53 protein-coding genes (2 of these 53 cut by a window edge) are annotated in these 57671 nt (G+C 57.5%); 33 read left to right on the top strand and 20 right to left on the bottom strand.

Annotated elements, in window-relative coordinates; all coding sequences use genetic code 11:
- The 7 genes in view from Q0903_RS05140 to Q0903_RS05110 are tightly spaced (at most 3 nt apart) and all read right to left on the bottom strand, a layout consistent with a single transcriptional unit that may run on beyond the window.
- On the bottom strand, positions 1–540 hold the beginning of the coding sequence (locus tag Q0903_RS05140; RefSeq protein WP_299413407.1) for a tetratricopeptide repeat protein. 837 nt of this gene lie to the left of the window's left edge; 540 of the gene's 1377 nt are visible here — the first part of the coding sequence; the start codon lies at positions 538–540; its stop codon lies off the left edge, out of view.
- Complete coding sequence (locus tag Q0903_RS05135) at positions 540–1337, bottom strand: alpha/beta fold hydrolase (RefSeq protein ID WP_299413404.1); 798 nt, start codon at positions 1335–1337, stop codon at positions 540–542. The genes Q0903_RS05140 and Q0903_RS05135 overlap by 1 nt, the downstream gene beginning before the upstream one ends.
- A complete protein-coding gene (locus Q0903_RS05130) occupies positions 1330–2319 on the bottom strand; it encodes a P1 family peptidase (RefSeq protein ID WP_299413402.1) in 990 nt (329 codons plus the stop codon). The genes Q0903_RS05135 and Q0903_RS05130 overlap by 8 nt, the downstream gene beginning before the upstream one ends.
- 3 nt (positions 2320–2322) lie before the next feature.
- Positions 2323–2673, bottom strand: a complete 351-nt coding sequence (locus Q0903_RS05125; RefSeq protein WP_299025977.1) for a cupin domain-containing protein — start codon at positions 2671–2673, stop codon at positions 2323–2325.
- Complete coding sequence (locus tag Q0903_RS05120) at positions 2670–4268, bottom strand: dipeptide ABC transporter ATP-binding protein (protein WP_299413399.1); 1599 nt, start codon at positions 4266–4268, stop codon at positions 2670–2672. The genes Q0903_RS05125 and Q0903_RS05120 overlap by 4 nt, the downstream gene beginning before the upstream one ends.
- Positions 4265–5080 carry an ABC transporter permease gene (locus Q0903_RS05115; protein WP_299025971.1) on the bottom strand — a complete coding sequence of 272 codons (816 nt, stop codon included), beginning with the start codon at positions 5078–5080 and terminating at the stop codon, positions 4265–4267. Before Q0903_RS05115 ends, Q0903_RS05120 begins: the two co-directional genes overlap by 4 nt.
- Positions 5077–6024 carry an ABC transporter permease gene (locus Q0903_RS05110; RefSeq protein ID WP_299025968.1) on the bottom strand — a complete coding sequence of 316 codons (948 nt, stop codon included), beginning with the start codon at positions 6022–6024 and terminating at the stop codon, positions 5077–5079. The genes Q0903_RS05115 and Q0903_RS05110 overlap by 4 nt, the downstream gene beginning before the upstream one ends.
- 195 nt (positions 6025–6219) lie before the next feature.
- On the opposite strand from Q0903_RS05110, the gene Q0903_RS05105 reads away from it, so the two are divergent.
- On the top strand, positions 6220–6657 hold the full coding sequence (locus tag Q0903_RS05105; RefSeq protein WP_299025966.1) for an HdeA/HdeB family chaperone: 438 nt from the start codon (positions 6220–6222) through the stop codon (positions 6655–6657).
- Positions 6658–6750: 93 nt separating this feature from the next.
- A complete protein-coding gene (locus tag Q0903_RS05100; RefSeq protein ID WP_299413397.1) occupies positions 6751–7887 on the top strand; it encodes an acetoin utilization protein AcuC in 1137 nt (378 codons plus the stop codon).
- Here Q0903_RS05100 and Q0903_RS19740 read toward each other — a convergent pair.
- Both Q0903_RS19740 and Q0903_RS05095 read right to left on the bottom strand, forming a co-directional pair.
- Positions 7778–8194 carry a DUF1294 domain-containing protein gene (locus Q0903_RS19740; RefSeq protein ID WP_366141480.1) on the bottom strand — a complete coding sequence of 139 codons (417 nt, stop codon included), beginning with the start codon at positions 8192–8194 and terminating at the stop codon, positions 7778–7780. The genes Q0903_RS05100 and Q0903_RS19740 overlap by 110 nt on opposite strands.
- 89 nt (positions 8195–8283) lie before the next feature.
- The gene (locus Q0903_RS05095) at positions 8284–9762 is read right to left on the bottom strand and encodes an ABC transporter substrate-binding protein (RefSeq protein ID WP_299025960.1); all 1479 of its coding nucleotides are present in this window, start codon (positions 9760–9762) and stop codon (positions 8284–8286) included.
- Between the two features lie 139 nt (positions 9763–9901).
- Between Q0903_RS05095 and Q0903_RS05090 the strand changes: the two genes are divergently transcribed.
- Positions 9902–11140: an Hsp70 family protein gene (locus Q0903_RS05090; RefSeq protein WP_299413395.1), complete on the top strand. Its 1239-nt coding sequence runs from the start codon at positions 9902–9904 to the stop codon at positions 11138–11140.
- 86 nt (positions 11141–11226) lie between these two features.
- Here the strand turns inward: Q0903_RS05090 and Q0903_RS05085 are convergent, their stop codons facing one another.
- The gene (locus Q0903_RS05085) at positions 11227–12507 is read right to left on the bottom strand and encodes an acetylornithine deacetylase/succinyl-diaminopimelate desuccinylase family protein (RefSeq protein ID WP_299025954.1); all 1281 of its coding nucleotides are present in this window, start codon (positions 12505–12507) and stop codon (positions 11227–11229) included.
- 132 nt (positions 12508–12639) lie between these two features.
- On the opposite strand from Q0903_RS05085, the gene Q0903_RS05080 reads away from it, so the two are divergent.
- Together Q0903_RS05080 and Q0903_RS05075 are read left to right on the top strand one after the other, a co-directional pair.
- On the top strand, positions 12640–13467 hold the full coding sequence (locus tag Q0903_RS05080) for a formate/nitrite transporter family protein (RefSeq protein ID WP_299413393.1): 828 nt from the start codon (positions 12640–12642) through the stop codon (positions 13465–13467).
- Entirely contained in the window at positions 13467–14423 is a 957-nt protein-coding gene (locus tag Q0903_RS05075) for a YihY/virulence factor BrkB family protein (RefSeq protein ID WP_299025948.1), read from the top strand. Before Q0903_RS05080 ends, Q0903_RS05075 begins: the two co-directional genes overlap by 1 nt.
- A gap of 347 nt (positions 14424–14770) precedes the next feature.
- Here Q0903_RS05075 and Q0903_RS05070 read toward each other — a convergent pair whose 3' ends face one another.
- Together Q0903_RS05070 and Q0903_RS05065 are read right to left on the bottom strand one after the other, a co-directional pair.
- Positions 14771–15091, bottom strand: a complete 321-nt coding sequence (locus tag Q0903_RS05070) for a DUF883 domain-containing protein (RefSeq protein ID WP_299413392.1) — start codon at positions 15089–15091, stop codon at positions 14771–14773.
- Between the two features lie 123 nt (positions 15092–15214).
- On the bottom strand, positions 15215–16024 hold the full coding sequence (locus Q0903_RS05065) for a response regulator (protein WP_299413390.1): 810 nt from the start codon (positions 16022–16024) through the stop codon (positions 15215–15217).
- 96 nt (positions 16025–16120) lie between these two features.
- On the opposite strand from Q0903_RS05065, the gene Q0903_RS05060 reads away from it, so the two are divergent.
- The 4 genes from Q0903_RS05060 to Q0903_RS05045 all read left to right on the top strand — a co-directional run bounded on the left by Q0903_RS05060 (position 16121) and on the right by Q0903_RS05045 (position 18805).
- Complete coding sequence (locus tag Q0903_RS05060; RefSeq protein ID WP_299025940.1) at positions 16121–16279, top strand: NepR family anti-sigma factor; 159 nt, start codon at positions 16121–16123, stop codon at positions 16277–16279.
- Positions 16276–16833 carry an RNA polymerase sigma factor gene (locus Q0903_RS05055; protein WP_299413388.1) on the top strand — a complete coding sequence of 186 codons (558 nt, stop codon included), beginning with the start codon at positions 16276–16278 and terminating at the stop codon, positions 16831–16833. Before Q0903_RS05060 ends, Q0903_RS05055 begins: the two co-directional genes overlap by 4 nt.
- A 3-nt stretch (positions 16834–16836) precedes the next feature.
- Positions 16837–18558, top strand: a complete 1722-nt coding sequence (locus Q0903_RS05050) for a histidine kinase dimerization/phosphoacceptor domain -containing protein (RefSeq protein WP_299413387.1) — start codon at positions 16837–16839, stop codon at positions 18556–18558.
- 82 nt (positions 18559–18640) lie between these two features.
- The gene (locus Q0903_RS05045; protein ID WP_299025933.1) at positions 18641–18805 is read left to right on the top strand and encodes a hypothetical protein; all 165 of its coding nucleotides are present in this window, start codon (positions 18641–18643) and stop codon (positions 18803–18805) included.
- 79 nt (positions 18806–18884) lie between these two features.
- Here the strand turns inward: Q0903_RS05045 and Q0903_RS05040 are convergent, their stop codons facing one another.
- On the bottom strand, positions 18885–19436 hold the full coding sequence (locus Q0903_RS05040) for a cupin domain-containing protein (protein WP_299025930.1): 552 nt from the start codon (positions 19434–19436) through the stop codon (positions 18885–18887).
- A gap of 193 nt (positions 19437–19629) precedes the next feature.
- On the opposite strand from Q0903_RS05040, the gene gabT reads away from it, so the two are divergent.
- Both gabT and Q0903_RS05030 read left to right on the top strand, forming a co-directional pair.
- Positions 19630–21012: a 4-aminobutyrate--2-oxoglutarate transaminase gene (gabT, locus tag Q0903_RS05035; RefSeq protein ID WP_299413383.1), complete on the top strand. Its 1383-nt coding sequence runs from the start codon at positions 19630–19632 to the stop codon at positions 21010–21012.
- A gap of 109 nt (positions 21013–21121) precedes the next feature.
- Complete coding sequence (locus Q0903_RS05030; protein WP_299413381.1) at positions 21122–21961, top strand: hypothetical protein; 840 nt, start codon at positions 21122–21124, stop codon at positions 21959–21961.
- Here Q0903_RS05030 and Q0903_RS05025 read toward each other — a convergent pair.
- Positions 21939–23561, bottom strand: coding sequence for an FMN-binding glutamate synthase family protein (locus Q0903_RS05025; RefSeq protein ID WP_299413379.1), 1623 nt, complete (start codon positions 23559–23561; stop codon positions 21939–21941). The genes Q0903_RS05030 and Q0903_RS05025 overlap by 23 nt on opposite strands.
- Positions 23562–24286: 725 nt before the next feature.
- Between Q0903_RS05025 and Q0903_RS05020 the strand changes: the two genes are divergently transcribed.
- The 10 genes from Q0903_RS05020 (at position 24287) to smpB (ending at position 36408) form a co-directional block, all read left to right on the top strand.
- A complete protein-coding gene (locus Q0903_RS05020) occupies positions 24287–25387 on the top strand; it encodes a carbon-nitrogen hydrolase family protein (protein WP_299413376.1) in 1101 nt (366 codons plus the stop codon).
- 88 nt (positions 25388–25475) lie between these two features.
- Positions 25476–28211, top strand: coding sequence for an aminotransferase class I/II-fold pyridoxal phosphate-dependent enzyme (locus Q0903_RS05015; protein WP_299413373.1), 2736 nt, complete (start codon positions 25476–25478; stop codon positions 28209–28211).
- A gap of 24 nt (positions 28212–28235) precedes the next feature.
- The gene (locus Q0903_RS05010) at positions 28236–29693 is read left to right on the top strand and encodes a biotin carboxylase (protein ID WP_299025914.1); all 1458 of its coding nucleotides are present in this window, start codon (positions 28236–28238) and stop codon (positions 29691–29693) included.
- Between the two features lie 83 nt (positions 29694–29776).
- A complete protein-coding gene (locus Q0903_RS05005; RefSeq protein WP_299413370.1) occupies positions 29777–30748 on the top strand; it encodes a C45 family peptidase in 972 nt (323 codons plus the stop codon).
- Positions 30748–31857 carry a CaiB/BaiF CoA-transferase family protein gene (locus Q0903_RS05000; RefSeq protein WP_299413367.1) on the top strand — a complete coding sequence of 370 codons (1110 nt, stop codon included), beginning with the start codon at positions 30748–30750 and terminating at the stop codon, positions 31855–31857. The genes Q0903_RS05005 and Q0903_RS05000 overlap by 1 nt, the downstream gene beginning before the upstream one ends.
- A gap of 82 nt (positions 31858–31939) precedes the next feature.
- Positions 31940–32608, top strand: a complete 669-nt coding sequence (locus Q0903_RS04995) for a paraquat-inducible protein A (protein ID WP_299414480.1) — start codon at positions 31940–31942, stop codon at positions 32606–32608.
- Entirely contained in the window at positions 32575–33225 is a 651-nt protein-coding gene (locus tag Q0903_RS04990; RefSeq protein WP_299025907.1) for a paraquat-inducible protein A, read from the top strand. Before Q0903_RS04995 ends, Q0903_RS04990 begins: the two co-directional genes overlap by 34 nt.
- Positions 33218–35302, top strand: a complete 2085-nt coding sequence (locus Q0903_RS04985; protein WP_299413363.1) for an MlaD family protein — start codon at positions 33218–33220, stop codon at positions 35300–35302. The genes Q0903_RS04990 and Q0903_RS04985 overlap by 8 nt, the downstream gene beginning before the upstream one ends.
- Before the next feature lies 1 nt (position 35303).
- Positions 35304–35861 carry an ABC-type transport auxiliary lipoprotein family protein gene (locus tag Q0903_RS04980; RefSeq protein ID WP_299025902.1) on the top strand — a complete coding sequence of 186 codons (558 nt, stop codon included), beginning with the start codon at positions 35304–35306 and terminating at the stop codon, positions 35859–35861.
- 58 nt (positions 35862–35919) lie between these two features.
- A complete protein-coding gene (smpB, locus tag Q0903_RS04975) occupies positions 35920–36408 on the top strand; it encodes an SsrA-binding protein SmpB (protein WP_299025899.1) in 489 nt (162 codons plus the stop codon).
- A 404-nt stretch (positions 36409–36812) separates the two neighbouring features.
- Here the strand turns inward: smpB and Q0903_RS04970 are convergent, their stop codons facing one another.
- The 3 genes from Q0903_RS04970 to Q0903_RS04960 all read right to left on the bottom strand — a co-directional run bounded on the left by Q0903_RS04970 (position 36813) and on the right by Q0903_RS04960 (position 41978).
- On the bottom strand, positions 36813–37772 hold the full coding sequence (locus tag Q0903_RS04970) for a pirin family protein (protein ID WP_299413358.1): 960 nt from the start codon (positions 37770–37772) through the stop codon (positions 36813–36815).
- A 450-nt stretch (positions 37773–38222) separates the two neighbouring features.
- Positions 38223–40658, bottom strand: a complete 2436-nt coding sequence (locus Q0903_RS04965) for an FAD-dependent oxidoreductase (protein ID WP_299413356.1) — start codon at positions 40656–40658, stop codon at positions 38223–38225.
- Between the two features lie 345 nt (positions 40659–41003).
- A complete protein-coding gene (locus Q0903_RS04960) occupies positions 41004–41978 on the bottom strand; it encodes a LysR family transcriptional regulator (protein WP_299413354.1) in 975 nt (324 codons plus the stop codon).
- A gap of 507 nt (positions 41979–42485) precedes the next feature.
- Between Q0903_RS04960 and sseA the strand changes: the two genes are divergently transcribed.
- The gene (gene sseA / locus Q0903_RS04955) at positions 42486–43340 is read left to right on the top strand and encodes a 3-mercaptopyruvate sulfurtransferase (protein WP_299025887.1); all 855 of its coding nucleotides are present in this window, start codon (positions 42486–42488) and stop codon (positions 43338–43340) included.
- Complete coding sequence (locus Q0903_RS04950) at positions 43340–44524, top strand: amino acid aminotransferase (RefSeq protein ID WP_299025886.1); 1185 nt, start codon at positions 43340–43342, stop codon at positions 44522–44524. Before sseA ends, Q0903_RS04950 begins: the two co-directional genes overlap by 1 nt.
- Positions 44525–44670: 146 nt before the next feature.
- Here the strand turns inward: Q0903_RS04950 and Q0903_RS04945 are convergent, their stop codons facing one another.
- Positions 44671–45987, bottom strand: a complete 1317-nt coding sequence (locus Q0903_RS04945; protein ID WP_299025885.1) for an ammonium transporter — start codon at positions 45985–45987, stop codon at positions 44671–44673.
- Positions 45988–46002: 15 nt separating this feature from the next.
- Positions 46003–46341, bottom strand: a complete 339-nt coding sequence (locus Q0903_RS04940; protein ID WP_299413351.1) for a P-II family nitrogen regulator — start codon at positions 46339–46341, stop codon at positions 46003–46005.
- A gap of 256 nt (positions 46342–46597) precedes the next feature.
- On the opposite strand from Q0903_RS04940, the gene Q0903_RS04935 reads away from it, so the two are divergent.
- From Q0903_RS04935 to Q0903_RS04900, 8 genes are all read left to right on the top strand, one after another.
- Positions 46598–48844 carry a PBP1A family penicillin-binding protein gene (locus tag Q0903_RS04935; RefSeq protein ID WP_299025881.1) on the top strand — a complete coding sequence of 749 codons (2247 nt, stop codon included), beginning with the start codon at positions 46598–46600 and terminating at the stop codon, positions 48842–48844.
- Between the two features lie 168 nt (positions 48845–49012).
- A complete protein-coding gene (locus Q0903_RS04930) occupies positions 49013–50749 on the top strand; it encodes a type I secretion system permease/ATPase (protein WP_299413348.1) in 1737 nt (578 codons plus the stop codon).
- Positions 50746–52050: an HlyD family type I secretion periplasmic adaptor subunit gene (locus tag Q0903_RS04925; protein ID WP_299413345.1), complete on the top strand. Its 1305-nt coding sequence runs from the start codon at positions 50746–50748 to the stop codon at positions 52048–52050. Before Q0903_RS04930 ends, Q0903_RS04925 begins: the two co-directional genes overlap by 4 nt.
- Positions 52051–52123: 73 nt before the next feature.
- Positions 52124–52582 carry a RidA family protein gene (locus Q0903_RS04920; protein WP_299025875.1) on the top strand — a complete coding sequence of 153 codons (459 nt, stop codon included), beginning with the start codon at positions 52124–52126 and terminating at the stop codon, positions 52580–52582.
- Positions 52579–53349, top strand: coding sequence for a glycerophosphodiester phosphodiesterase family protein (locus tag Q0903_RS04915; protein WP_299413341.1), 771 nt, complete (start codon positions 52579–52581; stop codon positions 53347–53349). Before Q0903_RS04920 ends, Q0903_RS04915 begins: the two co-directional genes overlap by 4 nt.
- A 67-nt stretch (positions 53350–53416) precedes the next feature.
- Positions 53417–54604, top strand: coding sequence for a GNAT family N-acetyltransferase (locus Q0903_RS04910; RefSeq protein ID WP_299413338.1), 1188 nt, complete (start codon positions 53417–53419; stop codon positions 54602–54604).
- A complete protein-coding gene (locus Q0903_RS04905) occupies positions 54601–54891 on the top strand; it encodes a 4a-hydroxytetrahydrobiopterin dehydratase (protein ID WP_299025869.1) in 291 nt (96 codons plus the stop codon). The genes Q0903_RS04910 and Q0903_RS04905 overlap by 4 nt, the downstream gene beginning before the upstream one ends.
- Before the next feature lie 4 nt (positions 54892–54895).
- Positions 54896–55753 carry a mechanosensitive ion channel domain-containing protein gene (locus tag Q0903_RS04900; RefSeq protein ID WP_299025867.1) on the top strand — a complete coding sequence of 286 codons (858 nt, stop codon included), beginning with the start codon at positions 54896–54898 and terminating at the stop codon, positions 55751–55753.
- 57 nt (positions 55754–55810) lie between these two features.
- On the opposite strand, the gene Q0903_RS04895 is transcribed toward Q0903_RS04900, so the two are convergent.
- Positions 55811–56299, bottom strand: coding sequence for a peroxiredoxin (locus Q0903_RS04895; protein WP_299027694.1), 489 nt, complete (start codon positions 56297–56299; stop codon positions 55811–55813).
- Between the two features lie 89 nt (positions 56300–56388).
- On the opposite strand from Q0903_RS04895, the gene Q0903_RS04890 reads away from it, so the two are divergent.
- Both Q0903_RS04890 and rsmD read left to right on the top strand, forming a co-directional pair.
- Positions 56389–57597 (top strand): FAD-dependent oxidoreductase, encoded by a 1209-nt coding sequence (locus tag Q0903_RS04890; RefSeq protein WP_299413335.1) that lies wholly within the window; start codon positions 56389–56391, stop codon positions 57595–57597.
- A protein-coding gene (rsmD, locus tag Q0903_RS04885; RefSeq protein WP_299413333.1) for a 16S rRNA (guanine(966)-N(2))-methyltransferase RsmD crosses the window boundary here: on the top strand, positions 57594–57671 show its 5' portion. The gene runs 474 nt beyond the window's last position; only the first 78 of its 552 coding nucleotides appear in the window; its start codon is at positions 57594–57596; its stop codon lies beyond the right edge, outside the window. Before Q0903_RS04890 ends, rsmD begins: the two co-directional genes overlap by 4 nt.

Genomic DNA, 57671 nt, shown 5'->3' with positions numbered 1-57671 from the left:
ACGCGCTGCCGCCTCGGCGCGGTCCAGCAGGTGGCATTGCTCATAGCCAAAGGCGATCATGCCGTGGGCATACGCGATATCTTCGGCTGTTGGCAGCGCCTTGAGCGCCATGCGCAGCATCCCCGCCGCATCGCCCAGATTAAACAGGTGATATTGCGCCAGCTTTAGGACTGACATGTCGCGCGGGTGATCGGTGGTGATCTGGTCACAGAGCGCCAGCAGCTCTGGCACGTCACCCTGCGTCCATGCAGCGACGGCGTCGATGATCAGCCCTTCGCGTCGGGTTACGCCGCCGCGTGCTGCTTGCGCGCGTTCCAGATAGGGCGCTGCTTTTTGTGGCGCTACTGGCGCTTCCAGAAACATCCACAGCATCGCGGCATAGGCATTGGCCAACGCGCACTCGGGTGCAGCATCGGCAGCGCCGATAATATGGGTGGCTTTGGGATGATAGCTGAGAAACCCATGGATGAAGTCATTGATACCTTGCAACGTATCATCGCGCTGCACTGTGACGGGCAGGCCGTAAAGATCGGTGTGCATCAGGAAGGCTCCTTTTGGTGGGAGGTAAAGCGGATCAAGTGGGCAGCCACGGCATCGGGCGCGTCCCAATGAATTGAATGGCCCGCATGCGGAACCATATGTGTCTGAACTTCGCCCAGAACGGTCTGGGCAAGCGCGGCTGGCATAATCAGATCGTCCTGCGCCAGCAAAGATTGTATGGGGCAGGTCGGTGGTGCGGTGGCATCGGGCGCATAGCCGTCGAGGGCGGCAATCTGGTGCGCCATGGCTTGCGGTGTTTGCGCAAAGGGATATGCCAGCGCAGCGGCGACTGCCTGTTCAATAGCGCCTTCCGCCTCGAATAGTGCGGGCGCGAATAGCCATGGAAACAACGCGCGCAGCCAGACGTCAGGCGCGGCATTGCTGGTGCGTATTGCCGCGAGGGTTTTGAACAGGGCTACGTTCCGCTCCAGCCGCAGAGGGGCAGAGGCGGCAAGGGTCAGGCTGCGGACCTGCGCAGGATATGCCCGCGCCAGCTCCCACCCGATCATACCGCCCAGTGAATGGCCCATGACATGTGCAGGGCCAAGGCCCAAATGCGCCAGCAGGGCTGCGCAATCTTGCGCGAATAGGGGGATGGAGGCGGGCGCGTTCCAAGGTGTTGTCTGACCTGTCGTGCGCATATCGGGACGGATTACGGTAAAATGCGGCTCTAGCAAAGGCAGTAGCGGGGCCCAGCTTGCCCCGTCGCTTATCATCCCTGCGATCAGTAACAGGGGTGGTCCGACGCCCTCTTGGGCGTAGTGAAGCGTGACATCACCGATGTGCAGGTCAGGCATTGGTATCCTTCCAGCAGGGCATGATATCGCCCTGCGCAGGTGTAGCATGATAGACAGCGCGCGCTATGGCGCGGCTGAGGCACAGGGCGGCAGCATGGCCCGTCATCAACACATCAGCCGCGGGCTTCGCGCCGGTTGTCAGGGCGAACACCAGATCACCGTCCATGGGGGTATGGGCCGGCAAGCAGGCGCGGGCGATGCCGTCATGAGCGGCTGTGGCGACACGGTGACATTCGGCTTTGGTCAGCGTTGCATCGGTAGCGACAATGGCGATGGTGGTATTGGCGCGTGCTGACATTGCATTCATCTTGCGGCTCTCACGGCTGAGGCCCAGACCGCTGGCAGGGTCAGGGCCAAGGCCGCCAAACTCCTCTTCCATCTCGAATGGCGCGGCGTAGAAATGCCTGTCACCGGGTGTGGTGACAGCCCCCACGGGATTGGCCGCGACCAATGCGGCAACCGTGCTGCCATCAGGCAGGGTGAGCGATGCAGTACCTAGCCCGCCCTTGAGCATGGCTGTCAGCGCACCTGTGCCCGCGCCGACGCTACCAATCTCGAACTGCGCTTGTGCTGCGTCATAGGCGGCCAGCCCCAGCGCGCGATAAGGGTTCTCTTGCCAGTCTTTTTCGCCACCGTTCAGCAGATCAAACAGGATCGCCCCAGGTACCAGCGGGATTTGCGCAGGCCCGATGCGAAACCCGCGCCCGTCGCGGCGCAGTCCGTCCACCACGCCCGAGCATGCGTCCAGCCCGTAGGCGGAACCGCCCGACAACACCAGTGCATCGACGGCCGCCACTGATTTGTCGGGGGCCAGCAAATCAGTCTCGCGCGTGCCCGGGGCACCGCCCATGACGGCGACAGAGGCAACGAAGGGCGCATCGCCCACCACAACAGTGGTGCCTGATTTCAAGGCTACGTCCTGCGCATTGCCGACACGCAGGCCCGCAATATCGCAAAGGCTGTTGGTGGGTCCCGCTTGCATGGTTTAAATCCTTGGCTTGGCGCTGGCTGTCTCGGCATCGCCGGTGTTGGGGGTGCCTTTGGGCTCAATCAGGATAACGTGACATTCCTTGATTGCACGCGGGCGGTGGGTGACGCCTTTGGGCACAATGAACATCTCTCCTGCTTTGACGGTATGGCTCTCGTTCTCGAGGTCCATCGTAAACTCCCCTTGCAGCACATAGAAAAAATCATCGGTATCTTCGTGCAGGTGAAACGGAAACTCCCCCGAGAATTTGGCCACCATCACGTCGTTGTCGTTATAGTCGGCCACCACATGCGGGTCCCAGTGGGTTGAGAATTGATTGAGCTTGTCCAGAAGATTGATCGTTTTCATGCGGTGGCACCTTTGAGATCGGGCAGCACAGGGGCGGCTGCGATGAGGGATTTGGTATAGCTGTGTTTGGGGTCGGAAAAGACGCGCTCGGTCGCACCTTCTTCAACAATCTGGCCGGATTTCATGACCAGCACGCGGTCGGTGATCGTGCGCACCACACTCAGGTCATGGCTGATAAACAGATAGCCCAGATCATAGGCGCGGCACAGATCGGCCAGCAGATCGAGAATCTGGGCGCGTACCGAGACATCCAGTGCGCTGACCGCCTCGTCAAAGACAATCAGGTCAGGGCGGATGATCAGCGCGCGTGCAATGGCGATACGCTGGCGCTGGCCGCCTGAAAACTCATGGATGTATTTATCGGCGTCTTGGGGTGTCAGGCCTACGGCAACCAGCGCCTCGTCAATGGCGCGTTTGCGTGCGGCACCTGTGGGAGGGGTGTCGAGCAGGTGGAAGGGCTCGGTAATCTGGCGGGCAACGCGGTGGCGAGGGTTGAAGCTGCCGAAGGGATCTTGGAACACCACCTGAATGCGGCGACGCACGGCTAGGTTGGGTTTGTTGCCCGTAAACACGGGCTCGCCGCCCAGTGTGATCGTGCCTTCCTGCACCGCTTCCAAGCCCAGTAGCGCGCGGGTGAGGGTGGATTTGCCACAGCCGCTTTCACCCACAAGGCCCAAACGCTCGCCCCTGTTTAGCGAAAAGCTGATGTTGTTCACGGCGCGGAATGTTCCGGTTTTGCCAAACAGCGTTTTGCGTGGTGTGCGGTAGTCGCGGCTGACGCCTGACACCTCCAACAGTGGTGCATCCGCGCTCACGTCAGGCAGGGTGACGCGGTGAGCCGAGGCGGCAAACAACATCTTTGTATAGGGGTGCTGCATGTCACGCAGCAAGGTTTGCGTGGCGCCTTGCTCGACGATTTCGCCGTGGCGCATGACGATGATACGGTCGGCCATATCCGCCACCACGGCCAGATCATGGGTAATCATCATCAGGCCCATCCCGTCCTCACGCGCGAGTTTGGTCAGCAGGTCGAGTATTTGTGCTTGGGTTGTCACATCCAGCGCCGTCGTCGGCTCATCTGCGATCAGCAGGCGGGGCCGCAGGGCGATGGCCATGGCGATCACCACGCGCTGGCGCTGCCCGCCCGACAGCTCGTGTGGAAAGCGCGAAAGCGGAAACTGCGATTGTGGCAGGCCGACCCGCTCCAGCGTTTGGGCCGCACGCGTGCGCGCATCGCTGCGTGTGGTCTTTTCATGGATCAGGATTGTTTCGGCCACCTGATCCCCGATGCTTTTGACGGGGTTCAGGGCGGTCATCGGCTCTTGGAACACCATTCCGATGTCGTTGCCGCGCAGAGCGCACAGGTCTGTTTCGCTCAGCGTGGCGAGATCGGTGCCGTCCAGCATGATCTGTCCGCGTGTTTGTGCGCCCACCGGCAGCAGTTGCATCGCGGCAAGGGCGGTCATGGATTTGCCTGACCCGCTCTCGCCTGTGATGGCGACAATCTCGCCCGCGTCGATGCGCAGCGTCACGCCCTTGAGAATGTCAAAGCTGTGGATGCTCAGGTGTAGATCATGGAGATGCAGCAGGCTCATGTGCGCAGCCTGCGCAACCGCGGATCAAGAAAGTCGCGCAGCCCGTCGCCCATCAGGTTAAGGCCCAGCACCGTCAGAATGATCGCACAGCCTGGCATCAGCGCCATATGCGGCGCGATGCTGACCATTGTTTGTGCGTCTGCCAGCATCCTGCCCCATGAGGGTGTCGGCGGCTGCGCGCCAAGGCCTACATAGCTCAGCCCCGCCTCGGCCAGAATTCCGAGGGAGAACTGGATCGTGCCTTGGACGATCAGCAGGTTGGTGATGTTGGGTAGAATGTGCTCGCCCGAGATACGCAGGCTGGATTTACCCGCCACGCGCGCGGCGAGGATGAACTCCCGCTCCCACAGCGACAGGGCAGCACCACGGGTGATGCGGGCAAAGACAGGGATGTTGAAGATGCCGATGGCGATGATGGCGTTCACTGCGCCCGCCCCAAAAACGGCTGTGATAAGGATCGCGATCACAAGGCTGGGAAAGGCAAAGACCAGATCGTTGCCGCGCATGATCACTTCGTCGATCAGGCTGCCGCGCCGTGCCGCCGCCCACAAGCCCAACGGGATACCAAGGCCCATGCCGATGCCAACGGCCACCAGCGCCACCGCGATGGAGGTGCGCGCCCCCACCATAATCAGGCTCAGGATGTCACGGCCAAAGTGATCGGTGCCCAGCAGGTGGATCATGTTGGGGGCTTGCAGACGGTCGGGGATGCTCATGCTGGCGTGATCGAAAGGCGTCCAGACAAAAGAAATCAGCGCCGCCGTCAGGAACACTGCCGAGAGGATACCACCAAGGATCAGGTTGCGGGTCATGCGCGGCCCCGCAGGCGCGGATCGACGGCCGCATAGGCAAGATCAACGCAAAAGTTCACAAAGATAACGGCAAAGACCAGCAGCATCGTCACGCTCTCCACCACAATCAGGTCGCGGGCCGAGATGGATTGAAAAATCAGGCGGCCAAGACCGGGGAGGTAGAAGACCTGCTCGATGATGATCCCGCCCGCCAGAAGGAATGAAAATTGCAGACCGATGATTGTCAGGACAGGGATCATCGCGTTGCGCAATCCGTGACGCCACAGTGCTTGCCGCGGGCTGAGGCCTTTGGCGCGGGCAGTGCGCATGTAGTCCTCGCTCAGAACATCCAGCAGGGACGAGCGCATGACCCGTGCAAGGATCGCGGCCTGTGGCAGCGCAAGTGCAATGGCAGGCAGGGTCAGCGCGTGCAAGCCTGCCAGCACCCCCTTGTCCCAGCCGACAAAACCGCCTGCAGAGAACCAGCGCAGATTGATCGCAAAAACCAATACCAGCATCATGGCAAACCAGAAATTCGGGATGGCAACACCCAGCTGCGTGGCTCCCATTACCGCCGTATCGCCAGCACGTCCGCGCCGTGCGGCTGCGTAAATGCCTGCAGGAAAGGCGATAAGCGTGGACAAGGTTAGCGCATAAAGCGCCAATGGCAGCGACACCCAAAGCCGTTGCGCCACCATATCAGCCACAGGTGTGCGGTAGGTGTAGGAGGTGCCGAAATCACCCTGAAGCATGCCTGTAACCCAACTGAAATAGCGCTGGGTCTTGGACTGGTCGAGACCCAATTCATTGCGCAGGGCGGCCAGCGTTTCGGGCTGGGCGTTTATTCCCAGCATGAAGGAAGCCGGATCACCGGGGGCGATTTCGATCACGACAAAAATCACCAGCGATGCGACTGCAAGGCTGATGATCAAAGAGAGCAGACGTTTGAGCGTATAGTGCCACATCGCCGCCAGCGTAGGCGCAAGGGGGGCGCTGGTCCAGCGCGATTTGTGCGGTCCTGAGCGCCCTCCAACGCGTTTGGCCGCCGGATGGTTCCATCTGAAATTTAAGTTAAATACAGGAACTTTGGTGAGCCTCTTTGCATTGTTTACCCAGACAGACTGGCACGACATCAGTGCCGCAACTAAAGGAAAACAACTATGACACGCTTTATCAAAACAACAGCTATCGCCGCCCTCGCACTGAGTACTTCGCTGCCTGCAATGGCTGCAACTTCAAGCGATCTGAACTCGATGACATGTGGTGAATACAACGACCTGTCGCAGGCTGATCAGAACCGCGTCGCTGTCGCCGCTGTGCTGGAACTGAACAACACCTCCGACGCCACAATCGCAGACAATAACGGCGTGGCAACGGCGACTGCGCCACTGGTGGGAGAGGCCGCAGAGGAAAGCCCCTCAGGCAGCACCACAACCATCGCTGACAGCAATGGTACGGCTACGGCAACGACAACTGTACCAGCTGGCGACGACATGGCGCGCTATGCTGAAGAAATCAAAGTCCTCAACCTGACCTGCGCCCGCAACATCGACGCTATGGTGCTGGAAGCAGCCGCTGGTATGGACGGCACACGCTAACCGAACACAAAGGCAGCATGCCCTTTGGGCATATGCAGGGGGTCGCACGTTGCGGCCCCTTTTCTTTGTGGCATCTGCGGCTAGTTTCATCACGTGCACAAACCGCTTTTCATAGGACACGAAATTTTCCGCACCTCGAGCTACGGGGTGCATCATCCGTTGCGGGTGCCGCGTGTTTCAACCGTGATGGACCTGAGCCGTGCAATGGGGTGGTTGCCCGCCGACCAGTTCATCAACTCGCCGCGCGCCAAACCCAAGGCGCTTGAGGCGTGGCATGACCCTGCCTATATCGCGGCGCTACAACGGATCGAGGCCGCACAGCAGATCGAAGGAGACGATCTGGAGCGCTATAGTATCGGGAGCGCTAATAACCCTGTGTTTGCTGAAATTTTCTGCCGCCCAGCCACAGCTGCGGGGGGGTCTATCCTCGCGGGAGAACTGCTGGCCGAAGGGGGAGTGGTTTATAATCCCGCAGGTGGCACACATCACGGAATGCCCGCGCGGGCAAACGGCTTTTGCTATCTCAACGATCCGGTGCTGGCTATGCTGTCCCTGCGCCACCACGGTGTCCGGCGGATCGCATATGTAGATATCGACGCGCACCATTGTGATGGGGTGGCCGAAGGATTTGCGGGAGATCGCGATTGTTTGATGATCTCGGTCCATGAAGAGGGACTGTGGCCGCGCACAGGGTTGATCGGAGACAATGCAGGTGGCAGTGCGGTGAACCTGCCTGTGCCGCGCGGCTTTAACGATGCGGATATGGCCCATGTGCGCGATGCACTGATCGCGCCGATGGTGGCAGAATTTGCACCTGATGCGATCGTACTGCTATGCGGTGCAGACGGTGTTGTGGATGATCCGTTGGCCCATCTGGGGATGAGCAATAACGCCCATTGGGATGTCTTGCGCAGGCTGATGGCGCTGGGCGCACCACGCCTTTTGGTGCTTGGCGGTGGCGGCTACAACCCTTGGACTGTCGGGCGGATGTGGGCAGGAGTATGGGCCATATTGAATGGCCATGATCCCGATGCAGCCGTCAGCCCGCAGGCGCAGTCTGTGCTGCGCGCGCTGAGTTTTCCGGGCAACAGCCGTGGCCGCAACCCGCCTGAGCATTGGTTCACAACCCTGCGGGACGCCCCACAGGAGGACGCAGCGATATCGACGGAGGTGCGGGATCGGGTCGCGTTTCTGATGCGCCAGAGGCGGTCTTGGAAGACGGCGTACTAGGGCTGTCCACAGCGGGAAACAGCACCATGACACCAAAAGTAAGCGCAAAAAGCCCAAGCACCATGCCCTGTATCATACCGATTTCATTAAGGTGGCGGCCAAAGGGCTGCTTGTAGGACTTATGCCGCAGTTTTTGCTGTGCATATTTCGCGCCACACCATCCGCCCAATGCGGCCCAAAACAGCAGACGTGCTTCGGGCGTGCGCTGTTGTCGGTCGATTGCAAATTGCTTGTCGCGCGCAAACGCGCGGTAAGCCACTACGTTAACGGCTGCGAAATAAGCAAGGATCAAAAGGGCAAGTAGCATGGGCGGGGTCCGAAACGGCGTGAACACGCGACCTCAAAACAAAAAGGCCCCGCGAGAGCGAGGCCTTTGTGCGGTCATATTGTGGCGGGTTACTCGGACCAGCTGACAGCCGTCAGGTCGTTTGCTTGGGTGGGTGCGTTTGACCAGAGCCCTTGCAGACCGGATTTTGCCACCGACAGGGCAGCAAGCTGGAACAGATAGCCGTTCACATAATCCTCGGCGATGATCTTTTGCGCATCACCCATCATAGCAGTGCGCATATCGGGGTCCGTGGTGCTGTTGAGTTTCGTCATCAGCTCTTGGAACGCGGGGTTGTCGTATTGGAAGTAGTAATCGGGGTTGGCGTAGATACCGATGTCCATTGGCTCGGTGTGGCTGACAATCGTCAGGCCAAAGTTTTTGCCTTTGAACACTGATTCCAGCCACTGCGCCCATTCGACGTTAGTTATCTCGGCCTTGATGCCGACCTGCGCCAACTGTGCTGCGATAATCTCGCCACCGCGGCGTGCGTAAGAGGGGGGTGGCAGGAAAAGGGTTGTCTCGAACCCGTCTGCAAAACCTGCCTCAGCCAGCAGAGCCTTGGCTTTCTCGGGGTCATAATTGCTCATCCCTGTAAAATCTACATAGGCGGGATTGTGGGGCGCAAAATGCGTGCCGATGGGGGTGCCATAGCCGAACATCGCACCATCAATGATAGACTGGCGGTCAATTGCATGGGCCAATGCCTGACGGACTTTGACGTTGTCAAAGGGGGGCATTTTGTTGTTGGTCGACAGGATCGTTTCGCCCTCGGTGGAGCCTACAAGAACCTGAAAACGTGGGTCGGCCTCGAACTGGGGCAGGTTTTCGGGGGCGGGAAAGCCCGAGAACACGTCAATATCTTCGGCCATCATGGCCGAGAAGGCAGCCGTGGGGTCGGAGATGAACTTGAACGTCGCATTGCTGAGAATGGCTGGCGTGCCCCAATAATCGTCAAAGCGCGAAAGCTCGACCTTGTCGCCCTGCGTCCAGCTGTCGAATTTAAAGGCTCCCGTGCCGATGGGTGTCTGTTTGATGCCTTCAATACTTTCTGGCGCGACAATCACGGCGTCGCCCCATGCGAGGTTGAACAACATGTTGCCGTTCGGCTCGGACAGGTTGATCTCGACAGTGGCGGCATCAATGACATTCACTTCTTTGATCGCGGCGTAGAGCGCCTTTTGCGCATTGGCGCTGTCTTCGGCTGCGATCCGGTCGAGCGAGAATTTCACATCATCCGCTTCCATTGTTGTACCGTCATGGAATTTGACGTTGTCGTGCAGGATAAAGATATAGTTCAGCCCATCGTCCGAGATATCCCAGCTTTTGGCGAGGCCGGGAATGACGGCGCCCGAGCTGTCAAAGCGGGTCAGTCCTTCGAAGACGTTGGAGTACAGGACGGAATCAATGGCACCAGCGGCGGCACTGGTAGGATCCATATGCGGCGGCTCAAGCTGGATGGCGATGGTGATGTCATCCTTGGCACTGGCGGCACCCGCCAGCAATGCGGCGGCGCTGACACCCAGCAGAAGGGGGCGGAAATGGAACATGAGACTCTCCCTGAGGCGTTGTTATGCAGAGAGGTTAGGCGACGATCCCGCCCGTGGCTAGGAGAAACCTTGCGGTAACTTAGGCGCTGGGATAGGGCGCAGCGGTATATTAGAGGCCTTTAGCGCAGGGGGATCAATCATGGCAGTTCTGGGTGTGGATTTCGGGACGTCGAATTCGGCTGCGGGTGTCGCGCGCTCGGGTGCGCCCCATCTGATCGCACTTGAAGCCGACGGGCAGACCTTGCCGACGGCGGTGTTTTTCGATTTTGAGGCAAAAAAGATGCTGATCGGATCGGCGGCGGGGCGCGCTTTGCTGGCCGGTGAGGAAGGGCGCTATATGCGCGCGCTCAAAAGTTTGCTGGGCGCGCCTTTGATGCGCGAGCAGCGCAATCTGCTGGGCGAAAAGCTGGATTTTATCGACATTGTCGCGCGGTTCTTGGCGCGTGTTCGGGAGGCCGCACAGGCCCAGACGGGAGAGACATATGACCGTGCGCTCTCAGGGCGTCCGGTACGTTTTCACGCTGATGATGCGCGTAATGCGCAGGCTGAGGTCGATCTGCGCGAGGCCTATTTGCGGGCTGGCTTCGACGATGTGGCGTTTATGTACGAGCCGGAGGCCGCTGCGCTGTCGAACCGTGCGTTGCTGCAGCGCGATGATCTGGGGCTGATCGTGGACATCGGCGGTGGTACATCGGATTTTACGCTGTTTCGCAACGGCGCCAAAGCGATTGATATTCTCTCCAGCTATGGTGTGCGGCTGGGGGGGACCGACTTTGACCGCGCGCTGAGCCTTGAGACGGTCATGCCGCTATTGGGTCGTGGGAGCCAGATACGCCACGCCTTCGGAAGTGACACGCACGTGGCGCCTGCGACGATATTCAACGATCTGGCGACATGGCAGAAAATTCCATTTCTCTATGCGCCTGACAGTCGCCGTTTGGCCAAAGATCTGGCGCAATATGCCGTTGAGCCGGATAAGCTGGCGCGGCTGGTGTCTGTGCTGGGCGACGAATTGGGTCATGACATCGCGTTCGCGGTAGAAGCGGGTAAAATTGCGGCTAACGTAGATGGTACAGGCGAGATTGATCTGCGTGTGATTGAACGTGGACTGGGTGTAGCGCTGGATGAGGCTGGTGTGGATCGGCTGCTGTCACCGCTGACACAGCAGATGGCGGCGGCGGCGCGTGACACGCTAACCGCAGCGGGCAAGAACCCTGAGGATGTCACGCATCTGGTATTTGTCGGCGGTTCCAGCTTGATGCAGGTGACACGCGGTGCATTGTCACAAGCGTTCCCGCACGCGCAAGTGCATCACGGTTCCGCGCTCACGGCAATTGTGGACGGGCTGAGCCTTGCGGCGCAGGATGCGTTTGACTGACGGGGTGTTGGGGGCGCTGCCCCCTTGGCCCAAGGGCCAATTCCCCCGGAGGATTTATGGCCAAGAAAAATAGAAGAGAATGGTCCTCAGGATCGCGGCAATAACAGGCTTTCAAGTGCCGCACCCATGACGCAGGCGCTGTCGATCATATCATCTACGCCGATCCATTCGTCGGGTTTATGGGCCAGCTCCAATACGCCGGGACCATAGGCGATGCAGTTTTTCAACTTTCCGATGCGGTCGATATGTTTTTGATCATAGGTACCCGGGGAGGCGACATATTCGGGGTCTTTGCCCATGACATCCTGAATTGCCTTTGCGACGGTTTGTACCACCGGGGCTGTGCGGTCTGTCATGGAGGGGAGCACCGAATTGATTTCGGTGAGTTCATAGTCGAAATCGGGGCGGGTGGTGCGCAGACCCTCTAGCAGGGCGGTGACCTCGCCGCGCACTTGATCGAGGGGTTCTTCAACCAGAAATCGGCGATCGATTGTGATGCGGCAGCTGTCGGGAACGCAATGGGAGGGCAAGCCGTCAAAGTCGTCGTCTTGTTCTTTTGCGCCCCCGTGGATGGAGTTGATATTCATGGTCGAACTGCGTGCGCCTTCGGGCACGACGGGCATGTCCGTGGTGCGCAGTGCCATGGCGGGGAAGAGTTTGTTCTCGAATTCATTGAGGACAGCGCCCATGTGGCGGACTGCGCAGTCGCCCAAAAAAGGCATGGAGCCGTGGGCGATTTCGCCCTTTGTTTCGATCTCGGCCCACCAGCCCCCGCGATGGCCGAGACAGATACGGTCCTTGTTCAGGGGTTCTGGAATGATGACATGCTGGACCCGTTCAGGATTGAAATAGCCTTGTTCTGCCAGATAGGCGACACCGCCATAGCCGCCTGATTCTTCGTCTGCGGTGCCAGAGATTTCGATGGCCCCTTTAAAGTCGTTGTAGGTTTCGATGAAGGCTTCGGCAGCGATGATTGACGCGGCAAGACCGCCTTTCATGTCACAAGCACCGCGGCCGTAGATTTTTCCGTCAACCAGCGCCCCGCCGAAGGGATCATGTGTCCAACCGCGCCCGACCTCGACCACATCGGTGTGGCTGTTGAAGTGGACACAATCGCCTGCCTGCGTGCCCTCGCGGCGGGCGATGATATTCCAGCGGGGGTATTTGGTGCTGTCGCCCGGAGTGCCGTGGGCGCGGATCAGTTGTGTCTCAAAGCCGTGGCTGCGCAGCCTATGGTCCAGATATTCACAGATGGCGAGATAGTCCTGACCTGGTGGGTTAAGCGTGGGGATGCGGATCAGATCTTGCGTCAAAGCGATGAGATCGTCGCGTTTCGCGGCAATGGCTGTCGAGAGGGGCGTGGGCATCGGGCATCCTTTGGTGAACGAAACGGCGGGTTCGGGCGTTGGGACTTTTAGTTGGTCTTATCATTGCGGAACCAATCCGTTGTGCAAGGCCCCAATTATAGACCCGTAGGCTGCCACCGCAGGAGTGCATAGATGAAAAATACGACCCAGACCGAACAGGAAGCCGAAGAGCAGTCCGTTTCAGAAGCCGCAGCATTGTCGCCGCATATGATATACGAAGTGATCCGCCGCGACGGTGAAGAAGAGCTTGCGCGCACCAAAAGGTCGCTGTTCTGGTCGGGCATTGCAGCGGGTATTTTGATCAGCCTGTCAGTGCTGGGAGAGGCCGTGTTGCGTGCGTATCTGCCGGATACACCACAGCGGTTTTTGATTGAGAATTTTGGCTATTCGCTGGGATTTTTGGCAGTAATCATGGGGCGGATGCAGCTGTTTACTGAAAATACAATCACGACGGTTTTGCCTGTTATGCAGGCGCGGTGCTGGCCTGTTTTTGGCGCGATGTTGCGGTTGTGGGCAATTGTGCTGTGCGCCAACGTGATCGGTGCCTTTGCGGCGGCGGCCCTGTTCGTTTTCACCCCTGCGATTACTCCCGAAGTGCTGCCCGCGATTGTAGCACTTTCCGAGCATGCCACAGGGATGCCCGCGGGCGAGAGCTTTTGGCGGGCTATTCCGGCAGGTATTATTGTGGCGTTGATCGTCTGGATGCTGCCACAGGCCAAGCAGGCGGCGTTTTTTCTGGTGCTTACGTTCACTTGGTTGATCGCAGCAGGTGATTTCACGCATATCGTGGCGGGATCGGTCGAGATGGGTGTGCTGATACTGCGTGGGGATTTAGGGCTGAATGATGCGCTATTCGGTTTCTTCTTGCCTGTATTGGCGGGTAACATCATAGGAGGCACAGTAATTTTCACGCTACTTGCGTGGGGGCAGGTGCGTGATGATGTCGAGGACGCTGCCTGATGGTGCGTGAAAATGGAGAGCACGGTTTGGCAGGCAGGATTGGCAAACTCTGGGCTGGGCTGCGCGACGGTTTCGGGCAAATCGGAGATACAAACCTCGCGCTGGTGTCCGCGGGGGTAGGCTTCTTCGGGATGCTGTCGCTTTTTCCCGCGATTGCTGCGCTGATTGCGCTGACCAGTCTGGTAGCGGACCCTACGATCGTGATTGCGCAACTCGAAGATATGCGTGGGCTGTTGCCCAATGACGTGTATGAAATTTTCAACGCCCAGATCGTGAGCCTCGTGACAACCAGCCCTGATACATTGGGTTGGGCAGGGGCGATTTCGATTGCTGCAGCGCTCTGGTCGGCGCGGGCGGGGGTCGCTGCGATGATGACAGGGCTGAACGCGGTGCATGGGGAGAAGAACCGCACAACGCTGTCGCATTATATTCGTGCGCTGTTGTTAACAGTGGCACTGGTTGCCGTGGGCGTTGTATCACTGATTACGCTGGTTGTAGCGCCTGTGGTGCTTGCGTTTTTCCCGCTGGGTGGCGTGGCGGGATTTGTGGCGGAGGCATCGCGCTGGTTGATTGCGGTCGCCGTTTTATTGGCGGGGGTCAGTGTGCTGTATCGCTATGGCCCTAACCGCGCCGTGCCACGCACGCGGCGTGCTATCCGACCCGGCGCATTGACAGCCGTTGTGAGCTGGGCCGCCGTTTCTGTCGTGTTCTCGTATTATGTGGCGAATTTTGGCAGCTATAATCAGGTCTATGGTTCTATCGGGGCGGTGATCGCGATGCTGGTGTGGCTGTGGATCAGTAGCTTTTTGATATTGCTGGGGGCGGTTGTAAACGCGCAGGTGGAAAAGCACGGCTACGGTATCGACGCACCTGAAGCTGCTTCCCCATTCGGAGAGACGGTGACGGCGGAGCCTGAGGACATTGTGGACGAGACGCCAGCAAACCCGCTACCCTGACAAAGGCAGAGGGTTTGATCTGGTAGCTATGCGCGGTGCTTGATCTGCGGGTGCATGATACTGCGCTAACGTCCTTTTGCGAGACATCAACCAGTAAATCGGCGCAGATTTTGAGGCGGCAGTTTTCAAACGCGCGCTTTGCGCCGTGGAGCTGCAAGGGCGAGCCCGAGCGGACCTGCGCCTGTGTAGAGCGCGCCTAGGATCGCAGCGGGGTGATCGACGTGGTCATTCAGCCAGCAATTGCCAGACCAGTCGCCATGGCGATGCACGTCCAAATGTTGATCGCGGCGGTCTGTGCCGTCTGCTTTGCCTGCCTGCGTGGGTTTTTAATGAGGTGGCCAAGTGATTTAGCGACGCGCGCTTGCCATCACCCCGACGAGAAAGCCGATACCCGCCGCCAGACCCAGTGCCGTTGCAGGCTGGGTTTGTACAAACTCTTCTACATTGTTTTGTGCCTTCGCTACAGTAGCGCGGCCCGATGCGTGCAGCTCTGCCGCCTTATCTCTGGCCGCTTCCTTTGCTGCTTTGGTTTTAGCAGCACCATAATCGCCCAGCGTTTCTGTCAGCGCGGCGATATCGGCTTTCAAGGTTTCGATTTGCTCTGACAGGTCCTGCAGGGTTGCATCGCTGGTGGCTTTGCCGCTTGCGGATGTTTTTGCATTTGCCATGATGTGTCTCCCTTTATGGATTGCTTGCAGATTTAACGCGCCATACCGCACATGGGTTCGTGGAAATGCAAAAGCCCCGCCATTTCTGGCAGGGCTTGGGTTTGTTTGCAGTCTGTCGTGGTGTCAGACGTGCAATGTCTCTGTGGATGAAAAGAACATTGCCTGACTGACTGCCGAAATCACCTGATCCTCGGTGTAGGGCTTGGAAATCAGGAACGCAGGCTCTGGCTTGTCGCCTGTCAGCAAACGCTCGGGGAAGGCGGTGATGAAAATCACGGGACGCTCGCCCAGCTCGCCCAGCAGATCGTTGACCGCATCAATACCGGACGAGTTATCGGCAAGCTGGATATCGGCAAGGATCAGGTCGGGCACATCGGCACGCCCCAGCTCGACAGCCTCGTCACGGGTGCGGGCAATTCCGGTGACGCGGTGGCCCATGTCGCCGACGATGCTTTCGATATCCATCGCAATGATTGCTTCATCCTCAATAATCATGACGGATCCCATGACGCTGTCGGCCATCTCGCGACGTGCGACCGACACCAGTTCTTCTGCCTCGGCTTTATCGACGCCGATGATGGTGGCGATGTCGCGATAAGAGAAACCTTCGATGGTATAGAGCAACAAGGCCTCACGGCTGTTGTTGGTCAGCTTGGCGAGATGTTTCTGCGCCTTCGCTCTGGGACCAGCTTCACCCTCTTCGATCGGCGCACCCGCACTGGCCCAGATGCCATAGAGGACGCGGTAAAGACCGGTCTTCACGTCCATACCGTCCAATACCGAACGATCTACCAAAATCGCCTCTAGCGCGGCGGCAGCGAATTGATCGCCGCTTGATTGGCTGCCGGTGAGAGCACGCGCGTACCGGCGCAAAAACGGGATGTAATGCCCCAACTGGTCACTTACGCTTTGCCCTGCTTGTTGATCACTCATATGAGCCGTTCCTTTTTTGTAATATCTTTGGAACTAAACACCGTAGGTCTGCGTTTGGTTCCCGAACTGCAGTAAATTATTTATGAACGAGGGCAAATGACCGGTAGAAGCCAGAAAAAATCCCATGAGGGAGTTATCGACGAGAATTTGCGCCGTGTCTATGAAGAGGCGATTGAAGAAGGCGTGCCTGACAGGTTCAAATCCCTTCTTGAACAGCTAAAACAGCAAGACAGCGAAAAGGACAGCAGCCGATGAGCAACGCTGATCCTCGGGACGAGTTGGTTGAACATTTGCCCGCAATGCGCGCATTTGCCATATCGCTGACGCGCAATAACGCTACTGCTGATGACATGGTGCAGGACACATTGGTGAAAGCATGGACCAACATCGAGAAATTCGAAGTTGGCACCAACATGCGGGCATGGCTGTTCACCATTCTGCGCAACACCTACTATTCTTCGCGCCGCAAGGCCAAGCGTGAGGTCGCGGATGTGGACGGTACGTTTACCGAAGGTCTGGCAGAAAAACCTGCACATGACGGTCACTTGCAGATGCAGGATTTTCGCGTCGCACTGGGCAAACTGAAGGACGAGCAGCGCGAGGCGTTGCTGTTGATTGGCGCGTCGGGTTTTTCCTACGAGGAAGCGGCGGAGATGTGTGGCGTGGCTGTCGGTACGATCAAGAGCCGTACCAACCGTGCGCGCAAACAAATGGCCGAGTTGATGGGTCTGAAAGAGGATGAGGCGATGGAGATGACTGACGATGCAACGATGTCTGTTCTGTCCGCTTCCAAGATGGCCAGTTTCTAACTCATGACATCAGGCTTTCTGCGCCATAGCCTGTTTCGTGGGCTGGCGTTCCGCGTCATTTTGTTTCTATCGCTGGCTTTGTTGCCGATTGGTTTGATTGCTGTAATGCAAACACGCCAGATCGCGGACCAAAGCCAGCAAACCGCCGAACTGTCGTTAATGGCGGTGACGGAGCAGGCTGCTGTCACCGAGAGGACAATTTTGCAAGAGGCGGTAGGTGCCGGTCGCGCGCTGAGTTCGGTTGTGCGCCTGGTCCGTGACGATCCCGAGCGATGCACGGAGTTCTTGAAAAACTACAAGTCCGAGAATGGCGACTATCGTCTAGTTGGTTTTGTACAGAACGACGGTGTGATGAACTGCTCGTCCACGCGTGAGACTTATGACCTGTCCGGCTCTGCAATTGTAAAAGAGGCAATAGAGCGCGGCACGCGGACTGTCACCGCAGTGGCGCGGGGGACGATTTCTGACAGATCGGTAATTGTGATCACAACGCCGGTTTTCGAAGGTGATGAATCGATTGGGTTTGTGTTCATTTCGATCAGCCGTGAGGCGCTTGTTACCTCCGAACTGTCCTCGGGGGCTGTTGCGCCTCTGTCGCTGATCACTTTCAATGGCAACGGCCAGATTATCACGTCTGAGCATGAGCCGGGCATCGCCGAGGCGGAACTACCTGCATCGTACGCGCTGGCGCAGCTGACGGGCGGCGCGCGGCAGGTATTCACCGCGCAAAATACTGTAGGGATAGAGCGGGTCTATGCGGTGCTGCCAATGCTGCAGGGCACGGTTTTTGCGATGAGTGTCTGGCCCACGGATACGCCTTTGCTAGAGACTGATTTTTCGGGTCGGGTTTCGACATTGCTGCCTATCATCATGTGGGTGGCCAGCCTGATTGTCGCATTTTGGGCGCTGAACCGCCTGGCGATCAAACATATCCGAAAGCTGGGTCGGCAGATGCGCCACTTTGCCCTGAACCGTACTTTGCCGCGCAAAATTCTAGGGGATGGTGTTCCGCTGGAAATCGCCGCGATGGAACAATCATTTCTGGGGATGGCTAATTCGATCCTGCAGGACGAAGCGCGGTTGGAGGACAGCCTTCGCGAGAAGAACATCTTGCTGAAAGAAGTGCATCACCGCGTTAAGAACAATCTGCAGCTGATTTCGTCCATTATGAACATGCAGATCAGGCAAGCGCCGACAGAGGCAAACCGCCGCGTCTTACAGCGCCTGCAGGACCGTATTCTCAGCCTCGCTACGGTGCATCAGAGCATCTATCAGGACAATGAGATGTCGCGTGTTGATGCGGGAATGTTGTTGCGCGAAGTCGTCTCGCGCAATCTGGCTGTAGGGCTTGCACCCAACTCGGGAATCAACGTGGTCGAAGAATATGACAACATTCTTATCGCCTCTGACGACGCGGCCCCACTGACACTGCTGGTGTCCGAAGCTGTGACCAATGCGCTGAAATACGTGCCTGCAGGCGGCATCTCTGATAAGCAGATCGGCGTAAGCCTCAAACAGACCGGCGATGAGATGGCGCAGCTGCGGATCGTCAACACGGCGGGTGGCGAAACGGATGATGAAGGCACTGGCCTCGGGTCTAAGCTGATCCAAGCGTTTGCGCGCCAGTTGAATGGCACGCTGGAAAGTGGCGAGGAAGAAGGGATGTTTGTTTTGCAGCTGTCTTTCCCTGTGCCGCTGACCGACAAAAGCACCTACGACTACTAATCACGCGTCCGTTTCCGGCAATCGGGAACTTTACCGCTTTGGCGTGGTTCTATTGCTGACGACCAAGGAAAAGGAGGCACCCATGACGAATGAAATGTTCATTGGCGGCCTCATGATCCTGATGATGGTTGCTGTTATTGTGGTTGCCATGACATCGGTAAACCGCACTGACCATAACCGCTTTGACGAGGATCACACGCCTCGCAAAGACCGCGATAGCCACAGGCCTAAAAAGGGTAGGCGTTAGGGATCGTCAGACTTGAGGTCCGACGAAAGATCGAAAGGCTCTTCCGTTTCGCGGGAGAGCCTTTTGCTGGTTGGAGCGTTTAGAAAACGGGTGGTGTCAGGGCGCTGACGATTTCGCATGGGGCGTCGCCTGTGTTGCGGAATCGATGGGGTTGTCGGCTGTCGAATAAATATCCGTCGCCTTTGGTGAGTATGGCAATTTCGCTTCCCACGGTCAGCTCGATTTCGCCTTTGGTCACGATACCCGCCTCTTCGCCTTCATGGGCCAGAAATTCTGGGCCCGTATCCGCGCCGGGCGGGTAGGTTTCGTGCAGCACTTGCAACGTGTGGTCGCGCGCATTGCCCAACTGCCTGAGTGAGACCTGTCCGGGTCCATCCGGGGCCAGTTGCGTGAATTCATCCGCTCGATAGAAAATTTTCGGCGCGCTTTGATCTTCCAGCGCGCCAAAGAATTCTGCCATCGAGATCGGGATCGCGTCCAGCAAGCTTTTGAGCGAAGCAACAGAGGGAGAAGTTTTATCTGTCTCTATCAGCGAAATGGTCCCGTTGGTCAGGCCTGCGCGTGTGGCAAGTTCGCGCTGGGACAGCCCGCGTTCCATTCTGATCTGTTTCAGACGTTGTCCGATATTCAAAGCGGTCGTTTCCGTTGGTTGGGGCGCTGTGCACTGGGCGCACAGGGCGGCGGAGTTTGGCCGACATGACCATCCAAACCAGAAAACTACAAGTGGCCGAGTAATCCTGATTGACAATTAAATTAAACGGGACGAAAGGTTTTTTAAACGCGGGGTTTGCCGCGTCTGATTTTCGCAGATTAGGATGAGACCCATGGCCAGCACCGCAAAGCGCGCGCCGCGCAAAGTTACAAAAAAGAAAGCACAGATCGCAATCGTCGAGCCTGCTGCACCCGTTACCTACACCAACGCTGATCTTGTTGCGCGCCGCGAGGCTGCTGTGCCGCGTGGTGTTGCCTCGGCAGCGCCTGTTTACGCATCTTATGCAGAAAATGCAGAGCTGTGGGACGTGGATGGCAAGCGGTTCATCGACTTTGTCGGCGGTATTGGTGTGTTGAACACAGGCCACCGTCACCCTGGTGTGATTGCTGCAGCCAAGGCCCAAGAAGATCTGTACACGCATACCTCGTTTCAGGTTGTTCCTTATGCGCCCTATATCGAGCTGGCTGAAAAGCTGAACGATATCGCCCCGGGTGACGCGCCCAAAAAGACGTTGTTGGTTACAACTGGTGCGGAAGCGGTTGAAAATGCAGTGAAAATTGCGCGTGCAGCAACAGGCCGTCCTGGTGTGATTGCTTTTACTGGTGGCTATCACGGTCGCACGCTGTTGACGCTGGGCATGACCGGAAAAGTCAGCCCTTATAAAAAGAACGTCGGCCCGTTCCCTGCCGATGTGTTTCGCGCGCCATTCCCGTCTGTGCGTGACGGCATCACCGTCGAAGATGCGCTGACGGGCCTGCAAAACCTGTTTCTGACAGATGCGCAGCCTGATCGCATTGCTTGCATGATAATCGAGCCTGTTTTGGGCGAGGGCGGCTATACTCCTGTGCCGTTCGAGATGCTGACTGCGTTGCGTGCAATCTGTGACCAGCATGGCATCCTGCTGATCGCTGACGAAGTGCAGGCAGGCTTTGGCCGTACAGGAAAATGGTTTGCGATCGAACATTCTGGCGTTGTGCCTGACCTGATCACTGTGGCGAAATCGATGGCGGGTGGCTATCCGCTAGCGGGTGTTATTGGCCGTGCCGATGTTATGGATGCGATGGATCCGGGCGGTTTGGGTGGCACCTATGGTGGCAACCCTGTTGCTTGTGCGGCGGCCTTGGCTGCAATCACCGCGATTGAGGACGAAGACTTGTTGGCGAAATCCATTGCGATGGGTGACAAGCTCAAGGCGCGTTTTGCCGAGATTGGCGCGCGGGCAGCCCCTTACCGTATGTGGGATATTCGCGGCTTGGGCGCGATGGTCGCTGTCGAGTTTGTAACGGACTTTGATACCGCCGCGCCAGATGCCGCCCTGACCAAACGCATCATCGCCCACGCGTTGGAGCGGGGTCTGTTGCTGCTGAGCTGTGGCATGCATGGCAATGCGATCCGTGTGATGGTGCCACTGACCGCATCCGAGGAGATCGTCGACGAAGGTCTGGCGATTTTTGAGGAGGCGTTGGCCGCCGCGGTTGCCGAGGGCGCTGCATAAACGGCCTTGCCCATGTAATGATCAATGCGCGCGGGGGGAAACCCTCGCGCGTTTTTGCTTTTGTAGTCTTTTGATTTGGCGAATACTGCGAACCTGTAAAGGGGGCGCTATGTGCCGTTGGCTGATATTGATCTGCTGTCTACTGGGACTGCCTGCACAGGCACAGGACACCCTGCGGTTAGGTGTATTCGGTGTGGTAGAAGCTGTGGCACCGCTGACGGTTGCAGGCCAGCGCATCGTTGTGCCGGATGGTCAGCGTATCATTAGCCCGCTGGGCGCAGAAAAATCGGTGCAACGGGGCGATGTTTTAGCCATTGCGGCGCAGGTGGTGCAGGGCAAGGTAACGGCCACCCGCATATTTGAGGTCTACGCCATTGTCGGCCCTGTCTCGCAGGTGCGGGGCCACATCGCCCGTATTATGGGTACTGCCGTTCATATCCCCCCAAACGAGGCGCTGGATGTGGGCGATTGGGTCGCAGTGAGTGGTTTTTGGAGCGGTGAAACCGTGATCACAACCAATATTCGCCGTGTCGGCGCGGCTGGGTTCGGACATTTGACCAGCACAGTTGACGAAGAGACGATGCGTGCTGGCGGCAGTGACTTGCGCCGTCTGGAATGGCCGCCTGACGGGTTTGGCGGCAACGTCTGGTCGCTTAGTGGAACGGCGCAAGATAACGGATTGGTCGTGCGTTTGCTCGCTAAGGGCGTATTCGGTGGCGATGTTGATCTGGCGCTTTGGCAGGGTCATGCCTCCCCGCCGGTGGCATCACAGACCTATGCGATCTATGGCACTGGCATCACAGGGACCGCGCGCGATGCGCAGATGCCAGCGGCGGGGGCGCTGATTTCGCGGTGCGCGCGGGGCGGACGCGTGGTACGGGCCGCCCCTGAAGCGTTGGAAACGGCCTATCTGTTGTTGGGATGTGCTAGATATACTCTGGCGGATTGAACGTCTGCGCACTGGCCCGTGACCAGCGGTCTTTGTACCCCATATGGTCTGCGGCATCGTCATCTATCAAAAACCCAATTGGAAGATAGGGGAATGCCTTATTCCCTTGGACCATCGAACGGTCTGATTGCCGCTGCATCAGGTGGTGGGGCAAAAACTGGCTTGGGTTGGACAGGCCCGCGGCCCCCGTCATTTCACCCAAAGCGACCAGCGTTTCGCGGTGAAACCGCGCTACGCGTTTGGATTTGTGTACCGGATCAAGCGCGCGTGCGCGGAGGGGATCTTGGGTTGCGACACCCACAGGGCAGTGATTGGTGTGACAGGCCTGTGCCTGAATGCAGCCGATCGCGAACATAAAGCCGCGTGCAGAATTGCACCAATCCGCCCCCAGCGCCAATGCGCGCGCGATGTCAAAAGCCGAAACAACTTTGCCTGCTGCGCCCAGTTTGATCTGGTCGCGGATGCCAGCGCCGCGCAGGGTGTTGTGTACAAAAGTCAGTCCTTCAACCATGGGCATGCCGACATGGTTTGCAAACTCAAGCGGGGCTGCACCCGTGCCGCCTTCGGCCCCGTCAACGACGATAAAGTCGGGGATAATACCTGTCTCCAGCATTGCTTTGACCATGCACATGAATTCGCGTTGGTGGCCGATGCACAGCTTGAAGCCGACAGGCTTGCCACCTGATAGATCGCGCAGGCGGCCCAGAAACTCGCACATCTCGATCGGGGTGGAAAAGGCCGAATGTGCAGCAGGCGATACGCAGTCTTCCCCCATCGGAATGCCGCGCGCTTCGGCGATTTCCTCGGTGATTTTGCCAGCGGGCAGCATGCCGCCATGACCGGGTTTTGCACCTTGGCTCAGCTTCAGTTCGATCATCTTGACCTGTGGTAGTTGTGCGGTGACTGCAAATTTATCAGGATCAAAGCTGCCATCCTTCGCACGCGCGCCGAAATAGCCCGAGGCCACCTGATAGATCAGGTCGCCGCCGCCTTCCTTGTGATAGCGGCTGACCGATCCTTCTCCTGTATCATGGGCAAATCCGCCCTCTTTTGCGCCCCGATTCAAGGCTTGGATCGCGGGACCTGATAGGGATCCAAAGCTCATCGCGGAGATATTGTAGATGGAGGCATCATAGGGTTGTGCGCAGTCTTTGCCGCCTATCATGATCCGGAAGTCCGAGTTGTCGATATGCTTGGGCTGAACGGAATGTGTGACCCAGCTGTAGCCGCCTTCATAGACCCGCTTTTTCGTGCCGAACGGGCGGGCATCTTCCTGCCCTTTGGCGCGCTGGTAAACAAGGCTGCGCTGATCGCGGCTAAACGGTTCTTCGTCCTGATCGTCTTCCAGAAGATACTGACGGATTTCGGGGCGGATTTTTTCCATCAGAAAACGGATATGGCCCAACACCGGATAATTGCGCAAAACTGAATGGGAGGATTGACGTACATCACGCCAACCCAGTGCGGACAGGGCCGCAAACACCGCCAGCGGCAGCAAAAACCAAGCCGACCAAATCAGTGCTGCCAGCAAACTGAGCACAGCGAGAATAGCAACGCCCGCAAGGGTACTGTAACGGGTGAGTTCGCGTAGATGGGACATTCATGGCTCCGGACTGCTGTGCGTTGGCTACTGTAGAAAGATGTAGAGCGTATTAAAGCGCGCCTTGGCAAGAGGCGCACAGGTATATGACCCTTCTGTGATCTTGAGTGCGCACATGGGGTACGCCTATTATTTGGGCGCTTCATGATCGTTTTGTCTGCCTGTCCCAGCGCCTTAGTTTATTGGTGTTTGCGTGAGGACATACGGGTTGCTCATCTTGCGAAACCTGCCTACGCTTTATCTCAGGGAACAGAACGGCGGGGAGCGGCGTTGGGCTATACAGCGGATAGGTTTGCGTTGCACTGAAACGCCTATCGGAAATAAGCGGTTTTGAATTCAGGTAATGCGATCCACCGTCAGAAGACGCAGCTCACATACCGAAAAAGGGGAGAGGGAAGATCGTAGATTTGCACGTGAATTGCTGTGGGGGACCCTCTGGTGAGGACGACGTTTCGGCAAAGCACTTTCGTCAGTCTGGCGGGTTCATCGATGTTGAACCCGTGCGAAAATCGGCTGCTGGTTTTCCTCTTGTTTCTTTCAATCCGATCAGTAGCACGTGCAGCGCAGCACGCAGAGCGGCGGCATAAAATCACCCTCCCCAACCCGACATATCAACACATGATTGCCGCAGCGTACGCCATGTGTTTGGGGTGTTTCACTCCTCGTTCAAAGGGCGTATGGGCTGGGACAAACGGCCAGTGCCGTATCCCCCGGAGTGAGCAGATATGACCCCTTTCGCAATTGCCGGCGTGCAGATGTACGTCAATGCCCTACAGCCCAATGTCGATGGTATGATCCAGCGGCTTGATATTCTGATGGCGCGGTTCCCTTGGACACAGATGGTGCTGTTTTCAGAGTTGGCCCCTTTTGGCCCGCTGGACCAGTATGCACTGCCACCACAGAATGATGCGCTGGAGCGGTTTCAGGCGACAGCGGCAAAGCACCGTGTCTGGCTGATCCCCGGTTCGATGTTTATCACCGATCCCGAAGATGGGCGGATCTATAATACGTCCGTGGTGATCAACCCCGCAGGTGAGATCATCCGCCGTTATGCCAAGATGTTCCCGTTCCGCCCGTATGAAAGCGGCATTGCGGCGGGTACGGATTTTTGTGTGTTCGACGTCCCGGAAGTGGGCCGCTTTGGCTTGTCGATATGTTATGATATGTGGTTCCCCGAAACCACGCGGCAGTTAACCAGTCAGGGCGTCGAGGTGCTGCTGCACCCTGTGCTGACAGGCACGACCGACCGTGATGCAGAGCTGGCGATTGCGCGGGCCACAGCGGCGCAGTTCCAGTGTTATGTGATAGACGTGAACGGTCTGGGCGCGGGCGGCGTGGGTAAATCCTGCGTGGTTGATCCGACATCTATGGTGCTGCACCAATCCGCAGGCCAAGAAGATATGTTCCCCATCGAGGTCGACCTCGATATGGTGCGTCGCCAGCGTGAGACGGGCATGAAAGGTCTGGGACAGGTTCTGAAATCCTTCCGCGACCGTTCGACCGATTTTTCGGTCTATGACCGGACCAGTGGCACGGATGAATACCTCAAAACATTGGGGCCGCTGGCGATTCCACAGCAGGGGACAACAGCAGGTCTGGATACGACCACGCCTGCCATGCGCGTGCCTTATGCACCGTCTTTTGACGGGCAGGACAGTCAGCCGGGCTTTGCGCACAAGGTGCCGCCCGCCTTTCCGGTAGAGCCATTGCCAAACCCCTCTGCTGGAACGGCGACGCCTGTTGCCGAACCAGCGGAGGCCCCTACGCCTGTTGCCAAACCCGGTGTCCTGACAGGAACAGCGGGATCAAACACTTCCAGCGGCTAGGGCCGCGATCTGGTGGGGGCGGGCCATGTGGCTGCCCCTGCCGCGCATCGAACGGCCCAGTCGCGCAGCACTATGCGGAGAAAGACCGATGAATTCGATGAAAGACTATTCGTCAGCGATCCAGCTGCGATCCGACCGGTGGAGTGCGCTGCGTGAGGCAACGGCGGCGCTGACGCGCAACCCTAATGCCGCCGAAATGGCGCAACTGCGTGCCACGGTGGAAAAGCTGTTTGAATCACTTGGCACGATGGAGGCCTATTGGGCCTTTCCGGGCAAAGCTGCATTTGCCCTGCTGCGGCGACATTTCGAGCACGGCAAGCTGGATGATGTCAGCTTTGCTGTTAACAGGATCACCCGCGCGTTGACGACCGGGGCGTATCGCCGCCGATCCATCCCGCTGGAGCGCGACAGCGTGGATCAGGACGAACAGGACGACGATGCCCACCACAGCCCCGAAATGCGCGCGCTGTCCAAGCCCTATTTCGAAGTGCTTATCGTCGATAGCGTAAACGAGCATCAGGAACGCTGGCTCAAGACCAACGTCACAGGCATGCGCCGCCCCGAAGACCCGTTTATCTATGAGGCGGTGGTTGTGCCCTCGATCGAGGACGCGTTGATTGCGGTGCTGTTCAACCATAATATACAGGCCATTGTCGTGCGCCCCGGGCTGGTGCTGCACTCCGACAAGGTCGAGGACATTCTGACCCACTATCTGGCACGCGCTGGCGGGCGCGACGAGATTGATGCGATCCCGCCCGAAAATTATGGGCCAGAGCTGTGCCGTATGATCGCCCGCGTGCGCCCCGAGCTTGATGCCTATCTGGTCACCGAACGCTCGGTCGAGGATATCGCGGGGCTTGATCTGGGGATTTGCCGGCGCGTTTTCTACAACTCCGAAGATTTTATGGAACTGCACCTGAACATCCTGCGCGGGGTGCAGGCGCGCAACAAGACGCCGTTTTTCACTGCATTGGTCGAGTACTCCAAGCAGCCGACAGGCGTATTCCACGCGATGCCCATCAGCCGCGGTAAATCCATCACGCGCAGTCACTGGATACAGGACATGGGCGCCTTTTACGGGCCGAACATCTTTCTGGCCGAAACCTCGGCCACGTCCGGCGGGCTGGACAGTCTGCTGGAGCCTGTCGGCCCGATCAAAGAGGCGCAAGAGCTTGCCAGCCGCGCGTTCGGTTCAAAGCAGACGTTTTTTGCGACCAACGGTACATCGACCTGTAACAAGATCGTTGTGCAGGCCCTGTTGAAACCCGGTGATATCGTGCTGGTGGACCGTGATTGCCACAAGTCGCACCACTACGGCATGGTGCTGGCCGGCGCACATGTCAGTTATCTCGACAGCTACCCGCTCGATAAATATTCGATGTACGGGGCGGTGCCGCTGCGCGAGATGAAGCACCGTTTGCTGGAGCTGAAAGCGCAGGGCAAGCTGGACCGCGTGCGGATGTTGTTGCTGACCAACTGCACTTTTGACGGGTTGGTCTACAACGTAGAGCGGGTGATGCAGGAATGTCTGGCGATCAAACCCGACCTGATTTTTCTGTGGGACGAGGCGTGGTTCGCCTTTGGCCGCTTTAACCCGACCTATCGCCAACGCACGGCGATGAACGCCGCCAATGTGCTGCGTGCGCGGTTCAAGACCCAAGCGCACCGCGATGCCTATGAGGCGCAGCAAGAAGAGCTGAAGGATGCGGATGACGAGACGCTGCTGAGTACCCGTCTGATCCCGCCGCCCACGTCGCGGGTGCGGGCCTATTCCACCCAGTCTACGCACAAAACCCTGACCAGTCTGCGGCAGGGGAGCATGATCCACGTGAACGATCAGGATTTCAAAGGCGAGGTCGAGCAGAGCTTTCACGAGGCGTATATGACGCACACCTCGACATCGCCCAACTACCAGATCATCGCATCGCTGGATGTCGGGCGTCGTCAGGTAGAGCTGGAAGGTTTCGAGTTTGTGCAGCGCCAGATCGAGGCGGCCATGTCCATGCGACGTGCGATCACGGACCATCCGTTGCTGGGCAAGTATTTCAAAGTGCTGACCGCTGGTGACATGATCCCCGAAGAGCACCGCGAAAGCGGGGTCACAAGCTATTACGATGCCGAACAGGGCTGGACCGACATGTGGGATTGTTGGGAGCGTGATGAATTTGTGCTGGATGCCAGCCGCGTGACGCTGCTGGTTGGTGGCACGGGTTGGGACGGCGACACCTTCAAGAACAAGGTTTTGATGGATAAATATGGCATCCAGATCAATAAAACCTCGCGCAACACCGTTCTGTTCATGACCAACATCGGCACCACGCGCTCCAGCGTGGCCTATTTGATCGAAGTGTTGGTCGAGATTGCCAAGTCACTGGATGAGTTGAACGATGACGCCTCTGGCATGGAAAAGCTGGGGTTTGACCGTCGCGTCAAGAACCTGCTGGAAGACTGCCCGCCCTTGCCCGACTTCAGCCGCTTTCACAAAGCGTTTCTGGAGAGCGGCAACAGCCGTGAAGGCGATATCCGCAAAGCGTTCTTTCTGTCCTACGAGGATAAGAACTGCGACTATCTGGAACTGAACGGGTCACTGAAAGAAGCGATGGAGCGGGGCGACACGATTGTTTCGGCCAGTTTCATCATCCCCTATCCGCCCGGTTTCCCCATTCTGGTGCCCGGACAGGTCGTCAGTCAGGAAATCCTGAGCTTTATGCGCGCGCTGGATGTCAGCGAAATCCACGGCTATCGGCCCGATCTGGGCCTGCGGGTGTTTACGGCGGAGGCACTGGAAAGCGTGTCGCCCTCAACGCTCAAAGCAGCCGAATAAATACCCATAGAAAAGGAGCACAAAATGGCTACCGTTCTCAAGAATATCTCTGAAATCCGCCGGTTCTTTCACCGCAACGAAGACCCTGTGTATTTCATCTCGGCCACCAACTTTAACCTGTTGGGGCTGGACGAATGGGTGAAGAATTTCAAATACATCTGCTACATTGACTGTTACGGCGGCAAGCACCCCAACGTGTTCTGCCCCTCCGAGCAGCCGCATGCGGAGTTCCAGTCTATCGAAGACATCAACAATTACCTGTTGCAGCACAAGGAAGTCATCGACTTCATTAAGAAGCGCGGCGGCAAGCCCAAATTTGTGTTCCTGATGTTCGACGAGGAAACCGAGCGTTTGTCCAAAGAACTGGGCGCGGAGGTGTGGTTCCCCAAGGCCAAGCTACGCACCAAGATGGACAACAAGATCGAAACTGTGCGGATCGGCAACAAGGCGGGTGTGCCATCGGTGCCCAATACGCTGGCCGAGGTTAAATCTTACGAAGACCTGCGCAAGACCTGCGAAAAGGCCGGGATCGGGCATGATCTGGTGCTGCAATCCGCTTTTGGTGACAGTGGCCACACTACATTCTTTATCAAAAACGAGGCCGACTTCCGCCGCCACCAGTCCGAGATTATCGGCGAGGGCGAGATCAAGATTATGAAGCGGATCAATTGCCGTGGTGCGGCAATCGAGGCTTGCGCGACCAAGGAAGGAACTATCGTTGGCCCGTTGATGACAGAACTTGTCGGTTTTAATGAGCTGACACCTTATCGCGGCGGCTGGTGCGGCAACGAGATGTTGGCAACGGCCTTTCCGCCCAAGGTGCGTGAGCAAGCGCGTGAGCTGACATTCAAATTCGGCGAGCAGTTGCGCAAGGAAGGCTACCGCGGCTATTTCGAGCTGGATTTCCTGATCGACAAAAAGACAGGTGATCTGTGGCTGGGTGAATTGAACCCACGTATCACTGGTGCGTCATCCATGACAAACCACGCAGCCTTTGCCCATGCGGACGCGCCATTGTTCTTGTTTCACCTGCTGGAATTTTCCAAGAAAAAGTTCAATTTCGACGTGGATGAATTGAATGCGCGTTGGGCCGATCCTGCTAATATCGACAGCTGGAGCCAGATGGTAATCAAGCACACGACGGACAGCGTTGATATATGCTCGGACGCGCCCGAGACCGGCATTTACCGCATGCGCGAGGACGGAACCGTAAACTTTGACCGCTTCGACTATCACCGTCGCGCCGTAGAGAGCGAGAACGAGGCGTTCTTCCTGCGCATCTTGCAGCCGGGGGATTACCGCTATGAAGGGGCCGATATTGGCATCCTCGTGACGCGCGGGCGGTCCATGACCAAGGGCTTCCAACTGAACGAACGGGCCAAAAAGTGGATCCACGGCATCAAGAGCAAGGTAGAGGGCAAACCGCTGCCTGTGGCCGCCGCTGATCCGCTGTTGTCCGACCCTGCGTTCAAGATACTGTAAGGTATACCTGTAATAGCGGTTGGTGGGGTCTCCGTGACGGTTTCGAAAAACGAAACGCCTACGCCGCTCTAGAAAGGTCGCCCATGTACTGGCGCGCTATCTCAGAGGATTTGCCCGGACCGAAGTGGGCCGGGCTTTTCCGCGAATATTGGTCCGACTATCGGGCATGGTGGCTCAAAGAGGGTGAGACCGCCCGCCCGACCTATGCGGCCAGCCTGCGGGCACTGCGCACGCATATGCCAGAGATGGTCCCGCTGTACGAAGAGTTGTGCGAGCTGGCGGGGGGTGGGGATCACGCAGCGCGGTTCCTGAGTTTCTACACGCCGCCGCCCTATCTCGCCTCATGCTCCCAAGCGATTTGGGCGGGCAAGCAACCTGTGATGGTGCGCAATTACGACTATAACCCCAAAGCGTTTGACAGCCTTGTACTGCGTACCAAATGGATGGGCCGTGCAGTGATGGGCACGTCTGATGGCCTATGGGGGCTTGTGGACGGGGTGAATGACAAGGGTTTGTCGATTTCGCTGACCTTCGGCGGGCGGCGCGTTGTGGGCGAAGGGTTCGGCGTGCCGCTGATCCTGCGCTATGTTTTGCAAGTGTGTGAAACAGCAGAGCAGGCAGGCGCTGTGCTGGCTCGTGTGCCAACCCACATGAGCTATAACGTCACGGTGCTGGACCGCAAACGCAACTACCTGACTGTAATGATGGCGCCCGATCGCCCTGCGATTATCACCAACGCGGCGGTGGCTACCAATCATCAGGAAAACGTCGAATGGATCAGCCACGCGCGCTTCACCGCCACGGTTGAGCGGGAGCGGTTCTTGTTGCAGCGGTTGCGCTTGCATCAAGACCCCGAAGAGAAGTTCATCAATGCGTTCTTGCGGCCACCACTCTATTCGACGGCGTTCAGTCAAGGGTTTGGCACGCTCTATACAGCCGTCTATCGCCCCCGTAAAAAAGAGATGGAACTGCGGTGGCCCGGTGTTGCCTGGCCGCTGTCACTTGGGGATTTTGTAGAAGGCGCGCGCGAGGTCGTGTTGCCGGGAGTCGTATAATGGCAGGACCGCTGGCATCATTGAAAGTCGTCGAGTTTTCGGGTCTGGGGCCTGCGCCTTTGGCGGGGCAGTTGCTGGCCGATCTGGGTGCGGATGTTGTCACGGTTGATCGCAAAGCTGCACCTGCCGACCCTACGGACATCAATCGCCGTGGCAAACGCTCTATCGTGCTTGATCTGAAATCGCCCCACGGGTTGGAGGCCGCACAGCGCCTGATTGCGGCCAGTGACGTGCTGATCGAAGGGTTTCGCCCGCAGGTGATGGAGCGGTTGGGACTGGGGCCAGAGGCCTGTCCTGACACCTTGATTTATGCCCGCATGACAGGTTGGGGGCAGGACGGGCCATTGGCCCAAAGTGCGGGCCATGATATTAACTATCTGGCGCTGACGGGCGCATTGCACGCCATGGGCGAGGCGGGACGCCCCCCTGTGCCACCGCTCAATCTGGTGGCGGATTATGGCGGCGGCACGATGTTCTTGCTGTTTGGCATCCTCAGCGCTGTGATCGAGCGGGGCGTGTCGGGCAAGGGTCAGGTTGTCGATGCGGCGATGGTAGACGGTGTGCCCGCAATGATGGGGCTGATCCACGCGATGCTGGCACAAGGCGCATGGCGCGAAGAGCGCGGTGCGAACTGGCTGGATGGCGGTGCGCCATTCTATCGGTGCTATACCTGCGCCTGTGGTGGTTTCATCTCTGTTGGCGCGCTTGAGCCTCAGTTCCACGCGCTGTTGTTGGAAATGGCAGATCTGCCGCTCGGTCATCAAAACAGCCAGAATGAGGACCGCCAATGGCCCGCACGCCACAGGCTCTATGCTGAGGCCTTTGCGCGCAAAAGCCGTGATGAATGGGCTACGATTTTTGAGGGGACAGATGCCTGCGTGGCCCCGGTGCTGACGTTTTCAGAGGCACGGCTACACCCGCACATGGCCGCGCGTCAGACGCTGGTGGCCCCGAATGGTATTTTGCAAGCGGCCCCCGCGCCGCGCTTCGGGCGCAGTAAGCCAGCTATGCCGCCGACGCCAGTTGCCATAGGTTCGGGAACCGATGAGGTGCTTGAGCAGTTAGGGTATGACGCTGCAAGCCGTAAGGCTTTTGGCTCCAAGCCATAGACGGTCTGCGCACAATGAGGTGTGTTATACGTCTTGGTAACCCGCTATATGTAGGCCCATGACTGATACTGCTCTCACTAATATGCCCGTAGCGAAAGTCGACGGTGTGCCGCAAACGCCCTATTTTTCACGCGGCACGCTGGAAAAGTTGATCGTTTGCCCCGTGTGCGATGCCACCTATCAGCTAGAGCGGCCCCGCAACGGCGAGCAGGCCGTCTGTGCGCGCTGCCACAAGGTACTGATCGCGCCACGCCGTAAAGCAGGCGCACAGATTATTGCGGTAGCTGTTGCAGTTGTTGTGTTGATTATAGCGGCAAGCGTTTTCCCTTTTTTGCAGATTTCGGCGGGGGGGCGCAGCAATGCTGTGTCAATCCTTGATGCCGCGCTGACCTTTACCGAGGGGCCGCTGCTGGTGCTGTCCTTGCTGACGGCGGGGTTCATCATATTCGTGCCGTTGCTGCGGATGTTGCTCACGCTTTATGTGCTGGTCCCTGTTGTGTTGGACCGCCCTGCCGCGCGTCACGCGATACCCGCGTTCCGCCTGTCCGAGGCTTTGCGCCCTTGGTCGATGGCAGAGATTTTTGCGCTGGGATGTGCGGTGGCGCTGGTCAAGGTGGCTGATCTGGCCACGGTCAGTTTTGGCCCCGCATTCTGGATGTTTGGTGTCTTGGTGGTGCTGGTCATCGCGCAAGACGGATTTATGTGTAAGTGGTCGGTATGGAACTCGCTGGAAAACCCGAAAAAACAGTAACGGCCCGCGAGGCCGGTCTGGTGGCCTGCACACGCTGCACGCGCGCGTGGCCCATCGAGACAGAAGTCTGTGGACGCTGTGGTGCCAAGCTGGTGTCGCGCGATACGCACAGCCTGCAGCGGGTTTGGGCGCTGTGGCTGGTTGGCCTGATGTGCTATGTCCCGGCCAACACCTATCCGATGCTACGCACACAGCAGTTGTTTTCGGTCGAGGAAAGCACCATCATCGGTGGTGCCGTTGATCTGGCGCATTATGGCGCCTACGGCATCGCCACGATTATTCTTGTCGCTTCTGTCGTGATCCCGCTGAGTAAATTCTGGGCCATCGCCTTTTTGGCGATCAGCGTTCAACGCCACGGTGGAATTGCAACAGGCAAGAGACTGCTGATGTACGAAGTTGTCGAGTATATCGGCCGCTGGTCGATGATCGATATCTTCGTGGTTGCCATTTTGTCGGCGCTGGTGCAACTCCAAGGTCTGGCATCTATCACGCCAGGACCAGCTGCTTTCTTTTTTGCTCTGTCGGTTATTTTCACTATGCTTTCTGCCCAGGCGTTTGACCCACGCATGATCTGGGATGCCCAAGCGACTGATGACGAGGCGTCAAAACATGTCTGATACTCCGCCCACAGTGGCCATCAAACCTGCCCGCAAGCGGTCTGCGTCTGGCATGTCGTTTATCTGGCTGATCCCGCTTTTGGCGATGGTGGTGGCCTTTGGTGTGGCATGGCAAACCTATGCTTCGCGCGGTCCGGTGATCGTTGTGGGTTTTGCTGATGGTTCGGGCATTGCCGCAGGCGAGACCAAGCTGAAATATCGTGATATCACCGTGGGTGAGGTGGAAGAGGTGGGCTTTAGCGAAGGTCTGGACCGTGTCGAGGCGCATATCAGGCTCAAGAAAAAGATCGCCCCCTACGTCGACGAAGGCTCGGTTTTCTGGATCGTGCAGCCCGAGGTGACGGCACAGGGGATCAGTGGCCTCAGCACAGTATTGAGCGGTGTCTATATCGAAGGGTCGTGGGACAGCGCCATCGGCGAGGCGGCAACCACATTTCGCGGATCGGACGTAGCGCCGTTGATCAAACCCGGTGTTGAGGGTCTGCAAATTGCGTTTCGGACTACAACCAATGGTACACTGACCGATAATACACCGATCCTGTTTCGCGGAATCGAAGTGGGCAAGATTGGTCGCGCACAGATTGCGCGGAGCGGTGCCTTCGCCATTGTGGAGGGGCTGATCTATGACAAGCATCGTCATTTGATCAATTCGTCAACGCGGTTCTGGGACACATCGGGTTTCGAGGTTTCATTCGGGCCAAGCGGTGCCGAGATTGATTTTTCTTCGCTGGCCACGCTGGTGGGCGGCGGGATCACATTTGATACGTTTGTATCTGGGGGCGAGCCCGTTTTGGACGGGGAAGTGTTTGATGTGTTCGTTGATAAGGAATCGGCCCGCAACAGCCTGTTCACCACCTCCGAGGTTGACCCGCTTCAGCTGAGTATCATTTTCGACGAGAACGTATCCGGCCTGACCACTGGCGCACCTGTGGAGCTGAGCGGATTTCGGGTGGGCACTGTAACCAGCCTTTCGGGCATTGTGGATTTCAACCAGTTTGGCGACAGCCGTGTGCGTCTGAATGTCATTATCTCGATCCAGCCTGCGCGCCTCGGCCTGCCAGGCGAAGTGACGGCAGCTGCCGCCCTGAGCTTGCTACAAGATCGTGTTGCCAACGGCCTGCGTGCGCGGCTCGCTTCGGCCAGTTTGCTGACGGGTGGGTTGAAAGTGGAACTGGTCGAAGTGCCTGATGCACCGTCGGCACGTCTTGTCCCCGTGGGGTTGGACCTGCCGGTTATGCCCACAACAACCTCTGAAACATCGGATGTAGAGGCTACTGTTGAGGGTGTGTTTACGCGGATCAACAATTTGCCGATCGAAGAGCTGTTGAACAGTGCGATCAATGTGATGAACTCGGCCGAAGTGCTGATGTCGAATAGCGATCTGCAAGAGACGCCCGGCGACGTGCGCGCCTTGCTCAGCGATATTTCAGGCATCGTAACCTCGGATGATGTGAAAAATATCCCTGTAGCACTCAACGCGACTTTGGTACGGGTCGAGGCGCTGGTGGCCGAGCTGGAACAGCAGCGCATCGCCGAGACGCTGGGCAAGACGTTGACCGCCGCGTCAGAAGCGGCAAGTGCTGTTACGTCCTCTGTCGAAGGGGTGCCCGAACTGATCGCAGAAATACAGACCGTTGCCGCCAAAGCTGCCACACTGGAATTTGATACGCTGGTGTCCGAGCTGACCTCGCTCACCTCCTCTGCCGAGGCGTTGGTCAGCAGCCCCGAAACAGCGCAATTGCCTGTGGCTCTTGCGGGTGCGCTGGACCAGTTAAACGCGACTTTGCGCGAACTGCGCGAAGGCGGGGCGGTGCAGAATGTGAACCAAACGCTGGCCTCTGCGCGCACGGCGGCGGATAGTATTGCGGTTTCTGCCCGTGATCTGCCGCAAGTGATTGACCGACTGAACACGCTGTTTGCGCAGGCGGGGCGCACGATTGAAGGCTATAATCAGGGCGAACAACTGAGCCGCGCTGCCGAGGCTGCATTGCGCGATATTCAACAAGCTGCCGGTGCGCTGGAAAAACTGGCGCGCACAATTGAACGAAACCCGAACTCTCTGCTGCTGGGACGCTGATATGATATTTACGAGACCTCTTGCCATTGCTGCCACGCTGGTTTTGCTGGCTGCTTGTGGCGCCCCTGAACGCATTGCGGTGAACCCGCCTGCCATCACCGAGACCGTGCGCATTGGATTTTCCTCTGTCGAGGTCAAAGACGTCTCACTGCCCAGCTATGCTGCCGCAGACGAGATTGCCCAGCAGGCCCCTGACGGTACGCTAATCACGTCCAAAGTGCTGTGGGCCGACGCGCCCGAACGCGCCGTTGGTCTGGAGTTGAGCCGTAACCTCGCGCGTCTCACGCGTAAGCGTATCGCATCAGAGCCTTGGCCGTTCGAGGAAGACGCTGCTGCCACGCTGGACGTGCGATTTGCTGATCTGGTGGCGGGCACGGATGGTACATTCCGCGCGACGGGCCAATACTTTGTTGGTGTCTATGAGGGGCGTGAACGATCGGGATTGTTCGATCTGAGCGTCGCCTATGACCCCAAGGGCGGACCAACAGCCATCGCGGATGCGCGCGGGCGGATCATCGTTGATCTGGCCAGATTTTTGGCACGCAAAGCTCTTCGCTGAGATACCACGCTAAGGCAATGCCTTGCATGCAAGGCCCAAGGACCCTACATCGCTGGCTATGGCACAGGTAAAATCATCATCCAAATCGGACCCGAATTATAAGGTCATCGCAGAAAACCGCCGCGCGCGGTTTGATTATGCGATCGAGGATGACGTTGAATGTGGCATCATGCTGGAGGGGTCCGAAGTGAAATCCCTACGCATGGGCGGATCGAACATCGCTGAAAGCTATGCGGCCGTCGAAGACGGTGAGCTATGGCTGGTGAACAGCTATATCGCGCCCTACAAGCAGGCCAAGACATTCGGCCACGAAGAGCGCCGCCGCCGCAAGCTACTTGTGAGCCGCAAGCAACTGGCGAACATGTGGAACGAGACCCAGCGCAAAGGCATGACACTGGTGCCCATGGTCATGTATTTTAACCATCGCGGCATGGCCAAGATCAAGATCGGCATCGCCAAGGGTAAAAAGCTGCATGACAAGCGTGAGGACGCGGCCAAGCGCGATTGGTCACGCCAGAAATCGCGCCTTTTGAAAGATCACGGATAAAGCCCAGCTTCAAAATTGTCAGATGACGGGTGGAGCAGGCGCGATCGCTGCGCCCCACGCTTTTAGGCGGTCCCTGTGTCCTGATGTTGCCGCTGATCTACTTATCGGTAGGGATGGAACTGGCAGGTCGACAGCTGCCAGCGTGAGACTTTGTAAACGAATTACAGAATACCAATCAGCATGTGAATGAACGTGCAACTTGCAGGCAAAGCAGGAGCTTCATGAGCTGCTGGTGTTTTGCGTGAACGGATTCTCTTTTTGCAAAAGCAGCGTGCCGAGGGGTTTGGCATCCCAGTTAAGGGCGCGCAGACAATCCCGACATGCAAAAGCTGTATTCGATCTGGCCCATTCGGCCTGCCCAGTGCATGTGCGTTGAGCTGGTGAGAACTCTGCCAAACGCCAGATCAACCCTTGGGTCGCGTACGATCCAAATCAGGGGTGATTGGGATAAACTCTGCGTCGTCTCCTGGAGGCAAACGGAAGGGGCCATTCTCCCAATCGCCAGCTTTCCAGTCTTCCTTGGCCTGTTCGATCCGGTCTTTTGAGGAAGATACGAAATTCCACCAGATATACCGCTTTTCGTTCATGGTAGCACCGCCAAGGGCCATGAAACGTGCGCCTTGTGGTCCGGCCCTGAGTGAAATCCTGTCGCCTGGACGAAAGACCATCATGCGACCAGCCTCAAACACGTCACCTGCGACCTCTACACTGCCTTGGGTCACATATACGCCGCGGTCTTCATGGTTGTCTGGCATCGGGAAGGATGTGCCAGCATCAAGAACAACATCAAGATAGAACGTCTCGGAGTGCATGGTGACCGGACTGACCTCGCCGAACGCATTACCGAGTATAAGGCGGGCGGTCGTGCCAGTGTCTGAAATGACGGGAAGAGCTGCTTCTTTATGGTGCTCGAAATCGGGCTCCATTTCCTCACGGTCTTCGGGTAGGGCGATCCATGTCTGGATGCCAAACAGTTTGTTGCGCCCTGCGCGGGTCTCTGCGCTGGTGCGCTCGGAGTGGGTGACGCCTTTGCCTGCGGTCATCCAGTTGACCTCGCCGGGGTAGATCATCTGATGGGTACCAATGCTGTCGCGGTGTTCGAATTCGCCCTCGTAGAGGTATGTCACGGTTCCCAAGCCGATATGCGGGTGGGGGCGCACGTCGATGCCGCCATCGTCGATAAACTCTGCAGGACCCATCTGGTCAAAGAAAATGAAAGGGCCGACCATCTGCCGATCCGGTGATGGCAAAGCGCGACGCACATCAAAGCCGCCAATGTCACGTGCACGCGGGATAATCAAAGTCTCGATGCTGTTTACATCTGTTTCTGGGCACATTGGATTTTGCGTGGGGTTCCAGCTCATGACAGGTTTCCTTTGTTGCGAAGGCGATACGAGCGCCGCGTTTGATTGCTACAAATGTAAATCTAAGCCGCGAGGCCGAAATACAATACCGCGACGGGGTGGCGTCACTATGGGCGCCTTTGGAAATCATGCGACCATTGACGATGGGCAGCACCGATACAGCATCTGCTGACAGCTTTTGTCTGGTGCGATGCCGCTTGCAAAAGGTGGGGATTCAGGAAAGGCGTCAGAACTGAAAGTTTCCTTGGCCGTGATCAGAATTCTGACAGAGCTTTAGTCAGGTCTGGAATGTGTAGAATTCAGTATCCGTTGGAGATGACGCGACAGGCAAAGCCTGAGCCCCAGTGGGAACGAGATGGCTCGTGCCAATGTAAAACAGGCGCGCGAAGTGGCGATGCGCTGCGAATACGAGCGGTGGCCAGAAATACCGAGGCATTTCTGGATTGATTTTTACGCCCGCATACGTGCGTAGTCGGGATCGTAGGGCGACGGCGCGATGACTTCTGCCGCGACCAGATCGCCGCAAAGGTCCAGTTGCATAACATTCCCAGTGTCAGACATTTCCGGCAGAACGAATGCATAGGCTAGGTTCATGCCAACGCGGTATCCCCATTCGCCCGAAGTAATCGTGCCTACAACCGTTTCGCCCTGCATGAGGGATGCTCCACCGTGGGCGGGTGCTGTTGTGCTATCAATCCTGAGTGTAACGAGCCTGCGTGCCGGGCCATCTGCCATGCGCTTTTTCAGGGCCTCCTGACCAATGAACCCACCTTTTTCAGGCCGCACAAACCGGTCCAGACCTGTCTCGAAAGGATCAAATTCGGTGATCAGGTCAGCCTTCCAATGCAGAAAACCCTTCTCCATGCGCATTGAGTCAACGGCACGGGCGCCAAAGAGCTTTAGGCCATGCGCCTGCCCTGCCTCACGCAGCGCAAGGTAGGCGGCATAGAGTGACGCATTGGGCACGTGGATTTCATAAGCAAGCTCGCCCGAGAAACTGACGCCCAGCACCGTCGCAGGAGAGAAACCGATAAAACATTCGCGTACAGACAGCCACGGAAATGCCGCCTTGGACCAGTCGCCGCGCGCACAGGCGCTCAGCACAGCGCGGGCATTTGGTCCTGCCAACACAAGGATCGTTTGATCGTTGGTCAAGCTGCGAATTTGCACGTCCTCGTCTGGCTGCATATGCTGTGTCAGCCAATCCATATCGTGATACTCGGACGCCGCTGCCGATCCATACCAAAGCCGCGCTGGCCCGCGATCAGAGGCAGGGATGTTGGCGACAGTCGCCTCGCCCTTCACCATGCCATGATGGTTCAGCAAATAGCCAAGGCCTACGCGCCCGTCCTTTCGGGTCACGGCACCGCAGAACATTCGATCAAGAAAGTTGTGGCGATCTGCACCGGTGATTTCAAAGCGGTTGAAGCCGTTGACCTCACACAAACCGACATTTTCCTGAACATTGCGGACTTCTTCGCCGATCACGTCAAAGGCTTCGTCGAAATTAAAGCTGAGCGTGGGATGGAAATCGGGCGATGGCTTGATGTAGTCGACCCGCTCCCAACCATTGACGACAGTAAACTCTGCACCTTCCGCCGCCATGACGGGCGTCAGCGGGGTTGTCTTGGCATTGCGCCCTGCGGGGCGATGCTCATGCGGGAAATGGAAGCGGAACTCGTTCTGGTAATCTTCGATGGCCTTTAGTGCCGTCAGCTCGACATTCGCGTGGCCAGTAAAGCGGCGGGGGTCGATGACCCACGTGTCATACTGCGCCTCACCGTGCACGATCTGTTGCGCCAGCAGCCAGCCGTGCCCGCCCCCTTCACCAACCCCTGCGCGCAGGCCAATGATACAATAGGCGTTTCGTTTGCCGGGGATCGGGCCAACCAATGGCGCACCGTCGATGGTATAGGTGATCGGGCCGTTAACCACGCGTTTGATGCCCACTTCGGTTAGGGCAGGCATCCGCTCAAACGCGCCTTCCAGCACGTCCATTACGCGGTCCAGATCGTCTGGACACAGATCATTGGCAAAGCTGGGGCTAATCCCGTCCATGCCCCATGTCTTGCAGTCCTGCTCATAGAAGCCGACCAGAAGGCCGTTCTTTTCCTGACGCGAGTAATAGTCGCTGATCGGGCAGCGTAGCAGTGGCATGCGGTGCCCTGCTTCGGCAATTGCGGGGATGTCTTCGGTGACGAAGTATTGATGCTCCATTGATGCAACAGGGTGGTGTACCCCCATCATACCGCCGACCTCGTTCACGCGGTAGCCGCAGGCATTCACGACGATATCGGCATCAATGTTCCCTTTGTCCGTCTCGACGGTCCAAGTGTCATCCTTGTGCTGTGTCAGCGCGGTCACGTTTGTATGGCGGTAGACCTCGGCACCTGCCTTGCGTGCATGAAATGCCAACGCTTGGCACAGTTGTGCAGGATCAATGTCACCGTCCTCGCCATCCCAAAGACCGCCCAACAGGTTGTCTGTCGAAATCAGGGGATGGCGGCGCGCGCACTCTTCAGCGTCAATGACCTCAAAGGTCGTCCCCATGCCACGCGCCATGGAGGCGAAATGGCGGTAGGCTTGCATCTGTTCAGGCGTGTTGGCCAGCCGGATGCCGCCATCGCCATGGTGATAGCCCACGGGGTATTCAGGATCGTCACGCAATTTCTTATACAGCTGGATGGAATGGGTTTTGAGCCCCACCATCGTCTGGTTCATGCCAAAGTTTGTTACCTGCGCCGCCGAATGCCACGTAGTGCCAGAGGTCAACTCATCGCGTTCAATCAGAACAACGTCGGACCATCCCTCCTGGGTCAGGTGATAGAGTGTTGAGCATCCCGCGATTCCGCCACCAATGACCACAACTTTCGTGCGCGATTTCATGTCTGCTCCCCCTGAGAATTGCTGCGTCAAACAGAGCAGGAATTTACGTTTTGGTACAAGTGTCAGTTACTTATTTTTATAAAATAAGAAATCTATTTTGATAATGTAGGAGTAAAGCAGTTGGCGATTTGGAAGTTGCCCAATGAGGATGTCCTGTCTGCATATGGCTACAGGTCAATAAAGACGGCACACAGCCGTGCAGGTGCTCTGAAGACTGGGTCACGGATATCTGGCGTGTTGCCGGTAAATGATGGTGCAAATATTGGCGCACACATGAATAGGCCACTTTAATCCAAACTTACCGCACGAGATCAAAGAGCGTATTATCAGCTTACCGAAATGCGCCTAATCGATCAGCGTGAATTGGTCTTTGAGCCACGGACTGGTGCGATGCGTTGGCGCAATCACTTGCTGGTTCAATTCATGTCGTACTTGACGGCTTACCAGATCGACGACCGCCCGCGCACAGTCAGGACTGGTAACTAACGACAAGGTCCGCGCAAAGTTCTTCCCTGGAAAAGGAAGCATCTGCAACTTTGGCTGAAATCGCCGCGCCCGCGCAAACAGCAACGGTGTCGTAATGGTCCATCCGGCACCTGCGGCCACCATAGCCATCAGAGTCTGATTGTTCGCGCATTCAAATTTATTTGGCAACTGAACGCCAAGCCGACGCAGTTGTGCTTCTATCTGTCCTGCAATGATCAGATCACTTGAAAATTGTAAAAACGGGAGGTTTGTTTTTCCTGCAACGATATCGGGCAGCGAAGACTCTGCAGCAGCGGGCAAGACAGCGACAAAGGGATCGCGCAACAGGGGCCAATCGATCAGATCGTTCAACAGTTTCAGGGGCGATGTAACGACACCTAAGTCCAGTTCCCTATGGCGCAGCATTCTGATGATGTCGCGGCTGGTCCCTGTGTGGTAGAGAAAACTGCAGTCTGGCATCTTTTGCGAAAGATAAACGGCAATTTCCGGCGTCACGTCACTGTCTAAGTCCGCAATTGTACCGATGCGCAGATTTGACGCCTCTGCAATGTTGCCTGCAGAGGCTTCTGCGGTTGCCTTTCGGATTGATTGCATCGCTTGGCTGATATCGCGCAGGAAGGTGCGGCCCGTTGGCGTCAAGACCATTGGCCTGCGTGCGTGATCAAAAAGGGCAACGCCCAGATGATCTTCTAGGCTGCGTAAATGATGTGAGACCGTGCTGATGGATAGCCCCGTTTCCTGCGATGTTCCGTGCAACGACTGTGTCCGCGCATAGGTCTGGAACAGTTCTAGCCACTTAAGGCTCAGTTCTTTGGAGGAAGAGGGTATCGCCATGCAAACATATATCCGATCCGAACAGGTCTTGTAGAAACATCACGTAAATCAGCACACAACGCCAATCAAATCGGGCGTTCCGCCAATGCGCAACAGTGTGAAGCCTAAACCCCCTTGCAGCCTGATCTAATGCCGCAAATCACCCTTTTACGGCCTCCTGATACCAGACGGTCTGTTCGTTGCTTGTATTTGAATGCCTCAACAGGGCCCATGCGCGCCATCCCTGCAGGTTTTGCAGCAAGACCGAAGCGCATTAATGATGTATCCTTCAGCTGATAACGACCAAAGATGCCGGTATCTCGGGCAGATACCGTTAGAATCGCTGGCGGTCGGTAAGTAACATGTTTTGACTCAGCATTCGGGGCTTTGCCCCCTTGGCGTAAACGCCAATTCCCCCAGAGGATTTATGGCCAAGAAAAATAGGAGGAGCGGCTGCCGGCTTTCGGTTTTGGTTGTCTCGCTTTGGCTAGCGGAGTAATCACGTGACACACCGCAAAGGGAGCTGCCATGACTGATGATCCGAAAACGCTTGTTTCGACCGATTGGTTGGCCAAACATCTCAAAGACCCTGATCTGCGTATATTGGATGCTTCGTGGTATCTGCCAGCCGATGGGCGTGACCCCAAGGCAGAGTATGATGCAGCACATATCCCGGGCGCGCGGTTTTTTGACATTGATGAAATCTCGGATGCGCGATCAAGCCTGCCGCATATGGCGCCGCCTATCGAGAAGTTCATGTCACGGATGCGCACGATGGGTGTGGGTGACGGGCATCAGGTAGTGGTCTATGACGGGGCTGGCATTATGTCGGCACCGCGCGTTTGGTGGCTGTTCAAGCTGATGGGACAGGAAAATGTAGCTGTGTTGGACGGCGGGTTCCCCAAGTGGCTGGCCGAGGGGCGTGAGACTGAAGACATGCCGCCCATTCCGCGTGATCGCCATATGACCGTGCGGTTCCAGAACCAACTTGTGCGGGATGTGACGCAAGTGGCTCATGCGTCAAAACTTGGTGCGCCACAGATTGTGGATGCGCGCGCTGCGGCACGTTTTCGCGGTGAGGCGCCCGAGCCGCGTGAAGGACTGCGCGCAGGTCATATCCCCGGGTCGCGGAATGTGCCTTTTGGTGAGTTGCTGACACCAGATAATACGTTCAAATCCCCCGACGATACGAAGGCGGTGTTCGAGGCGGCTGGTGTTGATCTGGGAAAACCGATCATTACGTCTTGTGGTTCTGGTGTAACAGCCGCTGTGGTTGCTTTGGCGTTGGAGCGGTTGGGCCATCAGGACTGGGCATTGTATGATGGATCATGGGCGGAATGGGGCATGTTCCCGACCGTGCCAATCGCAACTGGAGACGCGTAATGTTCGAAACACTCAAGCAGCAGCCCGCTGATAAGATTCTCGCCCTTGTACAGATGTACCGCGATGACCCACGCGATACCAAAGTCGATCTGGGTGTGGGCGTCTACAAAGATGCGACAGGCCTGACACCTGTCATGCGGGCGGTGAAAGCGGCAGAGCATCAGCTGTGGGAGACACAAGACAGCAAGGTTTACACAGGGCTTGCCGGTGATCCCGCATTCGCTGATGCGATGGTTGATCTGGTGCTGAACGATGCGGTGTCGCGTGATACCGTCGCGGCTGCAGCGACACCGGGCGGCACAGGCGCGGTGCGGCAGGCCTTTGAATTGATCCAGATGGCGCGCCCCACAGCCCGTGTGTTTGTCTCGGACCCTACATGGCCGAACCATATCTCAATTCTGAACTATCTTGGCATTGAGGTAGTCCCTTACCGTTATTTCGATGACGAGACCCGCGGCGTTGATTTTGATGCGATGATTGCGGATCTGAATACGGCACAAAAAGGTGATGTCGTATTGCTGCACGGGTGCTGCCACAATCCGACGGGTGCAAATCTGAATGCCGTTCAATGGGATGCCGTGATTGAGGTGTTGCTGAAGACGGGTGCAACACCGATGGTCGATATCGCCTATCAGGGTTTTGGTGATGGTCTACAGGAAGACGCGGCTGCCACGCGAAAATTGGTGGCTGCGGTGCCAGAAGCCCTAATTGCTGCGAGCTGCTCCAAAAACTTTGGCATTTACCGTGAGCGGACAGGCATATTGATGGCAATCAGCGCCGAGGCAAAGGCCAAAGACCTCAATCAAGGCACGCTGGCTTTTCTGAACCGCCAGAACTTCAGCTTTCCGCCCGACCACGGCGCGCGGCTAGTTACGATGATCCTGAATGATCCCGCTTTGCGCGCTGACTGGGAGGCCGAACTGGAGCAGGTGCGCCAATCCATGCTGGGCTTGCGCAGCCAGCTGTCAAACGAGCTACAGCGGCTGTCTGGTTCTGATCGGTTCGGTTTTCTGGCACAGCATCGCGGTATGTTCTCGCGTTTGGGAACAACGCCCCAGATTGTCGATAAGCTGCGCGAAGAGCACGGCATTTATATGGTTGGCGATAGTCGGATGAACATCGCGGGCCTGAATACCCAGACCGTGCCTATTCTTGCCCAAGCGATCGTTGATGCAGGCGTATAGAAAAGACGGCCATCTCATGTGGTCATAGATTCGTTATGGGGTACTCGCCGCCGCCAAAGGCGGGCTGACTGCTCCCTATGACCGCAGATAGAAAAAGCCCCCCATCCTATGATGAGGGGCTTTTTCCTTTTCAGGATTGGTGCGGTTCAGCCGCGCGTGAAGTCGGGGTAGGCTTCCATCCCCAATTCTGCTGTATCAAGGCCTGTGATTTCGGCCTCTTCACTGACGCGGATGCCCATGACTGCTTTGAGGATCAGCCAAAGTGCGCCTGCCGCTACAAAGGTGAACACGCCATAAGCGGCGATGCCAACCAGCTGCGTCATCAGACTTGCTTCGCCGTTGTAGAAGACAACTGCGACTGTGCCCCAGATGCCTGCGAACAGGTGCACAGGGATAGCACCTACGACGTCGTCGATCTTCAGCTTGTCAAGGAAGGGTATCGAAAACACTACGATCACACCGCCGACTGCGCCAATCCACAAAGAACCGAACAGCGAGGGTGCCAGAGGCTCGGCTGTGATGGAGACCAGACCGGCAAGACAGCCGTTCAGCACCATGGTCAGGTCGACCTTTTTGTACAGGATTTGCGTCAGGATCAGTGCGGTTACCGCACCGGATGCAGCCGCCATGTTGGTGTTGGCAAAGATGCGGCCAACGTCTGTAATGTCGCCGACAGTACCCGCAGCCAGCTGTGAGCCGCCGTTAAAGCCGAACCAACCCAGCCACAGGATGAACGTACCCAGCGTCGCAAGTGCCAAGTTGGAACCCGGCATCGGGTTTACACGGCCATCCTTGTATTTACCGATACGTGGCCCGAGGATCAGCGCCCCCGCCAAAGCAGCCCAGCCACCTACGGAGTGTACGATTGTTGAGCCTGCAAAATCGCTGAAGCCCATTTCGGACAACCAGCCGCCGCCCCACTGCCACGACCCCGAGATCGGGTAGAAGATCCCTGTCAGCACAACCACAAAGATAAGAAACGGCCATAGCTTGATTCGTTCGGCTAGTGCGCCCGATACGATAGAGGCCGTCGCGGCCACAAACATCAGCTGGAAGAAAAAGTCGGACGCGACAGAAGCATAATCAAGCGATGCGTCTGCTGCGGTAAGGCCCACAGGCTCCAGCACAGTTGGTACGAAGTTAAAGGCAAAGTATCCGTTGAAATCGCCCGGGTACATCAGGTTGAAGCCTACCAGCCAGTACATGATCGACGCGATAGAAAAGAGCGCGATGTTTTTGGTCAGCTGCATGGTTACGTTTTTGGAGCGTACCAGCCCTGCTTCCAGCATAGCAAAGCCCGCAGCCATCCAGAACACCAGAAAGCCGCCTACAAGGAACAGCAATGTGGTCATCAGATAGGGGCCGATTTCGTCAAAGCTTGGCGCCGCCGCGTCTTGTGCCAGCGCCAGTGTCGGCAGCAAGGCCGCTGCCGCGGCGATGGGAATGAGATATTTCTTATTCATCTTATCGTCCTTGAGTTAGATAGCGTCTTCGCCGGTTTCACCTGTGCGCACGCGCACTGCTTGCTCGACATCGAGCACGAAAATCTTGCCGTCACCGATCTTGCCGGTCTGGGCGGTCTTGGTGATGACCTCGACCATCTGGTCGGCCACGGCATCGGCCACGACCAGTTCCAGTTTTACCTTGGGTACAAAGTTCACGACGTATTCTGCGCCGCGGTAGATTTCGGTATGGCCCGACTGCGCGCCGAAGCCTTTGATTTCTGTGACCATCAGACCGCGCACGCCAGCGTCGGTCAGCGCCTCGCGGACCTCTTCGAGCTTGAATGGTTTGACCGTGGCAATAATGAGTTTCACCGTATTGTCCCCTCTTATGGTGCAGAGTGTTCTGCGTGATGCAGCGCCAGCAAACTGGAGAAGCGGGCGGAAAGGGAAGAATGCGCAGAGCGATGGGTGCGATTCACAGGGGCTGTTTGCCCAAAATTTAATCGCAAGGCCGAAACTGCCTAAAAAATATACACCTTTGAGAGGTCAGACGGCCTATCAAACGCTAAACAATCCTGCTGTGGCGGGGTAAGGTGAGAAAAACAGCAGCCGAGCAGGCCATATAAAAATGAGTGATACACCCAAGCGGAAGCGGCCACTGGTTGCGGAAAACCGGTATGGCGCGCGCGCCAAAGCGGCTGCTGTCAAAAAGACGGCCAAGCCAAAGCCGACACGCAAACCCAAAGCGCGGCGCGCTGCAAAACCTGCGCGCAAGCGGCGTGGCGGTATCATCGGGCTTTTGGCAGCGATGGTCCGCTGGATCTTGCGGTTGATATGGGTGGTGACATCGCGCTCGATCCTTGTGGGCTTTGCGGTTTTGGCGCTGATTGTCGGCTATTTCTATACCACCTTGCCTCCCGTCGACGATCTTTTGGATGGTCGCGCCAGCGGCTCCGTCACTATGCTCGATCGTGACGGAGATGTCTTTGCATGGCGCGGCGACCAGTTTGGCGGCGCTGTGACTGCCGAGAATGTCTCGCCTCATCTCAAAAACGCGGTGATCGCGACCGAGGACAAGCGCTTTTATAAACACTTTGGCCTTAGCCCGCGCGGCATCGCATCTGCTGTGCGCATCAACCTGAGTGAGGGGCGTGGCCCGTTGTCGGGGCACGGCGGCTCAACCATTACCCAGCAGACAGCCAAGCTTTTGTGTCTGGGAGAGCCGTTCGACCCGACGTCGGGTCAGACCGAAGCGGAGTACGAATCCGAGTGCCGCCGCGGATCTATCAAGCGGAAAGCCAAAGAGGCAGTCTATGCGATGGCGATGGAGGCGAAATACTCCAAGAACGAAATCCTTTCGATTTACATGAACCGAGCCTACATGGGCGGCGGTGCCTATGGGGCCGAGGCAGCAGCGCAGCGGTTTTTTGGCAAACCCGCAGCAACGCTTGATCCTGCAGAAGCGGCAATGATCGCCGGGTTGCTTACTGCGCCCAGTACGCTCTCGCCCACCTCCAACCTTGAACGCTCGCGCAACCGTGCGGCCACAGTGCTGCGCCTGATGAACGAACAAGGGTATCTGTCGGACGAGGACACAGCCGTGGCACAGGCCAACCCCGCTGCTTTGTCCGAGGCGGCAGAGGCGCGGGCAGGGGGGTACTTTGCCGATTGGGTTATGTCCACCGGACCGGAGTTCTTTACGCGCAACACCACCGAGGACGTAATCCTGCGCACAACACTTGACCAGCGAATGCAGCGCGCGGCAGTCGAAGGGCTGAAATGGGTCTTTGACAACAAGGTGCGCGCAGGCTCGGAAGCGCAAGCAGCTATCGTTGTAATGAGTGCGGACGGCGCTGTGCGTGCGATGGTGGGCGGCCGCAAAACCAAAGTCTCTGGCGCTTTCAACCGTGCCACACAGGCCCTGCGTCAAACGGGATCGGCGTTCAAGCCGTTTGTATACGCAGCAGCGCTTGATCTGGGCTATTCGCCAAATGATCTGGTAGATGACAGCCCTTATTGCCTGAACATCCCCGGATCGGGGGAATGGTGTCCGCGCAACTATACCAACCGTTTCGTGGGCCAGACCACGATGACCAACGCGCTGGCGCAATCGCTCAACATTCCAGCTGTCAAGATATCCGAGAGTGTTGGCCGCGCCACTGTAAGCACAGTTGCCTCGCAATTCGGGATCAAGAATGATCTGGCAGCAGGGCCTGCACTGGCGCTGGGTGCTTCGGAAAGCACGCTGATCGAAATGACAGGTGCTTTTGCAGGCATTCTGAATGGTGGTTCGTCTGTAACGCCTTTTGGTCTGGTTGATCTGCGCCTGCGCGGTGATGCAGAGCCGTTGATGGGCACAGGCGGCGGGATCGGCGAGCGTGTGATACAAGAGAGTGCCGCAGGTCAGTTAATCTATATGATGGAGAAGGTCGTCTCGGAAGGGACTGGCCAGCGCGCGCAGTTTGGCGGGCGGCAACTGGCAGGGAAAACAGGCACTACATCGGCAGCCAAGGACGCGTGGTTTATCGGGTTTTCTGCCGATTACGTGGCGGGTGTCTGGATGGGGTATGATGATAATACCCCGCTCAAAGGGGTGACCGGCGGCGGATTGCCCGCTGAAATCTGGCGCGAAGCGATGAAGCGGGTGCATGAGGGTGTTCCTGTACGCCCTTTGCCCATGGTGCTGCCAGCGCCTGCCCAAGTCGTGTTCGAGGGTGACGTGAACGAGGTTACTCCGGTGGATCAGGTGCCACAGCAACAGCAAGGTGGCGCTGCTTCGCGCCCCACCAGCGTGATCGATCAGGTATTGCAGGATATCTTTGGCGGCAGCGGTACGGGCAGTTCAGCCCCCAGCCCGAATGCGGGAGATCGTTGACATTTGGCGCAGTGCCAGTGTTTGGTATGCGGATTACATACAACTTCATTTTTAACTGCTTATTGCACCACACCCGCCGCTAAATCGAACCAAAGCACGCAATTATTGAGTGTGTCCTAAAACGAATACGATAAGAGTGGCCTGTGACCGACCTTTGGAGACCTACCTATGCAGACTGATGCTGTAAAACGCGGCCGCGAGGAATTGCGTCAAATTCGCAAGCGTAGTCGTTCGCTTTATTGGACTGTGGGTTTGTTCTCGGCGTTTGCGAATCTGCTGATGTTGACCGGTCCTATCTATATGCTGCAGGTCTATGACCGTGTGCTGGGGTCGGGAAGTCAGGAAACGCTGGTTGCTTTGTCGCTTCTGGTTGTGTTCCTGTATGGTGTTATGGGTGTGCTTGACTACACGCGCGGGCGCATCATGGGCCGTGTGGGCGCACGTTTTCAGGATGATCTGGACCGCCGCGTGTTTGATGCGGTTGTACGCAAATCAGCCGTGGCCCCTGACAGCAAAACCAACGCAAGCCTTGCTGATCTGGAAGCTGTGCAGCGGATGATTACGTCGCCCGTGTTGATGGCCGCGTTTGATCTGCCTTGGACACCAATCTTTTTTGCGGGTATTTTCGTCTTCCACGAATATCTCGGGTATCTGGCGCTTATTGGTGGCGCGGTTTTGATCGTTATCACTATCGCCAACCAGTTCCTGTCGCGTGGCGCGCAGTCACGGGCCGCTATAGCGGGTCAACAAGCGGGCGGCATGGCGGACCAGATTCGCACCGAGGCCGAAATGGTTCAGGCCATGGGCATGCGCGATGCGGCGTTTACCCGCTGGCAGAAGGCGCGGACCGAGGCGCTGGAAGGCCAAGTGCGTGCCGCTGATGTGGGTGGCACTTTCACCTCTATGACAAAGACCATCCGCTTGTTCCTACAATCGGCCATGTTGGGCATGGGCGCATATCTGGTTTTGCAAAACCAGTTGACGCCAGGTGCGATGATTGCGGGTTCTATCCTGCTGGGTCGTGCGCTTGCCCCTGTCGAGATGATGCTCAACCAGTGGGCGATCTTGCAGCGCGGCCATACGGGCTGGAACAATCTGGCCGAGCTTTTGGGCACTGTCGCAGTCGAGGCGCCGCGGACCGACTTGCCAAAACCCAAAGCATCGCTGGTGGCCAAGAACCTTACCGTGGTGCCACCGGGTGAAAAGCAAGCCTCGCTGAAGTCGATCTCGTTTGATGTGAAGCCTGGCCAAGCGGTTGGTGTGATCGGACCGTCAGGGTCGGGCAAAACAACGCTGGCGCGCACGCTGACAGGCGTATGGCGGCCTGCGGGTGGCTCTGTCCGCCTTGATGGTGCAGCACTCGAGCATTACGGCACCGAGACTTTGGGCACGCATATCGGTTATCTGCCGCAGCGCGTCGCATTGTTTGACGGGACAATCGCGCAGAACATTGCCCGATTGGCCGATACGCCTGACGCAGAGAAAGTCGTGGCCGCAGCTAAGATGGCCGCCGCACACGAGATGATACTTGAGTTGCCAGATGGCTATGACACGGTGATCCGCTCGGGGCAGGTGCGACTGTCGGGCGGGCAGATGCAGCGTATCGGGCTGGCGCGTGCGCTGTATGCCGATCCGGTTATTCTGGTGTTGGACGAGCCGAACTCGAACCTCGACAACACAGGCTCGCAAGCGTTGAACCAAGCCATCCGCGGGATGAAGGAAACGGGCCGCTCGGTGCTGATTATGGCGCATCGGCCTGCTGCTATTCAGGAGTGTGATACCTTGCTGGTTCTTGACGGCGGTATGCGCATGGCATTCGGTCCGAAAGAAGAAGTGCTGAAAGGCATGGTGAAAAACCATCAGGAAATCCAGAAATCGCCGGCTGGCGCAGGGGGCGTGACATGAGCAGTGGCAACAAATGGACCGCATGGCGGCCTGTCTTTATTGGCATGATCGGTATCGCCGTGCTGTTCGGTGGCTTCGGCTCTTGGTCAGTGATGAGCAATATCGCAGGGGCAATCATTGCGTCTGGCCGCATTGAGGTCGACCGCAACCGTCAGGTTGTGCAGCATGATACGGGCGGCACAATCGCGACGATTAACGTAGATGAAGGCGATTTGGTCAAAGCGGGTGATCTGTTATTGCAGCTCGATACCCAGCAGGCCCGTTCGGAACTTACCTTGATCGAAGGTCAGTTGTTTGAGCTGATGGCCCGCCGTGGCCGTCTGGAAGCGCAACGCGACGAGCGTGAGGTAATCAAATTTCCGCAAGAGCTGGTGGAGGTAGGTAAGACCAACCCCGATGCGCAAGAGCTGATGGATGGTCAAAGCAATCTGTTTTACGCGCGGCGTGACAGCGTGAACCGCGAGATTGAGCAGCTTGGCAAACAGCGCAACCAGATCGAAGAGCAGATCAAAGGTGTTTCGGCGCAGGAAATCGCTCTCGAAACACAGCTGGAGCTGATTGAGCAGCAGTTGAAGAGCCAGCAGACACTTCTGGATCAGGGTCTTGCACAAATGTCGTCTGTATTGGGTTTGCAGCGCGAAAAAGCCCGCCTGACGGGACAGATCGGCGAACTGGTCGCGACCCGCGCGCAGGCCGAAGGGCGCATCACCGAAATCGAGATTGTCGGGCTAAAGCTGGGCACGTCGGGGCGCGAGGAGGCTATCGCCCAGCTGCGCGAGACGCGTTTCCGCGAATTGGCTTTGATCGAACAGCGCCGCGCACTGATGGCGCTTATCGACAGGCTCGACATTCGCGCACCTGTGTCGGGCATTGTTTATTCGTTGCAGGTCACAACGCCGCGTTCGGTGATCCGTCCGGCAGAGCCGCTGATGTTTCTGGTCCCGCAGGACCGCCCCTTGGTCATCGCGGCCCAAGTCATGCCAACCAACATCGACGAGATTTCAGTGGGCCAAGAGGTTAACCTGCGTTTGTCATCACTGGATCAGCGCACCACGCCCGAATTGAAAGGCACGGTTATGCTTATCTCGGCAGATGCGTTGGATGATCCCAACACAGGGGCCAGCTATTTCCGCGCCGAGATCATCTTGTCGCCAGGCGAGATGGAGAGGCTGCCCGAAGGCACACAATTGCTGCCCGGAATGCCGGTGGATGCCTTCATCAAAACCGGTGATCGTTCGCCGCTGACATACCTTGTGAAACCGGTCACGGATTATTTTGTGAAGTCGTGGCGCGAAAGCTGATTGCAGGTCTTTCGCAGCCGCGCCAAGGGCGTTAGCGTTCGGGTCGATAAAACCCTAGCAAAGGACCTTTCTGATGAGCATTGCACAACGTCTGACCGATCTTGGTATCACGCTTCCCGATGCATCTGCCCCTGCGGCCAATTATGTGCCGTTCGTGCAGGTGGGTAACACACTGTATGTCTCGGGGCAGATTTCGCGTACAGATGACGGGCTGATTACAGGCGTTCTGGGCGACAACATGAGCATCGAAGAAGGTGCTGCTGCTGCCAAGACATGCGCGCTGCAATTGTTGGCACAGGTCAAAGCAGCCTGTGGTGGTGACATTGACCGTCTCAAGCGTGTGGTAAAGCTGACAGGCTTTGTGAACTCTACCAAAGATTTTGCCGACCAGCCAAAAGTTGTAAACGGCTGTTCAGACTTTTTGGTAGAAGCCTTGGGCGATGCGGGTCGTCATGCACGCTCTGCTGTTTCTGCGGGGGCGCTGCCGCTGGGCGTCGCTGTAGAGATCGAAGGTATTTTCGAGATTTCATGACCAGACCAACCTTGCCGCCCCGTTTTGCGTGTGTGCCGTTTGCGCATCGCGCCTTGCACGATGTCACGCAGGGGCGGCCCGAAAACTCACGCGCTGCTATTCGCGCAGCGATTGATGCGGGCTACGGCATCGAGATCGACGTGCAGCTCAGCGCAGATGGCGCGGCCATGGTGTTTCACGACTATCATCTCGGTCGCCTGACGGCAGTGCAAGGGGCCGTGCGTTTGCACAGTGCGGATGCACTACGCAGCATTGCGTTGACTGGCGGTGACGAAGGCATTCCCGATCTGCCAGAGGTGCTGGCGCTGGTGGCAGGGCGCGTGCCGATACTGGTTGAGCTAAAGGATCAGGACGGCAACATGGGCACTGACCTTGGCCCGCTGGAGGAAGCAACCGCGCAGGCGATCAGTGGTTACGCTGGCGATCTGGCAGTTATGTCGTTTAACCCCAATTCGGTAGCGCTGCTGCAACAGCTATGCCCTGAGGTGCCGCGTGGTATCACCACATCCGCCTACCGCGAGGGCGATTGGCCGCTGGGTCAGCACATCCGTGACCACCTGCGCGCCATTCCCGACTATGACCGCGTGGGGGCGTGTTTTATCAGTCACGAAGTAGACGATCTGGACCGCCCGCGCGTGGCCGAGCTGAAAAAAGAGGGTGCAATCATCAGTTGTTGGACCGTGCGCAGTGCAGCCCAGGAGGCGCGGGCGCGGCAGGTGGCCGATACGATTACGTTCGAGGGCTACGCCGCTGCCTTAAGCGATTGAAAGCACCGCTTGAACATCGCGCCCCGCGTGCCACATCTAGCACGAAGCAGAACAAAGGGGCTGGCAGATGAGCGCGCAAGAGGTCGAGATCAGGATCATATCATCCCTGTCCCAGATTGACGCGGACGACTGGGATGCGTGTGCCTGCCCCGAAGCAGTAGGGGGGGCACGCCCGAAGGACCCTTTCACCACGTATCGCTTCCTCAAGGCGCTTGAGGATAGCGGCAGTGTGGGTGCTGGCACGGGCTGGCAGCCGCAATACCTGACGGCCAGCATCGCTGGACAAATCATTGGCGTCGCCCCGCTCTATGCGAAATCCCATTCGCAGGGGGAGTATATTTTTGACCACTCTTGGGCGCATGCCTATGAGCGGGCGGGCGGGCGTTACTATCCGAAACTACAAATTGCAGTGCCTCATACCCCCGCCACCGGTCGCCGCTTCCTCACCCGCGAAGGGTTTGAGGAGGTAGCATTCGATGCGCTGGTACAGGGCGCTGTGCAGCTGACCGAAAACAACAATCTCAGCTCGCTAAACGTGACGTTCTGCACGGGTGAGGAGGCGGCGCGCGCGCAGGCGCTGGGCCTGATGCCGCGCAAGAGCCAGCAGTTTCATTGGCGCAATGACAGCTATGCTGACTTCGACGATTTCCTCGCTAGCCTTAGTTCGCGTAAACGCAAGAACATGCGCAAGGAACGCGCCGCTGCACAGAGCTTTGGCGGGACGATCCATACCTTCACGGGCGACGAAATTCAGCCCGAACATTGGGACGCGTTCTGGATTTTCTATCAGGACACCGGTGCGCGCAAATGGGGCCAGCCCTATCTGACCCGTGCGTTTTTCGATATCGCCCAAGAGGTCTTGCGGGATGATATCGCACTGGTGCTGGCCGAGCGAAACGGCAGATGGGTGGCCGGTGCGATGAACTTTATCGGTGCTGATGCGTTGTACGGAAGGTACTGGGGCTGCACCGAGCATCATTCATGCCTGCATTTTGAACTGTGTTATTACCAAGCCATTGATATCGCCATCGCGATGGGGCTAGGCACAGTCGAGGCAGGCGCGCAGGGCGAACACAAGCTGGCGCGGGGATATTTGCCGACGCCGACATGGTCGCTGCACTGGATGCGCGATGCGGGCTTTGCCCGCGCCGTGGGTGATTATCTGGAGGCAGAGCGTGCCGCAGTAGACGAGGAAATAGAGGTGCTGACAGAGTATGGCCCTTTCAAAAAGACAGAAGTTGAGGAACAGGAATGACCGAGAAACTAAGCGCCGAAACGCGCGGCCCGCTATTGGACCCCTTGCTGGAAAACGGTTGGGCTATGGTTGAGGGCCGCGATGCGATCATCAAGACCTACAAGTTCGATGATTTTGCCGATGCCTTTGGCTGGATGACGCGTGCCGCGATCTGGGCAGAGAAGTGGAACCACCATCCTGAATGGAGCAATGTCTATAACAAGGTTACGGTCACACTGACGACCCATGATGTGGACGGTCTGAGTACGTTGGACGCTAAACTGGCGCGCAAGATGGACGGCCTCTAAAGTAATGGAGACTGTGAATAAACTAATGGAAACAGAGATCTGGCAAGGAAAAACACTGGCTGATCTGCTGACACTGGATTTCCTCGCCTCTGCGGCCGGATCGATTCTGGGCGCGATACTGATCTTGTTTGTGGGCTGGACCCTCTCCGCTTGGGCGCAACGCCGCATTGTGCGGCTGAGCCAGAAGAACAAGCATCTCGACGACATGCTGTTCGAATTCCTCGCCTCCATCCTGCGTTATGTGATCATGGGCTTTACTGTCCTGTTTGTGCTGAACACTTTTGGCGTACAAACCACATCTGTGGTGGCTGTAATTGGTGCGGCTGGTTTGGCCATCGGTCTGGCTTTGCAAGGAACGCTTTCCAATATTGCGGCAGGCGTCATGCTGATCCTGTTCCGCCCGATAAAAACGGGTGATTTTGTGGAAGTCGCGGGCAAGATGGGTACCGTCAAGCAGATCAGCCTGAACTTTACCGAGATGGCGGATATGAGCAATGTACAGGTGATTGTCCCCAATTCCGAAGTTTGGGGCAATATCATCACGAACTATTCGACCAACGACAAGCGGCGTGCAGAATGGACGTTTGGCGTGGGGTACGGGGCCAACCTCAAAGACGCCGAGGATATCATTCGTGAGACCATCATGGCTGACGCGCGCTCCCATGCGGCACCGGAACCGTTTGTGCAGGTGACAAACCTCGGTGACAGCTCGGTCGATTTTCTGGTGCGGGTGTGGTGCGATGCCTCGGTGTATTTTGGCTATCGTGCAGACATGACTCGCAATGTCAAAGAGGCGCTGGATGCTGGCGGGATAGATATCCCGTTTCCGACCCGTACGATGGTGCAGGCCAAAGCAGACTGACCCGCCGCCTGAAAGAATGAGAAGTCAGGGCCGCAGCAGATGCGGCCCTGTTTCGTTTTACATGCTGGCCAGCAGGCCTTCGCCACCCGACACGTCACAGACGCCGGGGTTTTCTTCTTCCTGCAGCAGCGTAACTTTGCCGTCATCCACCAGCATCGCATAGCGTTTGGACCGTGCGACCAGACCTGCGGGTGCTGCGTCAAAGTCCATACCGATGGCTTTTGTGAACTCGGACGAGGAATCGCCCAGCATGGTGATGCCAGCGGCTGTTGCACCTGTCGCTTCGCCCCATGCCTGCATGACAAAAGGGTCATTGCACGACACGCAGATAATCTCGTCTACGCCTTTGGCATCAAACTGGTCCTTGGTGCGCACAAAGCTGGGGACGTGAGCGGAATGGCAGGTCGGGGTAAAGGCACCCGGCACGGCGAAAACGACGACTTTGCGACCCTTCGTCAGATCACTCATCTTGACGGGTGCGGGGCCTTCGGCACCCATCCGGACCAGTGTTGCGTCTGGCAGGGTGTCGCCTTGGGAAATTGGCATGGTGTAACCTTTCATGTGATTGTGTTTGTCCTTATCCCAGATATAGGGTCTGCACACAGTCGGGGCCAGTGCAACAGGGGAGAATATCCATGCGCCATATCGTTGTCATCGGAGCAGGGCAGGCGGGATCGTCTTGCGTGGCAAAGCTGCGCAATAGTGGCTTTGAAGGGCGTGTGACCCTGATCGGGGCCGAGGCGCAGCCTCCCTATCAGCGACCGCCCCTGTCCAAGGCCTATTTGATGGGCGACATGACGCTGGAGCGGCTTTATTTGCGCCCCGAGAGCTTTTATGCCGAACATGGTATTGATCTGCGCCTAGGGGCGACTGTGGAGGAGGTTGATACGACTGCACGGGTCATCACTGTGGATGGAACTCCGCTAGCCTACGATGATCTAGTGCTGACAACCGGATCTGTGCCGCACCGCTTGCCAGCAGCGATTGGTGGCGCGCTGGACGGTGTGCATGTGGTGCGCGGATTGGCCGATGTGGATGCGATGGCCCCGCGTTTCGTCAGCGGCGCACGCGTGCTGATTGTGGGCGGCGGATACATCGGGCTGGAGGCTGCCTCGGTTGCGGCTAAACTGGGGCTGGAGGTGACGCTGGTTGAGATGGCGCCGCGTATCCTGCAACGGGTGGCATCGCCTGAAACCTCTGATTTCTTTAGGGATTTGCACCAGCACCATGGTGTTGACCTGCGCGAAGGTGTTGGGCTTGAACGGCTGACGGGTGACGACGCCGTGCGCGGTGCTGTCCTGACTGATGGCACTGAACTGGACGTTGATTTTGTGATCGTTGGTGTGGGAATTGCCCCCGCCACAGCATTGGCTGAAGCGGCTGGTATCGTGCTGGAGAATGGCATCGCAGTGGACAGTTACGGGCGCAGTAGCGCGCCCCATGTCTGGGCGGCGGGGGACTGTGCCTCGTTCCCGTATGGCAGTGCGCGTATCCGGTTGGAGAGCGTGCCGAACGCCATTGAGCAGGCCGAGGTGGTGGCCCAGAACCTGATGGGGGCTCAGAAAGAATATGTCGCCAAGCCGTGGTTCTGGTCGGATCAGTATGATGTGAAACTGCAAATTGCGGGCTTGAATACAGGCTATGACCGTGTGGTGACACGGGGGGTCGCACCGGGTCCTGTGTCGTTCTGGTACTACCGTGGAGAGACGTTGCTGGCTGTGGATGCAGCCAATGATCCACGTGGATATATGGTGGGTAAGAGATTGATAGAAAGCGGTAAATCACCTGTACCAGAGGTGGTGGCGGATGAGGATTCGGACCTGAAGGCACTGCTCAAGGCGTGAGGATTATTTCGGGTAAAAACCGTGGTACGGTGCTGGCGGATGTGGGTGCGGGCGATGCAGCCGCGCATCTTCGT

Source organism: uncultured Sulfitobacter sp. (assembly GCF_947502895.1).
In the GTDB taxonomy this organism is placed as follows: domain Bacteria; phylum Pseudomonadota; class Alphaproteobacteria; order Rhodobacterales; family Rhodobacteraceae; genus Sulfitobacter.
Note: the sequence above shows the minus strand (reverse complement) of the source record. Positions and strands in the feature narration are given on the sequence as shown.

Coding starts and splice junctions, on each gene's coding strand:
- Q0903_RS05130 (WP_299413402.1), bottom strand. CDS start 2,319: ATGCAAGCGGGACCCACCAACAGCCTTTGCGATATTGCGGGCCTGCGT.
- Q0903_RS05125 (WP_299025977.1), bottom strand. CDS start 2,673: ATGAAAACGATCAATCTTCTGGACAAGCTCAATCAATTCTCAACCCAC.
- Q0903_RS05045 (WP_299025933.1), top strand. CDS start 18,641: ATGACGAATGAAATGTTCATTGGCGGCCTCATGATCCTGATGATGGTT.
- Q0903_RS05115 (WP_299025971.1), bottom strand. CDS start 5,080: ATGACCCGCAACCTGATCCTTGGTGGTATCCTCTCGGCAGTGTTCCTG.
- Q0903_RS05110 (WP_299025968.1), bottom strand. CDS start 6,024: ATGTGGCACTATACGCTCAAACGTCTGCTCTCTTTGATCATCAGCCTT.
- smpB (WP_299025899.1), top strand. CDS start 35,920: ATGGCACAGGTAAAATCATCATCCAAATCGGACCCGAATTATAAGGTC.
- Q0903_RS19740 (WP_366141480.1), bottom strand. CDS start 8,194: ATGCTACTTGCCCTTTTGATCCTTGCTTATTTCGCAGCCGTTAACGTA.
- Q0903_RS05015 (WP_299413373.1), top strand. CDS start 25,476: ATGAATTCGATGAAAGACTATTCGTCAGCGATCCAGCTGCGATCCGAC.
- Q0903_RS05120 (WP_299413399.1), bottom strand. CDS start 4,268: ATGAGCCTGCTGCATCTCCATGATCTACACCTGAGCATCCACAGCTTT.
- sseA (WP_299025887.1), top strand. CDS start 42,486: ATGACTGATGATCCGAAAACGCTTGTTTCGACCGATTGGTTGGCCAAA.
- Q0903_RS05065 (WP_299413390.1), bottom strand. CDS start 16,024: ATGAGTGATCAACAAGCAGGGCAAAGCGTAAGTGACCAGTTGGGGCAT.
- Q0903_RS05025 (WP_299413379.1), bottom strand. CDS start 23,561: ATGTCCCATCTACGCGAACTCACCCGTTACAGTACCCTTGCGGGCGTT.
- Q0903_RS04930 (WP_299413348.1), top strand. CDS start 49,013: ATGCAGACTGATGCTGTAAAACGCGGCCGCGAGGAATTGCGTCAAATT.
- Q0903_RS04915 (WP_299413341.1), top strand. CDS start 52,579: ATGACCAGACCAACCTTGCCGCCCCGTTTTGCGTGTGTGCCGTTTGCG.
- Q0903_RS05055 (WP_299413388.1), top strand. CDS start 16,276: ATGAGCAACGCTGATCCTCGGGACGAGTTGGTTGAACATTTGCCCGCA.
- Q0903_RS04905 (WP_299025869.1), top strand. CDS start 54,601: ATGACCGAGAAACTAAGCGCCGAAACGCGCGGCCCGCTATTGGACCCC.
- Q0903_RS04965 (WP_299413356.1), bottom strand. CDS start 40,658: ATGAAATCGCGCACGAAAGTTGTGGTCATTGGTGGCGGAATCGCGGGA.
- Q0903_RS04895 (WP_299027694.1), bottom strand. CDS start 56,299: ATGCCAATTTCCCAAGGCGACACCCTGCCAGACGCAACACTGGTCCGG.
- Q0903_RS04920 (WP_299025875.1), top strand. CDS start 52,124: ATGAGCATTGCACAACGTCTGACCGATCTTGGTATCACGCTTCCCGAT.
- Q0903_RS04945 (WP_299025885.1), bottom strand. CDS start 45,987: ATGAATAAGAAATATCTCATTCCCATCGCCGCGGCAGCGGCCTTGCTG.
- Q0903_RS04995 (WP_299414480.1), top strand. CDS start 31,940: ATGCCCGTAGCGAAAGTCGACGGTGTGCCGCAAACGCCCTATTTTTCA.
- Q0903_RS05000 (WP_299413367.1), top strand. CDS start 30,748: ATGGCAGGACCGCTGGCATCATTGAAAGTCGTCGAGTTTTCGGGTCTG.
- Q0903_RS05135 (WP_299413404.1), bottom strand. CDS start 1,337: ATGCCTGACCTGCACATCGGTGATGTCACGCTTCACTACGCCCAAGAG.
- Q0903_RS05020 (WP_299413376.1), top strand. CDS start 24,287: ATGACCCCTTTCGCAATTGCCGGCGTGCAGATGTACGTCAATGCCCTA.
- Q0903_RS05010 (WP_299025914.1), top strand. CDS start 28,236: ATGGCTACCGTTCTCAAGAATATCTCTGAAATCCGCCGGTTCTTTCAC.
- Q0903_RS04910 (WP_299413338.1), top strand. CDS start 53,417: ATGAGCGCGCAAGAGGTCGAGATCAGGATCATATCATCCCTGTCCCAG.
- Q0903_RS05060 (WP_299025940.1), top strand. CDS start 16,121: ATGACCGGTAGAAGCCAGAAAAAATCCCATGAGGGAGTTATCGACGAG.
- Q0903_RS05070 (WP_299413392.1), bottom strand. CDS start 15,091: ATGGCAAATGCAAAAACATCCGCAAGCGGCAAAGCCACCAGCGATGCA.
- Q0903_RS05095 (WP_299025960.1), bottom strand. CDS start 9,762: ATGTTCCATTTCCGCCCCCTTCTGCTGGGTGTCAGCGCCGCCGCATTG.
- Q0903_RS05005 (WP_299413370.1), top strand. CDS start 29,777: ATGTACTGGCGCGCTATCTCAGAGGATTTGCCCGGACCGAAGTGGGCC.
- Q0903_RS05030 (WP_299413381.1), top strand. CDS start 21,122: ATGTGCCGTTGGCTGATATTGATCTGCTGTCTACTGGGACTGCCTGCA.
- Q0903_RS05075 (WP_299025948.1), top strand. CDS start 13,467: ATGGTGCGTGAAAATGGAGAGCACGGTTTGGCAGGCAGGATTGGCAAA.
- Q0903_RS04970 (WP_299413358.1), bottom strand. CDS start 37,772: ATGAGCTGGAACCCCACGCAAAATCCAATGTGCCCAGAAACAGATGTA.
- Q0903_RS04950 (WP_299025886.1), top strand. CDS start 43,340: ATGTTCGAAACACTCAAGCAGCAGCCCGCTGATAAGATTCTCGCCCTT.
- Q0903_RS04960 (WP_299413354.1), bottom strand. CDS start 41,978: ATGGCGATACCCTCTTCCTCCAAAGAACTGAGCCTTAAGTGGCTAGAA.
- Q0903_RS04990 (WP_299025907.1), top strand. CDS start 32,575: ATGGAACTCGCTGGAAAACCCGAAAAAACAGTAACGGCCCGCGAGGCC.
- Q0903_RS04935 (WP_299025881.1), top strand. CDS start 46,598: ATGAGTGATACACCCAAGCGGAAGCGGCCACTGGTTGCGGAAAACCGG.
- Q0903_RS05050 (WP_299413387.1), top strand. CDS start 16,837: ATGACATCAGGCTTTCTGCGCCATAGCCTGTTTCGTGGGCTGGCGTTC.
- Q0903_RS05080 (WP_299413393.1), top strand. CDS start 12,640: ATGAAAAATACGACCCAGACCGAACAGGAAGCCGAAGAGCAGTCCGTT.
- Q0903_RS04980 (WP_299025902.1), top strand. CDS start 35,304: ATGATATTTACGAGACCTCTTGCCATTGCTGCCACGCTGGTTTTGCTG.
- Q0903_RS05090 (WP_299413395.1), top strand. CDS start 9,902: ATGGCAGTTCTGGGTGTGGATTTCGGGACGTCGAATTCGGCTGCGGGT.
- gabT (WP_299413383.1), top strand. CDS start 19,630: ATGGCCAGCACCGCAAAGCGCGCGCCGCGCAAAGTTACAAAAAAGAAA.
- Q0903_RS05085 (WP_299025954.1), bottom strand. CDS start 12,507: ATGCCCACGCCCCTCTCGACAGCCATTGCCGCGAAACGCGACGATCTC.
- Q0903_RS04925 (WP_299413345.1), top strand. CDS start 50,746: ATGAGCAGTGGCAACAAATGGACCGCATGGCGGCCTGTCTTTATTGGC.
- Q0903_RS05105 (WP_299025966.1), top strand. CDS start 6,220: ATGACACGCTTTATCAAAACAACAGCTATCGCCGCCCTCGCACTGAGT.
- Q0903_RS04890 (WP_299413335.1), top strand. CDS start 56,389: ATGCGCCATATCGTTGTCATCGGAGCAGGGCAGGCGGGATCGTCTTGC.
- Q0903_RS04985 (WP_299413363.1), top strand. CDS start 33,218: ATGTCTGATACTCCGCCCACAGTGGCCATCAAACCTGCCCGCAAGCGG.
- Q0903_RS04900 (WP_299025867.1), top strand. CDS start 54,896: ATGGAGACTGTGAATAAACTAATGGAAACAGAGATCTGGCAAGGAAAA.